The organism is Mycobacterium hubeiense, from assembly GCF_002838065.1.
GTDB classification, from domain to species: domain Bacteria; phylum Actinomycetota; class Actinomycetes; order Mycobacteriales; family Mycobacteriaceae; genus Mycobacterium; species Mycobacterium hubeiense.
Genome location: NZ_PIZU01000027.1, coordinates 1 through 57671, shown reverse-complemented (window position 1 = coordinate 57671; position 57671 = coordinate 1). Strand labels below are relative to the sequence as shown.

52 protein-coding genes and 3 pseudogenes (1 of these 55 running past the window's edge) are annotated in these 57671 nt (G+C 65.8%); 23 read left to right on the top strand and 32 right to left on the bottom strand.

Translation table 11 applies throughout. The features are described from left to right. Positions 1-231, bottom strand: the 5' portion of a protein-coding gene (locus CWS39_RS19530; protein WP_199178208.1) for a M15 family metallopeptidase. The gene continues 369 nt to the left of window position 1, outside the view; only the first 231 of its 600 coding nucleotides appear in the window; the start codon lies at positions 229-231; its stop codon lies off the left edge, out of view. A gap of 66 nt (positions 232-297) precedes the next feature. On the opposite strand from CWS39_RS19530, the gene CWS39_RS19525 reads away from it, so the two are divergent. From CWS39_RS19525 to CWS39_RS19515, 3 genes are all read left to right on the top strand, one after another. Continuing rightward, entirely contained in the window at positions 298-675 is a 378-nt protein-coding gene (locus tag CWS39_RS19525; protein WP_199178207.1) for a hypothetical protein, read from the top strand. 85 nt (positions 676-760) lie between these two features. After that, a complete protein-coding gene (locus tag CWS39_RS19520; RefSeq protein WP_102144593.1) occupies positions 761-1789 on the top strand; it encodes a PQQ-dependent sugar dehydrogenase in 1029 nt (342 codons plus the stop codon). Positions 1790-1907: 118 nt separating this feature from the next. Continuing rightward, positions 1908-3437, top strand: coding sequence for a DUF4407 domain-containing protein (locus tag CWS39_RS19515; RefSeq protein ID WP_102144573.1), 1530 nt, complete (start codon positions 1908-1910; stop codon positions 3435-3437). A 66-nt stretch (positions 3438-3503) separates the two neighbouring features. Here the strand turns inward: CWS39_RS19515 and CWS39_RS19510 are convergent, their stop codons facing one another. After that, on the bottom strand, positions 3504-5870 hold the full coding sequence (locus CWS39_RS19510; RefSeq protein WP_102144572.1) for a lysylphosphatidylglycerol synthase transmembrane domain-containing protein: 2367 nt from the start codon (positions 5868-5870) through the stop codon (positions 3504-3506). Between the two features lie 135 nt (positions 5871-6005). Between CWS39_RS19510 and CWS39_RS19505 the strand changes: the two genes are divergently transcribed. Then, positions 6006-6656, top strand: a complete 651-nt coding sequence (locus CWS39_RS19505; RefSeq protein WP_102144571.1) for a DUF1361 domain-containing protein — start codon at positions 6006-6008, stop codon at positions 6654-6656. 70 nt (positions 6657-6726) lie between these two features. Here CWS39_RS19505 and CWS39_RS19500 read toward each other — a convergent pair. The 3 genes and pseudogenes from CWS39_RS19500 to CWS39_RS19490 all read right to left on the bottom strand — a co-directional run bounded on the left by CWS39_RS19500 (position 6727) and on the right by CWS39_RS19490 (position 9625). Beyond that, positions 6727-8072 (bottom strand): annotated as a pseudogene (locus tag CWS39_RS19500) (enolase C-terminal domain-like protein). Positions 8073-8090: 18 nt separating this feature from the next. Beyond that, complete coding sequence (locus CWS39_RS19495) at positions 8091-8894, bottom strand: IclR family transcriptional regulator (RefSeq protein WP_102144570.1); 804 nt, start codon at positions 8892-8894, stop codon at positions 8091-8093. An 8-nt stretch (positions 8895-8902) separates the two neighbouring features. Beyond that, the gene (locus CWS39_RS19490; RefSeq protein ID WP_102144569.1) at positions 8903-9625 is read right to left on the bottom strand and encodes a sulfite exporter TauE/SafE family protein; all 723 of its coding nucleotides are present in this window, start codon (positions 9623-9625) and stop codon (positions 8903-8905) included. 376 nt (positions 9626-10001) lie between these two features. On the opposite strand from CWS39_RS19490, the pseudogene CWS39_RS30345 reads away from it, so the two are divergent. Together CWS39_RS30345 and CWS39_RS19480 are read left to right on the top strand one after the other, a co-directional pair. Then, positions 10002-10150: pseudogene (locus CWS39_RS30345) on the top strand (2-hydroxyacid dehydrogenase); the annotation flags it as partial. Positions 10151-10375: 225 nt separating this feature from the next. Continuing rightward, positions 10376-11089 (top strand): LmeA family phospholipid-binding protein, encoded by a 714-nt coding sequence (locus tag CWS39_RS19480; protein ID WP_233213591.1) that lies wholly within the window; start codon positions 10376-10378, stop codon positions 11087-11089. A 409-nt stretch (positions 11090-11498) separates the two neighbouring features. Here the strand turns inward: CWS39_RS19480 and CWS39_RS19470 are convergent, their stop codons facing one another. The 6 genes from CWS39_RS19470 to CWS39_RS19445 all read right to left on the bottom strand — a co-directional run bounded on the left by CWS39_RS19470 (position 11499) and on the right by CWS39_RS19445 (position 18136). Next, positions 11499-12221, bottom strand: a complete 723-nt coding sequence (locus CWS39_RS19470; protein ID WP_102144567.1) for an Rv2018 family toxin-antitoxin system antitoxin — start codon at positions 12219-12221, stop codon at positions 11499-11501. A gap of 90 nt (positions 12222-12311) precedes the next feature. Further along, positions 12312-13238, bottom strand: coding sequence for a LysR family transcriptional regulator (locus CWS39_RS19465; protein WP_102144566.1), 927 nt, complete (start codon positions 13236-13238; stop codon positions 12312-12314). Between the two features lie 165 nt (positions 13239-13403). After that, a complete protein-coding gene (locus CWS39_RS19460) occupies positions 13404-14669 on the bottom strand; it encodes a glucarate dehydratase family protein (protein WP_102144565.1) in 1266 nt (421 codons plus the stop codon). A 2-nt stretch (positions 14670-14671) separates the two neighbouring features. Next, positions 14672-15610, bottom strand: a complete 939-nt coding sequence (locus tag CWS39_RS19455) for a 5-dehydro-4-deoxyglucarate dehydratase (RefSeq protein ID WP_102144564.1) — start codon at positions 15608-15610, stop codon at positions 14672-14674. 29 nt (positions 15611-15639) lie between these two features. Then, complete coding sequence (locus tag CWS39_RS19450; protein ID WP_102144563.1) at positions 15640-17235, bottom strand: aldehyde dehydrogenase (NADP(+)); 1596 nt, start codon at positions 17233-17235, stop codon at positions 15640-15642. A 439-nt stretch (positions 17236-17674) separates the two neighbouring features. Further along, positions 17675-18136 (bottom strand): ImmA/IrrE family metallo-endopeptidase, encoded by a 462-nt coding sequence (locus tag CWS39_RS19445; RefSeq protein ID WP_102144592.1) that lies wholly within the window; start codon positions 18134-18136, stop codon positions 17675-17677. A 243-nt stretch (positions 18137-18379) separates the two neighbouring features. Here CWS39_RS19445 and CWS39_RS19440 point away from each other — a divergent pair, with 243 nt between their 5' ends. Then, positions 18380-19792 (top strand): IS110 family RNA-guided transposase, encoded by a 1413-nt coding sequence (locus CWS39_RS19440; RefSeq protein ID WP_102144562.1) that lies wholly within the window; start codon positions 18380-18382, stop codon positions 19790-19792. A gap of 48 nt (positions 19793-19840) precedes the next feature. Here the strand turns inward: CWS39_RS19440 and CWS39_RS19435 are convergent, their stop codons facing one another. Continuing rightward, positions 19841-20596: a helix-turn-helix transcriptional regulator gene (locus CWS39_RS19435; protein WP_158240383.1), complete on the bottom strand. Its 756-nt coding sequence runs from the start codon at positions 20594-20596 to the stop codon at positions 19841-19843. A gap of 236 nt (positions 20597-20832) precedes the next feature. On the opposite strand from CWS39_RS19435, the gene CWS39_RS19430 reads away from it, so the two are divergent. From CWS39_RS19430 to CWS39_RS29670, 6 genes are all read left to right on the top strand, one after another. Then, positions 20833-21210 (top strand): DUF732 domain-containing protein, encoded by a 378-nt coding sequence (locus tag CWS39_RS19430; protein ID WP_233213590.1) that lies wholly within the window; start codon positions 20833-20835, stop codon positions 21208-21210. A gap of 10 nt (positions 21211-21220) precedes the next feature. Then, positions 21221-21517 (top strand): hypothetical protein, encoded by a 297-nt coding sequence (locus CWS39_RS19425; RefSeq protein ID WP_142386893.1) that lies wholly within the window; start codon positions 21221-21223, stop codon positions 21515-21517. A 129-nt stretch (positions 21518-21646) separates the two neighbouring features. Continuing rightward, positions 21647-21880 carry a hypothetical protein gene (locus tag CWS39_RS19420; RefSeq protein WP_199178206.1) on the top strand — a complete coding sequence of 78 codons (234 nt, stop codon included), beginning with the start codon at positions 21647-21649 and terminating at the stop codon, positions 21878-21880. Positions 21881-22035: 155 nt separating this feature from the next. Next, positions 22036-22416, top strand: a complete 381-nt coding sequence (locus CWS39_RS19415) for a DUF4352 domain-containing protein (protein WP_233213589.1) — start codon at positions 22036-22038, stop codon at positions 22414-22416. Positions 22417-22438: 22 nt separating this feature from the next. Further along, a complete protein-coding gene (locus CWS39_RS29675; protein ID WP_233213588.1) occupies positions 22439-22825 on the top strand; it encodes a DUF2510 domain-containing protein in 387 nt (128 codons plus the stop codon). A 5-nt stretch (positions 22826-22830) separates the two neighbouring features. Further along, complete coding sequence (locus CWS39_RS29670; protein WP_233213587.1) at positions 22831-23034, top strand: hypothetical protein; 204 nt, start codon at positions 22831-22833, stop codon at positions 23032-23034. On the opposite strand, the gene CWS39_RS28940 is transcribed toward CWS39_RS29670, so the two are convergent. Together CWS39_RS28940 and CWS39_RS19405 are read right to left on the bottom strand one after the other, a co-directional pair. Next, positions 23031-23180: a hypothetical protein gene (locus tag CWS39_RS28940; protein ID WP_158240382.1), complete on the bottom strand. Its 150-nt coding sequence runs from the start codon at positions 23178-23180 to the stop codon at positions 23031-23033. The genes CWS39_RS29670 and CWS39_RS28940 overlap by 4 nt on opposite strands. Continuing rightward, positions 23167-23883: a helix-turn-helix domain-containing protein gene (locus CWS39_RS19405; protein WP_158240381.1), complete on the bottom strand. Its 717-nt coding sequence runs from the start codon at positions 23881-23883 to the stop codon at positions 23167-23169. Before CWS39_RS19405 ends, CWS39_RS28940 begins: the two co-directional genes overlap by 14 nt. A 663-nt stretch (positions 23884-24546) precedes the next feature. Here CWS39_RS19405 and CWS39_RS19400 point away from each other — a divergent pair. Continuing rightward, positions 24547-25665, top strand: coding sequence for a hypothetical protein (locus CWS39_RS19400; protein ID WP_102144556.1), 1119 nt, complete (start codon positions 24547-24549; stop codon positions 25663-25665). A gap of 26 nt (positions 25666-25691) precedes the next feature. Here the strand turns inward: CWS39_RS19400 and CWS39_RS29235 are convergent, their stop codons facing one another. Beyond that, positions 25692-27233, bottom strand: coding sequence for a hypothetical protein (locus CWS39_RS29235; protein ID WP_199178205.1), 1542 nt, complete (start codon positions 27231-27233; stop codon positions 25692-25694). Between the two features lie 382 nt (positions 27234-27615). Here CWS39_RS29235 and CWS39_RS19390 point away from each other — a divergent pair, with 382 nt between their 5' ends. From CWS39_RS19390 to CWS39_RS19380, 3 genes are read left to right on the top strand one after another with little or no spacing between them, the layout of a single operon-like run. Continuing rightward, the gene (locus CWS39_RS19390) at positions 27616-28317 is read left to right on the top strand and encodes a vWA domain-containing protein (RefSeq protein ID WP_233213586.1); all 702 of its coding nucleotides are present in this window, start codon (positions 27616-27618) and stop codon (positions 28315-28317) included. Next, positions 28302-29237 carry a PP2C family serine/threonine-protein phosphatase gene (locus CWS39_RS19385; protein WP_233213585.1) on the top strand — a complete coding sequence of 312 codons (936 nt, stop codon included), beginning with the start codon at positions 28302-28304 and terminating at the stop codon, positions 29235-29237. The genes CWS39_RS19390 and CWS39_RS19385 overlap by 16 nt, the downstream gene beginning before the upstream one ends. Continuing rightward, positions 29234-30508, top strand: a complete 1275-nt coding sequence (locus tag CWS39_RS19380; RefSeq protein WP_233213584.1) for a hypothetical protein — start codon at positions 29234-29236, stop codon at positions 30506-30508. Before CWS39_RS19385 ends, CWS39_RS19380 begins: the two co-directional genes overlap by 4 nt. Positions 30509-30877: 369 nt before the next feature. Here the strand turns inward: CWS39_RS19380 and CWS39_RS28935 are convergent, their stop codons facing one another. The 6 genes from CWS39_RS28935 to CWS39_RS19350 all read right to left on the bottom strand — a co-directional run bounded on the left by CWS39_RS28935 (position 30878) and on the right by CWS39_RS19350 (position 38595). Then, positions 30878-31057, bottom strand: coding sequence for a hypothetical protein (locus CWS39_RS28935; protein WP_158240380.1), 180 nt, complete (start codon positions 31055-31057; stop codon positions 30878-30880). A gap of 169 nt (positions 31058-31226) precedes the next feature. After that, positions 31227-32063 carry a DUF6777 domain-containing protein gene (locus tag CWS39_RS19370; protein ID WP_142386892.1) on the bottom strand — a complete coding sequence of 279 codons (837 nt, stop codon included), beginning with the start codon at positions 32061-32063 and terminating at the stop codon, positions 31227-31229. Between the two features lie 62 nt (positions 32064-32125). Then, the gene (locus tag CWS39_RS19365) at positions 32126-33085 is read right to left on the bottom strand and encodes a WXG100 family type VII secretion target (RefSeq protein WP_102144551.1); all 960 of its coding nucleotides are present in this window, start codon (positions 33083-33085) and stop codon (positions 32126-32128) included. Between the two features lie 70 nt (positions 33086-33155). After that, positions 33156-33419: a WXG100 family type VII secretion target gene (locus CWS39_RS19360; RefSeq protein ID WP_102144550.1), complete on the bottom strand. Its 264-nt coding sequence runs from the start codon at positions 33417-33419 to the stop codon at positions 33156-33158. A 44-nt stretch (positions 33420-33463) separates the two neighbouring features. Continuing rightward, the gene (locus CWS39_RS19355; RefSeq protein WP_102144549.1) at positions 33464-37912 is read right to left on the bottom strand and encodes an FtsK/SpoIIIE domain-containing protein; all 4449 of its coding nucleotides are present in this window, start codon (positions 37910-37912) and stop codon (positions 33464-33466) included. Next, entirely contained in the window at positions 37912-38595 is a 684-nt protein-coding gene (locus CWS39_RS19350; RefSeq protein WP_102144548.1) for an RDD family protein, read from the bottom strand. Before CWS39_RS19350 ends, CWS39_RS19355 begins: the two co-directional genes overlap by 1 nt. Positions 38596-38806: 211 nt before the next feature. On the opposite strand from CWS39_RS19350, the gene CWS39_RS19345 reads away from it, so the two are divergent. From CWS39_RS19345 to CWS39_RS19335, 3 genes are all read left to right on the top strand, one after another. After that, positions 38807-39142 carry a hypothetical protein gene (locus tag CWS39_RS19345; RefSeq protein WP_142386891.1) on the top strand — a complete coding sequence of 112 codons (336 nt, stop codon included), beginning with the start codon at positions 38807-38809 and terminating at the stop codon, positions 39140-39142. Positions 39143-39325: 183 nt separating this feature from the next. Next, positions 39326-41545 carry a DUF7159 family protein gene (locus CWS39_RS19340; RefSeq protein WP_102144546.1) on the top strand — a complete coding sequence of 740 codons (2220 nt, stop codon included), beginning with the start codon at positions 39326-39328 and terminating at the stop codon, positions 41543-41545. Positions 41546-41564: 19 nt separating this feature from the next. Further along, complete coding sequence (locus CWS39_RS19335) at positions 41565-43241, top strand: DUF7937 domain-containing protein (RefSeq protein WP_102144589.1); 1677 nt, start codon at positions 41565-41567, stop codon at positions 43239-43241. A 5-nt stretch (positions 43242-43246) separates the two neighbouring features. Here the strand turns inward: CWS39_RS19335 and CWS39_RS19330 are convergent, their stop codons facing one another. Further along, positions 43247-43927 carry a DNA-binding response regulator gene (locus CWS39_RS19330; protein WP_102144545.1) on the bottom strand — a complete coding sequence of 227 codons (681 nt, stop codon included), beginning with the start codon at positions 43925-43927 and terminating at the stop codon, positions 43247-43249. A 110-nt stretch (positions 43928-44037) separates the two neighbouring features. Between CWS39_RS19330 and CWS39_RS19325 the strand changes: the two genes are divergently transcribed. Beyond that, on the top strand, positions 44038-46116 hold the full coding sequence (locus tag CWS39_RS19325) for an ATP-binding protein (RefSeq protein WP_233213583.1): 2079 nt from the start codon (positions 44038-44040) through the stop codon (positions 46114-46116). A gap of 4 nt (positions 46117-46120) precedes the next feature. On the opposite strand, the gene CWS39_RS19320 is transcribed toward CWS39_RS19325, so the two are convergent. Both CWS39_RS19320 and CWS39_RS19315 read right to left on the bottom strand, forming a co-directional pair. Next, on the bottom strand, positions 46121-46717 hold the full coding sequence (locus tag CWS39_RS19320) for a hypothetical protein (RefSeq protein ID WP_102144544.1): 597 nt from the start codon (positions 46715-46717) through the stop codon (positions 46121-46123). Between the two features lie 26 nt (positions 46718-46743). Continuing rightward, positions 46744-47496 (bottom strand): WXG100 family type VII secretion target, encoded by a 753-nt coding sequence (locus CWS39_RS19315; protein ID WP_102144543.1) that lies wholly within the window; start codon positions 47494-47496, stop codon positions 46744-46746. Between the two features lie 261 nt (positions 47497-47757). On the opposite strand from CWS39_RS19315, the gene CWS39_RS19310 reads away from it, so the two are divergent. Further along, a complete protein-coding gene (locus CWS39_RS19310) occupies positions 47758-48426 on the top strand; it encodes a DNA-binding response regulator (protein WP_102144542.1) in 669 nt (222 codons plus the stop codon). A 12-nt stretch (positions 48427-48438) separates the two neighbouring features. On the opposite strand, the pseudogene CWS39_RS19305 reads toward CWS39_RS19310, so the two are convergent. Beyond that, a pseudogene (locus CWS39_RS19305) lies at positions 48439-48663 on the bottom strand (response regulator transcription factor); the annotation flags it as partial. A 197-nt stretch (positions 48664-48860) separates the two neighbouring features. Between CWS39_RS19305 and CWS39_RS19300 the strand changes: the two are divergent. Then, on the top strand, positions 48861-49589 hold the full coding sequence (locus tag CWS39_RS19300; RefSeq protein WP_102144541.1) for an MSMEG_1198 family transcriptional regulator: 729 nt from the start codon (positions 48861-48863) through the stop codon (positions 49587-49589). Between the two features lie 15 nt (positions 49590-49604). On the opposite strand, the gene CWS39_RS19295 is transcribed toward CWS39_RS19300, so the two are convergent. The 7 genes from CWS39_RS19295 to CWS39_RS28930 all read right to left on the bottom strand — a co-directional run bounded on the left by CWS39_RS19295 (position 49605) and on the right by CWS39_RS28930 (position 57235). Next, on the bottom strand, positions 49605-51515 hold the full coding sequence (locus CWS39_RS19295) for a beta-propeller fold lactonase family protein (RefSeq protein WP_102144540.1): 1911 nt from the start codon (positions 51513-51515) through the stop codon (positions 49605-49607). A 106-nt stretch (positions 51516-51621) separates the two neighbouring features. Then, on the bottom strand, positions 51622-51873 hold the full coding sequence (locus CWS39_RS19290) for a CDGP domain-containing protein (RefSeq protein ID WP_102144539.1): 252 nt from the start codon (positions 51871-51873) through the stop codon (positions 51622-51624). 458 nt (positions 51874-52331) lie between these two features. Then, positions 52332-53855 carry an MFS transporter gene (locus tag CWS39_RS19285; protein WP_233213582.1) on the bottom strand — a complete coding sequence of 508 codons (1524 nt, stop codon included), beginning with the start codon at positions 53853-53855 and terminating at the stop codon, positions 52332-52334. Between the two features lie 81 nt (positions 53856-53936). Beyond that, complete coding sequence (locus tag CWS39_RS19280) at positions 53937-55049, bottom strand: plasmid pRiA4b ORF-3 family protein (protein ID WP_102144538.1); 1113 nt, start codon at positions 55047-55049, stop codon at positions 53937-53939. Positions 55050-55427: 378 nt separating this feature from the next. After that, positions 55428-55850: a hypothetical protein gene (locus CWS39_RS19275; protein WP_233213581.1), complete on the bottom strand. Its 423-nt coding sequence runs from the start codon at positions 55848-55850 to the stop codon at positions 55428-55430. Positions 55851-55903: 53 nt separating this feature from the next. Further along, entirely contained in the window at positions 55904-56485 is a 582-nt protein-coding gene (locus CWS39_RS19270) for a DUF6973 domain-containing protein (protein ID WP_102144537.1), read from the bottom strand. Between the two features lie 405 nt (positions 56486-56890). Then, the gene (locus CWS39_RS28930) at positions 56891-57235 is read right to left on the bottom strand and encodes a helix-turn-helix domain-containing protein (protein WP_158240379.1); all 345 of its coding nucleotides are present in this window, start codon (positions 57233-57235) and stop codon (positions 56891-56893) included. Between the last annotated feature and the right edge of the window lie 436 nt (positions 57236-57671).

The following is a 57671-nucleotide window of genomic DNA, read 5'->3' as shown; positions in this document are numbered from 1 at the left end:
CAGCTGCTCGAAGATCGCGATGACTTCGGCCACCAGCTCTTCGTGCACGATCAGCTCGCCGCGGTGTGTTTGCCCGTCGAAACCGACGTGGTCGACCTCGACGCGCCGCAGCTGCGCGGGTTCGAGCGGGCAACCGGGCCGCCAGCTCGCGCCCAGTTCGGCGGCGGTCACCGGGCGAACGGCCGGCGCGGGCGGGGTGGTGATGGGCGGCTTGGTGGTTGGCGACGGCACCGGCGGCGTCGTGCTGACGACGGCNCGGCGGTCACCGGGCGAACGGCCGGCGCGGGCGGGGTGGTGATGGGCGGCTTGGTGGTTGGCGACGGCACCGGCGGCGTCGTGCTGACGACGGCCGGCGGCGTGGGCTCCGGAGGCGGCGGTTCGGACGCGCACTGCGGAAACACGGCACCGGCGGTCACCGGGCGAACGGCCGGCGCGGGCGGGGTGGTGATGGGCGGCTTGGTGGTTGGCGACGGCACCGGCGGCGTCGTGCTGACGACGGCCGGCGGCGTGGGCGCCGGAGGCGGCGGTTCGGACGCGCACTGCGGAAACACGGCACCGGCGGTGGCCAACACTGCCAGTGTCGCGATACGCCGGGAAACGCCGGTCGACGACGAAGTTTCGCTGCACATGTCCAGTCGAAGCCACGCTATCGAAATCTGGAGCGTCAACAGCTGACGCGAAACAGCAAACACCACCCCGGGTTTCCGGAAACCGCGTGCGATCTGGCAATTTCGGGTAAACCGGCTGAGTGGCCACGTTGATGCGAGCAGCCGGCGCGATCGCCTCAGCCCTGCTCTTGGTCGTCGCATGCGGAAATGACGTGGAATCCCGCGGTCAGCCGAATGCCCCCGGTGTCGCAGATGTCGCCACCAATCTCGATGTGCCATGGGGCATCGCGTTTCTGCCCGACGGCAGCGCGCTGATCGCCGAACGCGACAGCGGCGCGGTGAAACACCTGTCAGCGGGCGTGGTGAGCGACGCAGGCAGCGTTGCCGGCGTCGCGGCGCGCGGGGAAGGCGGGCTGCTCGGTCTGGCCACCGCCCGGTCGACGGTGTTCGCCTACTTCACGACGGACGGGGACAACCGCGTCGCGCGGATGACCTTCGACGGTCAAGCGCTCACCGGGCAGACGCCGATACTGACCGGCATCCCGGCGGCGTCTGTTCACGACGGCGGACGCATCGCCTTCGGCCCGGACGGCAAGCTCTATGTGGCGACGGGTGAGAGCGGCAATCCTGCGCTGGCGCAGGACAAGTCGTCGCTGGGCGGCAAGATTCTTCGGATCAATCCCGACGGTTCGACGCCGTCGGACAATCCCGATCCGGCGTCGCCGGTGTGGTCGTTCGGGCATCGCAACGTCCAGGGTCTGGCGTGGGATTCGGCCGGACGGCTGTGGGCCACCGAGTATGGCTCGAATCGGTGGGACGAACTCAACCTCATCGAGCCGGGCGGCAACTACGGCTGGCCGATGGCCGAAGGGCGGGCCGACACCGCAGGGCTGATCGACCCAGTGACCCAGTGGACCACTGACGAGGCGTCGCCGTCGGGGCTGGCCTACTACGGCGGCTCGCTGTGGGTGGCGGCGCTGCGCGGTCAGCGGCTCATCCAGGTACCGGTCGGCGGCGACGGCTCGCTGGGCGGTTCGGTGCCGCTGTTCGTCGGGCAGTACGGGCGGCTGCGGACCGTGGTGTCCGCGCCGGACGGAAGTCTGTGGTTCACCACGAGCAACCGCGACGGCCGGGGAAGTCCCCGCGACGGCGACGACCGCATCCTGCAGTTCCGGCCGTAAACGGCGGCCACAGCGCCCGCCGAGGCGCTATGAGATGATTGGCGCAATTCGCACTGGCGCGACGGCGTGGCCACGGCCCCGTCCTGCCGATACAACCATTGAGACGTTTGGAGTACCCATGTGCGCCAATAGGATTACCGAACACCGCAGCGTAGCGGTGCTGGTATGGCTCGGCGGTGGAGAACGCCACGAGCTTGGTGAACGTCACGAACGGTCCACGCACGCGGTCGCCGGCGCGGTGGTGCTGCTCGGTGCGGTGCTGGCGTGGCTGGTCGCGGCCCTGGCCGTCGCGGGATCGACAGACGTGTCGCTGCCCGCCGTCGCAGCGCTGACGCTCATCGTCGCCCTGCTGGTAGGTGCGGTCGGCCGCGTGATGGTCAGCGGCGCGACGCGCGCGTGGCCAGGTGTCGTCGGCCGCGCGGCGGTCGCGCTGGCGGTGGGGGTTGTCGTCGGCGAGCTCGCCGCCCTGGCGATGTTCGCCGGGTCGATCGACCGCGTTCTCGACGAGCAGGCCGCCCGTCGCGCCGACTCAGCGCCCGCCGTCGTGCAGGCGTCGGCGGATCTCGACCGAACGCGCGAACAGCGCGCCGCGCTCGACGATGCGGTGGAGCAGGCCCGACGTCACCGCGACGAAGCGCTCGTCGTCGCGCGGTGCGAATTCCATCCCACCCCCGGCTGCCCGCAGACTCACATCACGGGCGTGCCCGGCGCTGGCCCCGAAACTCGCACGGCGACAGAGTTTCTCGGGGATAGCCAACGGGAGCTGGACACGGCCGTCGCCGAGCGGGACCGCCTGGCGCCGACACTGGACGCGGACATCGCCGTCGCCGAGCGGACGCTCGCCCGGGCTCGTCAGAGCGCCGTCATGGACGCGGATCGTGGCCTCGGCGCGCGCTGGGCCGCGATGAACGACTACACGCTCAGCACCGCCGGCGCGCTGTTGTTGCGCCTGGCCACGATTGCGTTTTTCGCGTTGTTGAGCCTGCTGCCGCTGATTCTCAAGCTGTGGCGCGGCGAGACGACGCAGGATCGCACGGCAGCCGCACGCGCCGTGCGCGAGCGCGCCGAGCTGGAGGCCGATACGGCCATCGCGGTGAAGCGTGCCGAGGTGCGCGCCGCCGCCGAGATGATGTGGCTGGAGCAGCAGTTGGCCAGTGCGCGGATGGCCGTCGAGGCGCAGAACGAAATCGATCGAGAACAGCAGCGGCGGCGAGTGGTCGAAGCGCTCCAACCCGCGCTCGAACCCTCGCAGGAAGCCAAGGCGTTGCCGGCGGCCGCGAATCTGCCGGCTCGCGTCGAACAGAGTCAGGGTGGTTCCTCGCGGATGCCGTCGATTCCGGAGGTCACCAAGCTCGCGGCGCGCTGGATTCGGCCGTTCGTGCCGCCGATCGTCGCCCGCACCATCGACACCACCACGCGGCCGGTACGCGCCGCGCTGCAGGTGTTCGAAGAAACCGAGGAGATCCACTTCACGCTCAAGCGCACGCACAAGGTGTCTGTGCATTCCGCGGAAACCGGTGAGCCGTCTGCCGCCGTCGATGCGGCGGACAACCCGCGTTGGGTGGAGTCCTCGGCCGTCCGCTCCGATGAGCGTGGGCCCGAACTGGGCGGGCCCGGCGAACCACGTCGGCTGCCGCCGGCGCAGTGATCGGGGCGTAGTTGCGTTAACAGGTGGCTTACTCGCATCTGGCGGGAGTAATTCACCCGTGAAGCGCTAGATCATCTCGTTCTTGGTGAGCCACCGCATGATCGGCCATCCGATGAACACGGGCAGCCAGCACGTCAGCACCCGATACAGCAGCACCGACGGCACGCCCACCGCGGCGGGCACACCGAACGCGGCCAAACCACCGATCAGCGCCGCCTCCACCGCGCCGACCCCGCCGGGGGTGGGCGCGGCCGACGCGAGCGTGCCCGCGACCATGGTCACGACCGTCACCGTGACGAACGACGCGTCACCGCCGAACGCTTCGATGCTGGCCCACAACGCCAATGCGGCGCCGAGAGTCGTTCCCGCACAGCCCAGGACGATCAGCCCTAGCCGCCAGGGTTCGCGGGCGAGGACGACGAGATCGTCCATCACCTCCTTGAGGCGGGGCCGCACCGCCGTCGCCAACCACCGCCGCAGTTTGGGCACGAACAAGAACGTCCCGACGAGCCCCAGCGCCAGCCCCGCAACCAGATACAGCACCGCCGCAGACGGCACGAAGTGTGACAGATCGGCCGACGCGCCGGCGGCGGCGCTGAAGAAGATCAGCAACGCTATGTGGGTGAGCACCTGCACCGAATTCTGCACCGCCACAGCGGTAGTGGCGCGCAGCGCACCGAGCCCGCCCTTCTGCAGAAAGCGCGTGCTGAGCGCCAGGCCGCCGACACCGGCGGGTGTGGTGGTCGCGGCAAAAGTGTTGGCCACCTGCATGACTGCCAGATGCCGGAACTTCACCAACCCGTCCGCGCACGCCCATAATGCGGCCGCCGCACCGATGTACTTCAACGCCGACACCAGCAGCCCGACCAGCGCCCACCACCAGTTCGCGGTGCGCAGTTCGGTGAAAAACGTCGGCACGGCGCTGATGAACGGGTACGCGACGTAGACCAGCGCGACGAGCAGCACTAGCTGGATGAGCTGGGCTCGGGTGAAGCGCGTGATGGTCTCGGCTTCGATCTGATCGGCGCCCGTCTGGCGCTTGACCTCCTCGCGCGCAGCGGACATAACCGCTTTGGCGTCAGCGACCGGCTCCCGAATGCGTGACGGCACAGCGGATTTGGTGAGCCGACGCGACGCCGTCAGCACGGCATCCTTGCCAAACGCCTCGATCGCCGCGGTGACTGCGGGTTCCGGGCCGTAGACGGCCGTCGTCGTCACCAGAAGTTGCGCGATATCGGATTGGAGCTGCGCGTCGGTGGCGCCGTACTCGGCGTTGCCGAAGCCGCCGAAGAGCACCGCGCCGTCGTCGACGGTGATGTCCTTGGCGCGCAGGCTGCCGTGCGAGATCTGCTGGTCGTGCAGGAGCCGCAACGTGTCCCACACGTCGGCGACGGGGACGGAGTCGTCGAGCGCGGTACCGCGGGCGGGCGTGTGCGCGTACAGGGTCCAGCCGCGATCGAGTGCGGCGACGGCCATCGTCGCACTGTTGGCGATGCCCAGATCGCCGACGGCGATGGCCATCAGGGCACGATGCTCGACGGCGCGTCGCATGGACACGTGCAGCGGCCCGGTTTCCGCCGTGCGCAGGGTGAACTTTCGCCAGAGCTCGCGCATCGCCCCGCCGCTGCGCTGGTTCGGGCCGTACATTTCTACGGTGGCGACCGAGTCCGGATCGGACGAGGTGGCCGATAGCACCAGCGGGCCGCGGCCGGCCGGCCGGACCACCGTCAGCCGGGACGCCCGGAACCCGCGTCGGTCAAGCGCGCGCACGGCGCCGTCGAGCGGCACCTCCAACGCAGGCGTGCCGACGACGAGCACCACGAGCGCGCCGACGAACCATCCCACCGCCAGGCCCAGCAGCGAGCGGGCCGGCACCACGGCGCTGACGACGAGGTGGATCGGCACGAAGGCCAGCAGCAGCCCCCACCACCAGCGCCGCCAGCGGGCGGGCAGCCACGGGCCCGACACCGTCAGCACCGCGGCGAGCATCGCGATCCAGCGCGGGTCGTCGAGGAACTGCGATAGCACGGTGTCGAGTCGCTCGGACAGGTCGAAGTGCCAGGTAGGTGCGGCGATGCCGTTGCCGGTGATCGACAGCGCGATCATGGCGATCAGCCCGGCGGCCGCGTACGCGCCCAGCAGCTTCCACTGCCTGGCGACGATCAGGCCGACCAGGATGATGAACGGCAGCGCCAGGATCGCGATGCCGTAGGCCAGATAGACCAGGTTGGACTGGGTCGGCGTCAGCACACCGACGATCTCGGAGATGGATTTCTCCAGCGACACCCATTCGTTGCGGGTGATCAACGAGCTGGTGATGACGATCGCCAGGAAGACGGCGGAAAGCAGCAGCCGCAGGATGTCGTTGGTGCGTCGGGTCAGTGGTTGCAGCAAGCTGCCCGAAACGGCGACAAACCGCCCGTCAACTCGCATGTTGCACTGCTCTTCTCTGATCGGCGTGGGCCGCGATAAAAGCGGCTCGCCGACAAGTTAACCGGACAGTGGTCTCATTGCGGTGAGCGACGGCGACAAGTAGGGCGACTGCGTCACAGCTGGCAAACTGCAGGGATGACCGATGTGCGCCGCATCGTCCTGATCGGCTCGTTGATGGCGACGAGCGCTCTGACGATCGCGCTGGGTATCACCGATCCGACCGCGCCGCTGTTCTACCCGACCTGGTATCTGGTGTGGAATCTGGTGTTGGCCTGGATCCCGGTGGTCTTCGCGGCCGGGTTCGCCGTCGTGCGCCAGCGCGGCTGGCTGATACCGCTGGGCCTGGGATGGCTGGCCTTCCTGCCGAACTCGCCGTATCTGGTGACGGACCTCGTCCATCTCGGCGAAGGCGTCGAATTATGGCGGCACGTCTTGCAATTCGGTGTCGCCGCGTGGACCGGCATCATCCTCGGCGTGGTGTCGATGCATCTGATTCATCAACGGGTCGACCGCGAGTTCGGCCCCCTCGCGGGGTGGATGACGGTCGCCGTTTCGGTCGGGCTGTGCGCTATGGGCGTGGTGATCGGGCGGTTCCAGCGGTGGAACTCATGGGATTTGGTGACGCGGCCGGAGGCGGTGGCGTCGACGACGCTCGATTGGGTGCGCTCGCCGTTCGCCCAGGTGCAGTCGACGGGCGTGGCTTTCGCCGTCGCGGCGTTCTTCGGGCTGGCGTACCTCACTGTGTGGTCGCTGTGGTCGCCGGGTCAAGCCTTGCGCCGAGACTGACGAAATGGCTGCATTCCGGTGCCCGCGAGCAGCCATTTTGTTGATTTCGATGACGCCGGATCGGATGCCGTCAGTCCCGCTGTAGCGCCGGGCGTTTACTGTCGAACGTCCAGCCCGGAATCAGATACTGCATCGCGATCGCGTCGTCACGGCCGCCGAGGCCCTCCCGCTGATACAGCTCGTGGGCGGCGGCCACCGCTTCGTCGTCGAGCTCGACGCCGAGGCCCGGTTTGTCCGGCACTGTCAGGTATCCGTCGACGATCGCGTAGGGCTCGCGCGTGATTCGCTGCCCGTCCTGCCAGATCCAATGGGTGTCGATCGCGGTGATCTCGCCGGGCGCCGCCGCGGCCACATGGGTGAACATCGCCAGCGACACGTCGAAGTGGTTGTTGGAGTGCGAACCCCACGTCAGCCCCCACGCGTCGCAGAGCTGCGCGACCCGCACCGAACCGGCCATCGTCCAGAAGTGCGGATCGGCCAGCGGGATGTCGATCGCACCCGCGCGGATCGCATGGCCCAGCTCGCGCCAGTCGCAGGCGATCATGTTCGTCGCCGTCGGCAGCCCGGTGGCGCGCTTGAACTCGGCCATCACCTCGCGACCCGAGAAGCCGCCCTCGGGCCCGACGGGGTCCTCGGCGTATGCGAGCACGCCGATCAGGTCGCGACACGTCTTTACCGCATCCTTGAGCAGCCAACCGCCGTTGGGGTCCAACGTGATTCGCGCATCCGGGAAGCGGTCGGCGAGCGCGTCACCGCCTTGGCCTCGTCGGCGGCCGGCAGCACCCCGCCCTTGAGCTTGAAGTCGCGGAAGCCGTACCGCGCGCGGGCGGCCTCGGCGAGCCGCACCACCGCCTCGGGCGACAGCGCCTCCTCATGGCGGAGTCGCAACCAGTCGTCGGCGCCCGCGTCCTCATCGGCCGGGGAGCGGTATGCCAGATCGGTCTTGGTGCGGTCGCCGACGTAGAACAGATAGCCGAGCGCCTGCACGCGATCGCGCTGCTGGCCGTCACCGAGCAGCGCGGCGACCGGGACCTCGAGGTGCTGGCCGAGCAGGTCGAGCATTGCCGATTCGACCGCGGTGACCGCGTGTACGGCGACGCGCAGATCGAACGTCTGCACCCCGCGCCCGCCCGCGTCCCGGTCGGCGAAGGCCCGCCGCATGTCGTTGAGCACGGCGTGGTAGTCGCCGACGCTGCGGCCGGTGACGATGGCGCGGGCGTCCTCGAGCGTGCGCCGGATCTGCTCACCGCCGGGCACCTCGCCGACGCCCTTTCGTCCGTCGGAGTCGGTGAGCACTACCAGGTTTCGGGTGAAGAAGGGGCCGTGCGCGCCGCTGAGGTTGAGCAGCATGCTGTCGTGGCCGGCGACGGGAATCACCGTCATGTCGCGGACGACGGGTGTGCGTGAGGTACTCATCTTCTCAATCTCCCAGATTTACGACGCAAACCATTTGTCGCCGTTCGCTAATGGCCGGACCACGCGAGACACCTTGTCGCCCATGGCGCGTAGCGCTTCGACGATCTCGCGTTCGCGCGACGGGGTAAGCCGATCCACCGGCACCGACGCGCTGATGGCGTCCTGCGCCGGCTGGCAGTACCGCAAGGCGGCGGCGAAGCATCGCAGCCCTTCAGTGTTCTCTTCATTGTCGGTGGCGTATCCGCGCACGCGCACGTCATCGAGCACGTCGTCAAGCACGTCACGGTCGACGATCGTGTTCGCGGTCAACGGCTTCAGCGCGGGCAAGTGCGCGTCGCGGTCGGCGCCGAATCGCTTTGCCAGCAAGGCTTTTCCCAGCGCGGTGGCGTACGCGGGCAGCCGGCGACCGACGCGGCTGGCCGTGCGGGTGTATTGCTTGGATTCGCGGGTGGCGAGGTAGACGATGTCGGTGCCGTCGAGCCGGCCGAGGTGGAACGTCTCATCGAGTTGGTCGCGCAGATCGTCGAGGAACGGGGTGATCAACGGCAGGTACGGGTCGCTGTCCAGATAGCTGGTCCCGACGAGCAGCGCCCGAATACCGATGCCGTACAGGGTGCCCGACGCATCTGAGCGCACCCAGCCCTGCGCGACCAGTGTGCGCAGCAGGGCGTGCGCGCTACTGCGCGGCATGTCCAGCGCGTCGCTGATCTCCCGCAGCCGCACCGGCCTATCCGGCCGGGCCGCCAGATACTCGAGCAGCTCGACGGTCCGCACGGCCGACTTCACCTTGCGCACGGCCAGATCCGGCTCGTCTACCACCATCGCTCCTCTCACATCGCCAGCAGTTCACGGCCGATCAGCACGACGGCGCCCATCGTGGACGCGCCTATCGCCAACCACCGCAATCGTTTCGGGTCGAGGAACCTGTTGATGCGACGCGACAGCGCGTAACCCACGACCGCCGCCGGCACCAACACCGCGAAGCCCCACAAGGTGTGGCCGTCGACCGCGCCGGTCGCGGCGAGCGCGGCGATCGACATCAGCGAGCCGACCAGAAAGAAGCCGCTCATCGTGCTGCGCAGCCGCGCACCGCTATTGCGCTGCCACACCAGCGCCATCGGGGGGCCGCCGATCGACGTCGCGGTGCCGAGCAGGCCCGACGTGGCCCCGGCCAGCACCACATTGCGCCGCCGCGCCGCCGGAATCCAGCCGACGCTGGTCAGCGCCACGCCGACGAGCACCACGCCGGCGAGCATGATGGCCAGCGCCCGCTGCGGCAGCATCGCCAACAGCACGGCGCCCGCGATCGTGCCCGGTACGCGGCCCACCAGCGCCCACCCGGTGCCGTGCAGGTCGATGTGCTCGCGTTCGCGCACCACGACCATCAGCGTGACCAGCGTCGCCACCATGATCAGCGTGCCGGGGATCAGCTCCGGGTCGACGAGCGTCACGAACGGCGCGGCCAGCATGCCGATGCCGAACCCGATCGACGACTGCAGGCAGGAAGCGAGCAGAATCACCAGGGCCACAATGCAATACCCCAGCAGGCTCATGCCGGCACGGACGCCAACGTCCCCTCCTCGAGCGGCGGCGTCGCCGTGGCGCAGACCTCGGCCGCCGTCACGAGCCGCGGTGTGCGTGCTGCGGGGCTCATGGATCCTCCCGGACTGCTTGTGACGTCCACGTATGTAGATGGAGCGCGTAATCGCAGACACACGGTAAGGACGATGTTTTGGGGGCGTCAACTGGGCCAAATGGCCAAATCGCTTGATTCTCGGCCGCGCTTGAAGTGGCGGACGGTGCGTCAAAACAGGCGCTGAGCTGGACAGTTATATGTGGCGATGCGCGGCCGATACCGCGACGGCGGCGCGAAACCGGTAGTCATGCCGATTGGCTATAAGTCCATGCTATTTCGGAGTTGGACGGCTTTCGGCGTCGGACCGCTACGTGCGAGTGGGGCCTTGCCGGTGGAGGGGAACTATCCGCTGGCGCGCCAGGTGAGCAACACGCGCATCGGCATCATCGGGTTGGGCCGTTTCGGCGGCGCGATAGCATTGCGGGGCAAGGCATTTAGGTGCGATACCGGGCGGCTCGGTGACTCCGGTGCCGCTGCCGGTGGCGGCCTCCGGGTAGGCAGTGCCCGGATTGCCCGGCTACGCGCGACAATGTCGCTAGCCCGTTAGGGCATCAATGCTTTCCGCGACATTGTCGCTGCCAGCCGGGCACAAACGAAATCGCCTCCGGACGAGCGGGTCCACGATAAAGGGATGACCAAGCGCCCGCCACCAATCGTCCTCATCGCGGTGATCGTGATCGGCCTAGCCGCCGCCGGCCTGCTCGCGGGTGAGCTGTACGCCCGTCACCGCGCCGAGAGCATGCTGGCCGCCGCCACCGAATGCGCGGTGCAGGATGAGGCGAGTGTGTCGTTCGGCGCGACGCCGCTTCTGCTCCAACTCGCGACCGGCCACTACAGGAACATCTCGATTCACACGGCCGGCAATCGGATCGGCGACGCCCGAGGCATGAAGGCCGACCTGCGGATCGACGATGTCCGGCTGGATGGCGGTGCCGATGCCATGGGCACGGTGGGAGCGCTGGACGCCATGATCACCTGGTCCGCCGACGGCATGAGACAGAGCATCCAGGAAGCGATCTCGCCGCTGCGGGGCTTGGTCACCGGGGTCCAGACCAACCCGGACGACGGCACCGTCAAGCTGCAGGGCAACTTGGGCAGTGTCACCACCAGGCCGCGGGTTGCCGACGGGCGAGTGGCGCTGCCGGTCGTCGATGTCACCGGGCTTGGTCTGCTGGTGCCCAGCGAGAGGGTGCAATCGGCGCTAGATGGGTTCACCACCGACCTCACCGAGGACTTTCCGCTCGATATCCATGCCGACAGCGTGCAGATCACTGATGACGGTGTGACAGCGCACTATTCGGCCCGAGACGCGTCGATCCCGCAGGGCAACCAGGGCAACCAAGGGGACGCGGGGCTAGCAGGCACGACCATGAGTTGCTGATCTTCAGAGCAGCCTGGTAATTCTGTGAGGCTGCACCGAGTAAATAAACGGTCCGTCCTCTTGCGCGGCCGTCGCAATCGCGGCAATGTTTGCGATGAATCTCTCGGCGAGGTCGATCGCCGTGATATCCGCCCTCGGTACGCAGAACATTCGCGCACGGTAATCGATCACAGTTTGGCGCTCAACAAGGTTGCGCCGAATCTCGGCGTCTTTGTGGAAAGCGATCCAGCCGCGCTCAGCCGTCAGTCTGATCTAATCACGATCACTGACGCTTTGCCCTTGCTGCTCGCCGTAGTGCTCTCTCAACGTTGTCAGATTCAGGCCTGCCGCTCGAAGCAATGTAGGCACCTGAATCGCGCCCAGGCTCCGGTCCACGAATATGTGTGGAAGGCTCGCAACTACCTGAGGATCAAGCGGCGATGGCGTCGAGTGCGTCACGCAGCTCTTTTTCCGAGATGCCGTAATCCTCGGCGACGGCCTTGAAAGATTCCCCGGCGCGGAGTGGGCCGAGAGCATCTGCTACACGCGCCCCGCTTGCGTCGAATACAGGCTGCCCGTAACCGCGGTACGGATCGAGCACGACGTTCGCGGCTCCGTATTGCGGCAGCCGAATCATTCTGGCGTACTTGTCTCTATCGAAACTGATTTGTTTCAAGTAATGCTGAACGATGTCCTTGAACACGTACTGACCGGACCGCGGAACGATCAGGTGCTTGACGACCTGGTCGTCAGGACTGCCCTCACCGGCTTGCTGCGCGAAGTCCCACAGGACTTCGGCGCCGTCCGTGTACAGGTCCTGTGACGCCAGGGCATGGGGCCCAACGTTTCGCAAGAGCCAGTCAATGGCCGGTCGTATCCGTTGCATTGGCACACCGGCCCGTCGAAATGCATTGAGGACGTACGCCTCTGCAATCCCCACGAATGGCAGCCGAGGGTAGCCGTGACGGGTCTCCGGCAGCGCAGTGATGATGGGTTCCCCTTTGACCAGCGCGCCGGCCTTCGGGCGACGCTCGTAACCGTCAGCCCACGTTTCCAGCGTCGAACGTGGAACGACGAGGTACTTAGACGCCTCGGTCACCGTGTACAGGGGAATGTCGAAGCGCAGGTCAGCCGTGGTTTCTGCAGCCGTCACGAGTTCCTCACCTCCCTCACCCCCACTCTAAGCGTCAGTCTGTGAAGACGGTAGGACATGTCTCCGAGGCTGTGGATAACCGAGTTGGCGCTAGCACACCACGTCTTCGACCAAATCGTCTGTGGTCCATTCCCGTTGGGGTAGGACATCGCGAAGTAGCCGCAGCAGGGCGGGGTTTGAGCTGTCGCCGCGCCACACCGCGTCGAGCTCGACCGGTCGCTCCCGGAACGCGCCGATGGACCGGAACACCACCCCGTCGGGATGCAGGGTCGCCGCCGACGCCGGCACGAGCGCGATCCCGATGCCCGAACGCACCAGCACGAGCATGGTGTGCACCTGCGTCACGTATTGCACGTAGCGCGGTGTCGCCCCGGCGATGGTGAACGTGCTGATCAGCAGTTCGTTGAAATACCGTGCCTGCACAGGCGAATACATGACGACGTCCTGGCCGTCGAGGTCGTTCAATGTCAGCTGCCGGCTCAGCCCGGCCAATGCATGCCCCTCCGGCAGCGCGGCGATGAGCTGCTCGTGCAGCAGCGGCCGCGACACCAGGCCGGGCCGTTTTAGTGGCGGCCGCGCCATGCCCAGATCGAGCTCGCCCGTCATCAACCCCTCGACCTGCGCCGCGGTGACCATCTCGCGTAGATCCAGCTTGACGTCCGGCAGCTTCTCGCGCGCCCGCTCCAGCAGCCGCGGCAGCACCGCGTGCGCCGACGCCGCCGTGAAGCCGACGACGACCGTGCCGAGATCGCCTGCGGGGATGCGCTTTACGGTCTGCGCCGCGCCCTCGGCCAGCTGCAGGATGCGGCGCGCGTCGGGCAGGAACGCGACCCCGGCCGGGGTGAGTGTGACCGTCCGCGTGGTGCGGTCGATGAGCTGGACGCCGAGTTCGTTCTCGAGCTGCTGGATCTGCCGGCTCAGCGGCGGCTGGGTCATGTGCAGGCGCTCGGCGGCCCGCCCGAAGTGCAGTTCTTCGGCGACGGCGACGAAGCAGGACAGCCGGGCGAGCGAAAACACCGATGCACTCCTCGTATCACTGCACGCGGTTTGCGCGCTGAACGAGTATCAGTCTAGTGGTGATTGCGGGGTGGTTTGCGCCGATTTCTGCACCATGGTCGTCCTGCCGCCCGAGCAACAGCCCTCGCGCAGAAATCGGCGCAGAGCCCTGAGAGGCGCCGGCGCTCACCAGCGCGGGCTGACCGCCGCATAGCCCGGATCGATGCTCTTCATGTAGCCGGTGTCGTCGCGGTCGCGGATCCCGCAGCGCAGATACTGCTCGTGCAGCGCGGCCAGGGCGTCGTCGTCGATCTCGACGCCCAGGCCCGGGGTCGTCGGGACCGGCACGGACCCGTCGACGAACCTCAGCGCGCCGGCTTTGACGACCTCCTCGGTCTTCCACGGCCAGTGCGTGTCGCAGGCGTAGGTGAGGTTGGGGGTGGCGCCGGCGAGGTGCACCATTGCGGCCAGGCTGATGCCGAGGTGCGAGTTGGAGTGCATCGACAACCCGAGGCCGAACGTCTCGCAGATGCCCGCCAGCAGCCGTGACCGCTGCAGGCCGCCCCAGTAGTGGTGGTCCGAAAGCACCACGCGCACCGATTGTTTCGTCGCCGCGGGCGCCAGCTGGTCGAAGGCGACGACGCACATGTTGGTCGCCAGCGGCATCGGTGCCTGGGCGGCGACTTCGGCCATGCCGTCGAGCCCGGGCGTCGGGTCCTCGAGGTACTCGAGGATGCCGGCAAGCCCCGACGCCACCTTGACCGACGTCTGCGGCGTCCACGCCGCGTTGGGGTCCAGCCGCAGCGGGTGCTCGGGGAAGGCCGCCCTCAGCGCCTCGATGGCGGCCATCTCCTCCTCGGGCGGGAATACGCCGCCTTTGAGTTTGATTGCGGTGAAACCGTATTCGTCGACGATGCGGCGGGCCTGCGCGACGATGCCGTCGGGGTCGAGCGCCTCGCCGAATGCGTCGGGCTCGCGGCTCGGGTGGGCCGCCCACTTGTAGAACAGATACGCGCTGAACGGCACGGCATCGCGGACCGTGCCGCCAAGGAGGTCCGAAACGGGCCTGCCCAGGGCCCGCCCCTGGACGTCGAGGCAGGCGACCTCGAATGGCGAGAAGACCTGGTCGACGGCGCTGGCCGTGGTGATCATGCCGGCGGTGCCGACGGCGCGGGAGTCCCCGCGGAGCCGGTCGGCGATCGCGGCGCGAATCGCGTTGAGCGCGAACACGTCCTGGCCGGTGATGGCGTCGGCGGCGGCCTCCAGCCGGGCCAGGTGCGTCTGGTCGGCGTAGGTCTCGCCGAGGCCGACGAGCCCGGCGTCGGTGTCGAGCTGGATGATGGCGCGCAGCGCGTAGGGCTGGTGCACGCCGACGGTGTTGAGCAGCGGCGGGTCGGCGAACGCCACCGGGGTGATGCGGGCGCCGGTGATGCGAATCCGGCTCGGCGCCATGGCTATACGGCCTCGGTGAGCGCGTCGGCCAGCACGGCGCGTCCCGCGGCGATGATTCTGCGCAGCTCGGCGATGTCGTCGTCGGTGGGCATGACCAACGGCGGGCGGACCGATCCGGCGGGGATGCCCTCCAGGGCGACGCCGGCCTTGACGAGTGAGACGGCGTAGCCGGGCACGGTGTCGCGCAGCCGGACGAGCGGGTGGAAGAACTCTCGCAGTAGCGCGTTGACCAGGGCGTCGTTACCGGCTTCGAGCGCGTTGTAGAAGGCGAGCGCGAGGTCGGGGGCGAACGCAAACGTCGCCGACGAGTAGAGAGGTACGCCGATGGCGCGGTACGCCTGCTGGGTGGTCTCGGCGGTGGGCATGCCATTGAAGAACAGGAAGTCCTTGTCGGCGTCGCTGACCGCGCGGACGATGCGTGCCACTTGGTCGAGATCGCCTGTGCCGTCCTTGAATCCTACGACATTCGGGATGTTGCTGACCGCGACGGCGGACTCCTCGGTGTAGCGGGCGTTGTTGCGGTTGTAGACGATGACGGGCAGGTCGGTGGCGGCGGCGACGTCGCGGGTGTAGGCGACGAGCCCGGCCTGCGGCACCTCGACGAGGTAGGGCGGCAGCAGCAGCAGGCCGTCGGCGCCTGCGTCCTGGGCGGCCTTCGCGAACAGCTTGGCCTGGGCGACGGAGCCGCCGGTGCCGGCGTAGACGGGCACACGGCTGGCGACGGCCTCGACCGCGGTGCGGACGATGCTGCCGAACTCCTGAAGCTCGAGGGCGTGGAATTCGCCTGTGCCGCAGGCGATGAAGACCCCGCCGGCGCCGGCATCGACGCCACCGCTGACGTGCCGGGCCAGCAGGTCGACGTCGACGTCACCGGCCTCGGTGAACGGGGTGACGGGGAAGAACAGCACGCCGTCGAAGTGGGGGCGCGTGGGGGCGTTCAAAACGTCTCCTTGGTGAGTGGTGGTGGGGGTCAGTCCTGTTGGAGGTGGCCGTCGATGCGCCGCCACAGGTGATCAGGATTGCCGTCGGCAATCGGGCTGGGAAGCAACGACTTCGGCACGTCCTGGTAGCAGACGGGCCGCAGGAAGCGTTCGATGGCGCGAGCGCCGACCGAGGTGCTGCGCGAGTCGGAGGTGGCGGGGTAGGGGCCGCCGTGGACCATGGCGTGGCCGACCTCGACGCCGGTGGGCCAGCCGTCGAACAGGATTCGGCCGGCTTTGAGTTCGAGCAGGGGCAGAAGTTCGCGGGCGGCTTCGTAGTCGGATTCGTCGGCGTGCACGGTAGCAGTGAGCTGGCCTTCGATGTTCTGGGCGACGGTGCGCATTTCGGCGGCGTCGGCGCAGCGCACGATGAGGCTGGAGGCGCCGAACACCTCGGCCTGCAGGCTCTCCGAGTCGAGGAAGCTCTTTGCGTCGGTGGCGAACAGCGCGGCGCAGCAGGAGGTTTGACTGTCGCCGGCTTGGCCTCGGACGATCACGTCGGCTTGGCCGCTCAGGGTGGCGACGCCGGTGGCGTAGTTCTCGGAGATGCCAGGCGTGAGCATGGGCGTCGCCGGCGACTGGGCGAGCGCGTCGCGGGCGGCGGCGATGAACGCGTCGAGGCCGGGGCCGTCGACCGCGATGACGAGGCCGGGGTTGGTGCAGAACTGGCCGGAGCCCATCGTGAGCGAGCCGACGAACGCGCGGCCGAGGTCGGCGCCGCGGGTGGCTAGGGCGCCGTCGAGCAGGAAGACGGGGTTGATGGAGCTCATCTCCGCGTAGACGGGGACGGGTTCGGGGCGGGCGGCCGCCGCGGCTACCAATGCCGTTCCGGCAGTGCGGGATCCGGTGAAGCCGACGGCCTTGATGGCGCGGTGGGTGACCAGGGCGATCCCGAGTTCAGGCCCGGACCCGAACAGCAGGGAGAAGGTGCCCGCGGGCATGCCGGTGGCGGCGACGGCGTCGGTGATGGCGCGGCCGACGAGTTCGGAGGTGCCGGGGTGGGCGTCGTGGGCCTTGACGACGACGGGGCAGCCGGCGGCAAGCGCCGACGCGGTGTCACCGCCGGCGACGGAGAAGGCCAGCGGGAAGTTGCTGGCGCCGAACACGGCGACGGGGCCGAGCGCGATGGAGCGTTGGCGAATGTCGGGGCGGGGCAACGGGGTTCGATCGGGCAGGGCGGGGTCGATGCGGGCGCCGTTCCAGCTGCCTTCGCGAAGGACGTCGGCGAAGAGGCGGAGCTGGCCGGTGGTGCGGGCGACTTCGCCGGTGAGGCGGGCGTGCGGCAGGCCGGTCTCGGCGGTGGCGCGGTCGACGATGGCGTCGGCGATGGCCTCGATGTTGGCGGCGATGACCTCGAGGAACTGGGCGCGCTGCTCAGAGGTGGCGGAGCGGTAGTCGGCGAAGGCCGCGGCGGCGGCGGAGCACGCGGCGTCGACGTGGGACTGGTCGCCGTAGTGGTAGGCGGGCGGGAGCTCTTGGCCGGCGGCGGGGTCGAAGGCGTGGATGGGGGTGCCGGTGCCGCGGACGGGCGTGCCGGCGATGAGCATCTGTCCCGTCAGACGAGTGTCGGGCATCGTCGCTGTCATGGGGTCCTCGGCCGTCGATGTCGTGGTTCTGACAGCAACGTTATGAGGGTTATCGATGCTTGTCCAAGTCCTATTAAGCAGTGACTGATGCAGGGCTTGGATTAATGTTCCGCCGCACTCAGTCTTGCTCGGCGATGAGTCGCTGCTGGTCCGAGCCGGCCGGCAGGCGAAGCTCGATGGCACGCGGTTGCAGCTGAACCCGTAAGACCGTGCCGCCCTTGGGAAACCACCGGTTGAAGCCTCCCCGACCTGTGGTGACGCTGGGTTACCACGGCGTGATCGGCGAATTCAGGAATTGCCAGTGGATTGGGCGGAGCTGCCCAGCTCGGATAGGCCGTAATCAGTCGTGGCACGCCGTCAGGCTCGTCGCTAATCGAAACTGTACGCAGCGCCTGCCTTCGCCCGCACGGCGATTCCACGACACCGTCGATGATTACCTTCACGCCGTACTGGGCCGATGTTCAGCAAACTGACACGCCGATGCGTCCATCTCGTCGTCGAGATGCTCATCGAGCCAAGCGATCTCCAGCGGCGTGAGGGTTTCGCGGCGGACCCGGACGGTGTGCACGTCGGTCCACAATGCCTCGGCGAGCTCGTCATCGTTGGTTGACGACTGCAGGCCATGCAGGAGCTCAGGCAGCGGGATGAGCTTGCGTGCGGCGAGCTCGTCGACACGGCGTTCCTCGCGGTCCCGCAGCTCCGGCGGCGCCAAACCCCTTATGACATGCATCAACTCATGGGTCAGCGTCGACCGCCGCTCGGCCTGGTTCAGCGTCTTGCACAACCAGATCGTGTTGCCGCGCCACCACCCCCGCACGCCCGCGGGCAGTTGGTAGTCGCAGCTGACGACGATGTGCGGGAATTGATCGCCGAGTGTTCGCCACGGATGCCAAGCCTGCATGGCCGGAAGGGTATTCGCCACCACCGACATTTAGGTTTGGTGTGTGGCCGCGGGCGGCCTAACCACCGACTGGAACACCTGGTGATTCCTTGTTTTTGATTGGTCGTCCGCGGACACGTTTCGAGGCCCGACTGGTGTCCCTGTTTGGGAACTTGAAGCCGCTCGATGTAGCGGACTTCTGCTTAGGGAATGTCTGGGCTATGCCCGTCGTGACTCGGGACGGAACCTGATGGTGTCGAAAGGATGTTCGTGGAGCTGACTTTGGGTATCGACCTAGCCTGCCGGGCTGCTCACCAAGCGTCGCTGGCGCGCCCCGATGGGACGTTCGTGTGGACCGGACACAAGTTCTTCACCCGGCCCGCCGAGCTGGAGAAGCTGTGGGCCGACCTCGGACTTGGCGAGCACGACACGCTGCGCGTCGTGATGGAACCGACCCGCAACGTCTGGGCCCCGGTCGCGTCGTGGTTTCGCCAGCGCGGCGCGAAGGTCTCGATGGTGCCCACCACCCAGTCCGCGGACCTGCGTGCCTACTACTCCAAGCACACCAAAAACGACCACCTGGACTCCAAGCTGCTGGCCCGGCTGCCGCTGCTGCACCCGGAGGGGCTGCGCGAACACACCGGCGACGGCCCGGCCGAACCGCTGCGGCGGGTGGTCAAGATCCGCTCATCCATCGTCAAGCGCCGCACCGCGGTCTTTCAGCGCCTCGACGCCCAACTAGAGCTGCTAGGACCGGGCTGGTACGACGCGCTGGGATCCAACTACGGCAAAGCCGCGCTGGCACTGCTGGCCCGCTACGCCGACCCCAACAGCCTGATCCGCCTCGGACACGCCCGCCTGACCCGCTTTTTGATCCGCCACTCCCGCGGCGCCTGGCGCGAGCACCACGCCACCATGCTGTTGACCGCCGCCCAAGAATCGTTGCAGCTGTGGGGATCTGGCGCCGACGCCAGAATAGACTTCGCCGAGCTGGCCGCCGACATCGCCGTCGAGGCCGAGCAGGCCCAAGTGTTGACCGAGCAGATCGAGGACCTCGACGAGCGCTGCGCCAACCTCTACGCCGAGGCCGACCCCACCGGCATCATCACCTCCGCACCCGGCGTCGGACCGGTCACCTGCGCCATCATCGCCGGCCGCATCGGCGACCCCCACCGCTTCCACTCCCTGGCCGCCATCCGCGCGTTCGCCGGCCTGGTCCCCAAGGTCAACCAGTCCGGACAAGCAGAACACCACGACGGCCTCACCAAGGCCGGCGACCCACTACTGCGCGAAGCCCTCTTCGGCGCCGCCGACCAGGCCCGAAAAACCGACCCCCAACTCGCCGCGAAATACAAGCGGCTCATGGACACCGAGCGACACCACGACTCGGCGACCTGCCACATCGCCACCATCTTGCTCACCCGCATCGCTACGTGTTGGCGCACCGGCCAGCACTATGCGCTGCGCGACACCGACGGTCGCCCCATCACCCCCGACGAAGGACGTCGAATCGTTCGCGCCCACCACACCGTCGACAAACAGACCCGCATCAAGGCCGCCAACACCCGCCAATCCCAGCGGCGCAAAGGCAGGACGGGCCGGGGACAACAGGAGTCGCCAAGCGCTCCAATCCACCGACCCGCCAACACCACGATAAAACAGGCCAAAACCGCTTGACTCCGCTTAGGAACTCAAAACTGCCTCTGAGCAGGAACTACACCGGTGTCATTCGTCGCGCGAGGCGTCGCGGTCCGAGCGCTTCTCGCCACGTTGCGCGGCCGCGTCGAGCGCAGTGAGATCCGGCGGCGGCGCCTTGGGCCACGGCCGGTGTATGGCAACCTCGCGGGGCTTCTCGGTCTCAGCGCCGGTGCTCACCGCATCCAAGATCTGCACGGCGACGTCGTAGATCGTCGTGAGCAGTCCAAGGTGGCCACCGAGCCGACGGACGAAACCCTCCAGCGCGTCGGCATTGGAGATCTCCAGCGGGTCGATCTCCTCCGCGGCCAGGGACTCACCGACGAGTTCGCAGTTGGTGCTCAGCATGTGCGCGACCGCGTAAAGCGACTGTCGCCGAACGTGTTCCAGCTTGGCACGCTCCGATTCCGGCAGCTGGTCGGACAGCTCGTCCATGCTGTGCAGCACATCAATCATCGCCGTCGCAGCCGACGTGAGGCCATCCACCGCTGAACGAGGTTCGGTGTACCGACGGCTCGTCAGGACGGGTGTGCGCCCTTTCGCGCCCGCCTCAACTGGTTCGCCGCCGCTGCGCAGACGCGCGATGCTCCCAGCGTCCCAGCCGAGCGCGTTCTCGATGCGGATCCGCGTGGAATCCCGCGGCCAGCGGGTGCCGTTTTCGAGGGACCGCACGGTTTTCGGGTCGACGCGGGCGGCGCGGGCCAGGCCGATCTGGTCCAGTTCTTGGCGAGTGCGGCGCTCGGCAACGAGCCGGCCGACCTCCGCCAACGAACGAGTTCCCGTCACATGGGCCAGTTTGGCGGGAACTAATGGGAACATCAAGCAACCTCTGACCTGCGTGTTTCGCCGTTCTCGCACTGCATTGAAGTGGAACTACACGGACGTTATTCCTCAGTGTAGACGAGTGACGGGAAGATCTCGGCGAAATCCCAGTAATTCCTTGACTAATTCCGCTGTAATCCGCTAGATTTCCGTCATTACAGGGAACTAGGGGGAACTAAAGGCGGAAAAGGGGGGGTCCGATGATGGTGCATCCCCTGCCGCGACGACGGAACATCGCGCTGAGGCGTGCCGCGGCGGCCTGCGGCTTTGTTGTCGTCGGCGGCCTGGCGCTGGCCGGCCCTGCGCATGCCGACCAGTACGAGTACGTGTCCATCCTCGACAACGAGGGCGTCTACTACAGCTCGATTACCGACGTCATCGACACCGGCAAGATGGCATGCCGGATGCTGCGCGGGGGCGCGGATGTGCCGGCCGCGTTGAATTACGTGGCCGGCGGCGGGTACGCGCCCTACGAGTCGGCCGTCATCGTCACCGCGGCTGCCCTGAAGATGTGCCCGGACGTCATGCCGGTCATCGACGAGTTCATCAACGGGCCAGGGCATGGCGCGGTTGCGTAGGTTCTCGGCAGTGGCGTTCATCGGAGTCGCCGTTGCTCTCGCTGCGCCCGCCAGCGCCGACTTTCTCGATCGTCACCAAATCGCGGTGCTGCAACAGGTCGGACCGACGATCTGCAGCGACCTTGACGCGCAACCGAATCCGTTCACGATGGGTCGTTGGGTCCAGACGCTGATGGCCGTCACCCTCACGGACGGTTGGTACTTCCTGCAAAGCGAGGCGGAGGAAATCGTGTTCGCGGCCATCAACAACCTCTGTCCCCATCACCAAGGCTTGTTCTTCCAATACGGGTTCATCTACGGCGACTGAGCCGGAAAGGAATGAAAAACGTTGTCCAGAAACACTATTCGAGGTTTTTTGCTAGCGGGCTTGTTGGTAGCGCTGGTTGGCAGCGCAGTCGTCCCGGCGGCGGCAGACGAACCGGAAGCGTCGTGGACGATGCCCAATTTGATCGGCAAGAACCTGCAAGACGCTCAAGACGCCATCCAGCAGCTCACCAATGGCGACGTCTTCTACAGCGGGTCAACGGATCTGACGGGCCGGGGCCGCAATCAGATGATCGACAACAACTGGCAGGTATGTACGTCGACGCCGGTGCCGGGTGAGTCGTTCACCAACAACACGGTCATCGACTTCGGTGTCGTTCGAATCGAAAGCGAGGAATGCCCATGATGCGGATCACTGTCTGTGCGGCCGGGGTCCTGACAACCGCTGGAATGTTGTGTGGTTGTACGGTTCCCGACACGTCGTCGACATCGCGACCGTCGTATTCGACGCCTTCGCTCGCCGCGCCGGCGACAGACAGCACAGCGGCAGCGGGGTCGGGTGTGCGTGACGGCAAGTTCGAGTTCCGGGTCCTCGACGTCGCCAGGGCGGCAACGGTGTCGGACCCGACCGGAAACCCGTACATGACGGTATCGGCGCAGGGTGAGTTCATCGTCGTCACGCTGTCGGTGACGAACATCGGCGACCAACCGCAGTCGTATTTCGGCCAGAACCAGAAGCTCATCGACGCCTCCGGCCGGGAGTACGGGGCGAACACCCAGGCCGACATGTACATGAACGACACGGGAACGGGGGAGATCAACCCCGGCAACTCAATTCAGGTGCGGGTCGCGTTCGATGTTCCACCGGGAACGACGCCGGCTGCGCTCGAGCTGCACGATTCGATGTTCTCGGGTGGCGTGTCGGTTCGGTTGGGGGCATGAAATGGCAAATGAAAATACACCTTTGAGTCCCGGCTGGTATCCAGACCCGGGCGGCCAACCGGGACAGCGCTATCACGACGGTCAGCGGTGGACTCAGCATTTCGTGCCGATGCCACCCGCCGTCCCGTCGCCTCCGGCTCCGGCGGTGGCGGTGGCGGTGTCCACTGGCGGCACGAACCACGCGCTGCACTTCGTGCTGACGTTGCTGACCTGCGGGCTGTGGCTGCCGATCTGGATCCTGGCCGCGATTTTCGGCGGCGGCTCGGCATCGTCGGTGGCGGTCGGCTCCGGTGCGGGCGCGGTGGTACACGCGTCAAATCGCCGGCCACTGATGATTGTGGGAGCAGTGCTGGGTGGGCTGTTCGTGCTGGGCACGGCTGCCGAGCCCCTTGGGTGGCAGTCGTTCTAGCGATCGTGGGTGTTCTTGCCGGCTTTGGTTTCTGGCTTCTTAAGTCCGCGCAGAAGCGTGAAGAGCAGCAGCGCCAAGAGCAGTTCCACCGGGACATGATCGCCAGGCGGGCTGAGTACGAAGACAGGCTCTATCAAGAGGGCGATCCCCGCGGCATCCACGGCCGGTACATGCCACCGGACTCGCTGCGAGACAAGGACAGTGACTAGGGCGCGATACGCCCCAGGGTGGCGATCACGTCGCGATGGCGGCCGGCCCAGTAGTCGACGATGGTTTGGCGGGAGACGGGCAGCAGCTCCCAGGCGACGGCGGTGTCGGGTGGCACAACGTCGCGGATCTGTTCAGGCAGCGGCACGTTGACTCCGGGCGAGGTTGTGCGCAAGCGCGCGGTCCCTCGGCGAGATTCCCCGTGAGCGGCTAGCGCGCTCCCACGCATGCGCCGGCAGATGTATTGCACCCCAGGCAAGTCCGTCGAGGTCGCCAGTGCTCAGCAACCGCTTTGCGATAAAGACGGCCGAGGTCGTCACGTCTAGTTGGGATTTGTCGGTATTCCAGAACAGATGCCGCAGGTAGTACGGAACAGACTTAGCCGGCCCGTGCTCGTGCAGGGGAGGAAGCGAAACCTTGGCTAGCGTCGGTGCTAGCCCGTGCCAGTCTGGGTGATCGACGGCCGCGGAGTACACCGTCACTGAAGTCGCCCGGCCCATTGCGAGCGTTTGCTTTTCGGCGCGAACGAGCCCTATCTGCGTGAGGCTGCGCAGGGCGCGACCGGCGGCAGTCGGGCTCACGCCGGCGCGTCGCGCGACCGAGCGGATGGACGCCAGACCGCGTGGTGACCGGGCCAATGCCGCCAACACCTTTGACTGGACGCGTGTGAGGCTCGACGGTGTCGGCTCGCCCAGTTCCGTACGAAGGGCGTCCAGCTGCGCGACCGTGATGGCGAATGCGCCGGATGGTGACTTTGCGACCGGCATCCGCAAGCGGCGAAGTGCTCGCAATACACGCGGAGTGGACGTGCCCAGCATCCGGGACACAGCGGACGCCGAGTAGGTGTCCATATCGTTATGGTACTCGGCCTCCGCTTCCCCTACGCCTACCTGTGGGCTAGCTGTGCGGCGGCCGCTTGCCGGGGGGCGCCTACCGGGGCGTCGTCCGAACGGTTGACATTCTCGCAAACATGCGGCGCGACCACGGTCTATCGGGTTAGCTACACCGTGTAGCCCAACATAGTTGGGTAGGTAACTACTACTCAGGGGGCTCGCGTGAGCGGTGACCCACATGCGGAATACCGGCGCCAGGCCGCGGCGCACTTTGGACTCGACAAGCCGGCGGCGCCACCACGACTAGCACGGCCTCAGCAACCGCCGCACCAAGATATGCCGAAGATCTTCCGGCCGGCACCAGAGCCGTCCACCGAGCGACTGACGTCAGGCGAGTCGACGACGACAGAACGCCTGCGGCAGCCTCCTGCGGATCCATCGACCGCCCGCGTACCCGCCGAATCCACCGACCGTTTCGCCGCCGGCACGACGTACGGCGCGCCGGCAAAACGTCCGCGACAGCCCCAGCGCCCTGCGCCGCCCGCCCCATCTGCGCCGGCCTACCAGGCCGAAATGCCGCGCCCGCCGCACCCCCCGCCCACGCCGCGTCCCGTCCAGCCTCCGTCAACCGCTGCGCCGCAACCGGATTCGCCTCTGTTCGTTCTGAAGCCCTACCACACCATGCGCGTTCTGGCCGGACTCGCCGTGTTCGCGGCGATCTTCTCCTCGGCCAAGTTCAGCTGGCTGCTGATCGCCGCCGTGTTCGCGGCGGCAGAGTGGTACACCAGAACCAGGCGCGTGAGCTGGCCCGTCGACGTTCAGAATCTGCTCGCCGGCATGCGTTTGGCAGAACCCACGCCGGCCCAGCCGCAGACGCCTGGACGTCCAGGAGCCGATGCACCCATCACGGCCGTTATTCCCTTCCGGCCGTTGACCATTCCGGACATCTTCGGCGGTGCGTTCAAGGTCGTGGCGAGGAACTGGCCCACCCTGGTCGGCATACCGGTGATCATCCTCCTCGGTTTCGTCGTCTACGTCGTCGTAGTGAGTTTCGTCTTGTTCACGATCTTCTCCGAGGCGCTGTCTCCGCTGCTCGGCGGCATGTTCATGACGACCCTGGAAAGCGGCAACCTGGTGCTCCTCACCATCGTGGTGATGCTGGTGTACATGGCGGTCGTCACCGCCCTTGCACTTCCAGCCGACGCGCTGCTGATCGCCACCTCGGTGATCGCGACCGACAAGGCCGTCCGCGGTGAACCGGTTCGGGTGGGAGAGGTATTCGGTGCGGCGCGAGCCCACATGTTCCCCGCCTGTCGACTGACCCTGGTGTTCTACGGCATCTGCTTTGCGCCGGACATCATCATCGGGATGGCGCTGTTTACCGTCGGCATCACGGGCATGCTGCTGGTCGGGCTCGCCTGCGTTGTCGGCACGTTCATCATCGGCATCCTGCTGAGTTTGTCGCCGATCGTCCTCATCGTCGAAAAGCGTGGTGTGAGTGCCTCACTCAAGCGCTCGATGCAGCTGGCCAAGCCCGCCTGGGGCCGACTGCTCGGCATCCACCTGCTGTGGGCGGTGAGCGCCACCGTACTGATGACGATGAGTTGGCTGCCGATACTCGTATTTGGACCTCTTGCCTTCTTCGTCCCGGTGCTCTACGTCGTCGCCCTACCGTTCATGATTTCGTACTTCCGGTCCCTGCAGATGCTCATCTACACCGACTTGCGGATCCGCCAGGAAGCTTACGACCGTGAGCTGCTTGCAGATTGGACACGAAATACGGGTCTTGCGCCGGCCTAGCCCGGGCTATTCGCGTCAGGCAGGAATTAGCCGCGGTACTTCGTGCTGGCCCGCGAATCGCGGGAGTTACTAACCACTTTGGCGAAACACTCGTCGACCGGAATCGCCCGTGCATCGCACCATCCATTGGCGGCGTCGGGATCGGGGAAGGTTACACCGGCGATCGTCACCCACCAGCCGGCAAGGTCGAAGGTCCGCCATTCGTCGCTCCAAACCAGGCGCACCTCGGGATACTGCCCGCGCATCCGCAGGTGCTGTTGAAGGATCTCGCACGGCGTCCAGGTGAGTACCCGGCCGTCCACGTCGGGTGCCACCAGGCCGGGCCGCTTTGACGACAGCTGCGCCACCCAGCGATCCGCGAGATTGGCCTGGACGAACGGCCGGTCGGCATCGACCTGAGCACGTAACGCGGCCAAGGTGTCTGCGTCGCTGCCGCAATCCGGGGCACTGCCACCGGCGGACGTCGTAGATTTGCGCCCACCCGTCGCACCGGGATTGTCGGTGCTCTGCGGACCGCTGCTGGTGCCTTCGTCGTCGCAGTCCACTACTTCTGCGCCGGATGCCGCCGCTTCCGTCACGACGCCGCCGGAGCCCGACTGCCGACCCGACCGGTCACCGAGCGTGTTCGGGTGCCTCGAGAATGTGCCGCCGCCGAACTCGAGTTCGAGCGTTGTGGGCTGCGAACCCTCGCCGCCCAAGACAAGGGGATCACGAGAGAAGTCAAAAACTCCGGAGCAGACCAGGCCGAGGTCGTCCCGTATGGTGACCCGCAACCGGTCGGTGGAGACTATGTCGCCGCTCGGGCATCTGGCCTTGACTTCCACCTTCACGACGAGCGCGCCATTTTCAGCGCGGTATCCGAGGGGCCGCATCTCAGGTGTGCGCCCGCATTTGGTGATCAGCCCGGTGCCATCCGGGTCGTCGTTGCGGCCGTCGCTTCCGGTGCCGCCGGGCGTTGCGACCCCGACGTAGTAGACCTTGGCCACCTTGTGCGTCGTCAGGGGTCCGTCCTCGGTGCCGATCTCAACGGTCCAGCCGCCAAAGCCCTTCTTGATGCCCCCGCCCTGTGGGCCCCAGACCGCTCCGTCGTCGCCGCACCCGTAATAGCCCACCCAGTCGGGACGCTCCTTTTGGGTGGGCCACGCGCCGCCGATGCGCGCCCGGCATTGGGTTCCGTCGTCAAGGACCAACGCGAACGGGGTCGGATCTTCGGTGGACGATTTGCGCGGCATGCTCAAATCCTGCGCGCCGACCAAATACAAGACGTTAGAGAACGGATCGACCAGGCACAGGACGTGCGCACCGTCGTTAGCGGGCCAGCAGGCGTCCCCGGAGTCGGCGTTGCCGCCACAGCTCCGTACGCCGGCCGTCTTGTCATAAGGCGACGGTGAACCGAACGAACAATCGATGCGCTCGCCAGAGCGACTGCGGTCCAGTACCCAGCCACTTTGGATGTTGCCCTCAGCGTCAACGGGTTTCAAGACGATGACGTCGGGCTCATTCAGGCGGTGATACATGAAGCCGAGACCGGCGACCAACCCCATCACGACCACAACAATGGCCAGCAACCAACATTTCTGCGCAGGCGCCCGCTGCGGCGCAAAAGCTGGGGAACCGGGAGCCGCCTCGAACGCCGCCGCAGCCGGATCAACGATGGGGCTGGCGGACGCTGGCTCCTCGCTCCAGAACTGCCATCCGGCGGGCGCTGGCGGCCACGCCGGATCCGGCATCCAGTCGGGTGGGGGATTCCAGCCACGAGGGACTGGCCAGCCAGGTGGCGGATTGAAGCCCACGACGCGGATCTTTCCACAATCAGCAAAGAGCTGATGTCGATCGTTCGGACGAATGTGTTACCGCTGTGGTCCTTTCCTGCCAGGTTTCCTGCGACGGGCGCGCGCAGTGGTGAGAGGATGCGTCGAGCAGGCCGGTGAGTGGGAAGGAGGTTCGCTGGTGTCCGATTGGGGATGGGCCGTGGAGCTCAACGATGCAAATCCCGATCCACGGGTTGCCTGCGTCGTACTCGCGGATGTGTCGGGGTCGATGCAGGGTGAACCTATCGCGGCTCTTGAACGTGGGTTTGCTGCCTTCACCAGCTACCTGCATAACGAGACCTTGGCCAGCAAGCGTGTCGAGGTAGCGGTGGTGACGTTCGGAACAGTGGCGACGGTTCTTGTCCCGATGCAGGAGGCGCGGACGTTGCAGCCCGTCCAATTCACCGCGTCCGGGACCACCAATATGGCGGCCGGGATTCATCTGGCGCTCGACATCATCGAGGACCGCAAACACGCATACAAGGTGGCGGGTCTTCAATACTACCGTCCTTGGATCCTCGTTCTCACCGACGGCAAGCCGAACCTCGACGGGTTCGACGAAGCAGTGGCGCGCCTGAACGCCAGCGAATCAGCCAGGGGCGTCACGGTATTCGCGGTCGGAGCCGGATCGCGAGTCGATTATCAACAGCTGGCCCGCCTTTCGGTGCAGCGCAGTCCGGCGCCGTTGGAGGGACTGAAGTACACCGAACTGTTCGAATGGCTGTCCGCCTCGTTGAGCAACGTGTCGAACTCAACCGAGTTCGCTCGGGACGACGCGGCACTGGGCTCGATGGACGACCGGGTCAAACTGCCTCCGGTCAGCGGGTGGACCAGCGCATGACACGCCTCCGCGCCGATAAGCGGTCGACGGGATGGGAGTGGGCGGCTTGCGGAGCCTCGGTCACCGGGTCGGTGCACCAGCAGCGGGGACTTGGATGCGATGACGCCTACAGCTACGGTATCGCAGGCGATTTCGTAGTTGCCGCGGTGGCGGACGGGGCCGGCTCGGTGAGCGGCACGTCTGCCTGGGGCGCGCATGTGGCATGTCGGAGCGTTCTCGAACTCGCGATGCATCCGGATTTCGTCGACAGTTATGAGGCCGGGGATCAGGCTGAGTACCTGGTTCGCTCGCTCTTCGAGCGCGCGCTCGAACGAGTCCAACGCCAGGCAGATGCAATGGGCCTGGACGCGGTAATGCTTTCTACGACACTGTGTGTGGCGCTGGCCAATCGCAATCTGGCGACCTTCGGGCAAGTCGGTGACGGGGTGATCGCCGCGGAGAGCAACGGGAAGATCGAGACGCTGCTGATCGAACGCAAAGACGAGTACGCCAACACCACGTCGTTCATCCAATCGGATCGAGCCCTCGACGACGCCTTTCGCACAGTCACCCAGAGCGGCGTGACGGCATTTGCCCTCAGCACTGACGGAATGAGCTACAAGATCACCAACGTCGCCACCGGCGAAGCGTACGAACCGTTCTTTCGCGGATGTTGGCAGCATCTGCGTTCGGGCGCGAGCAGGGATAGGTTCGCGGCGCTGCTCGGCGGCATCGAAGACGACCAGACGGGTGACGATAAGACGATGGTGCTGGCGGTCATGCGCGAAGCAATTGATGCGCGCACGAGTTCCACCGTGAGAGCGGATGCCAGTGCGCCTCCTTCTATGACGCCGTCACGAACGGAAGTAGCAACGGATCCGTTATCGGTTGACTACCGGCGACGTCGGCGGCGCCGGTGGGGGAGGCGGCAGCGCGTATGACGAATCCTTCACTCGCGCAGGCTATGCCACGTGTCCGGCTCACCACCGGTGAGCCCATTGTGCTGACTCCGGTCCTCGCCCGCGCAGGCGAAGGAACGGTGTACGGGGTTGCGCAGCATCCGGAATGGGCGGCGAAGGTATTCCACCCCACGCTGCGGGGGCTGCAATCCAAGCTGGACAAGGTGGCGGCCATGATCCAATCGCCGCCGCCAGGTTCGGTGCAGCCCAACGGCTTTGTGGTGTTGACGTGGCCGACGCGCATCGTTGTCGACGATCGCGGACCGGTCGGGTTTGTCATGCCGCGCATCGACACAGCGACGTCGGTCGAGATCCACACCATGAGCAATCCGGTCAATCGGCGGGATCCGCTGCCGTCGGCACCGCAATGGACCAAGCGTGCGACGTGGGGGCATCTAGTCAACACGGCGGCCAACCTCTGCCTGGCCGTCCAGGTGGTGCACCGCGTGGACGCGGTGATCGGCGATTTCCAGGAGCGCAACATCCTGGTGTCCGACACCACCGAAGTGACGCTGGTGGACTGCGATTCCATGCAGTTCACCGACGGGTCCGGACGGCAGTTTCTGTGTGGGGTCGGGCGCCCCGAATTCACCGCGCCGGAATTGGCCGGGTTGGACCTGCGGGTGTATCCGCGCGGCAAGGCGTCGGATCTCTTTGCGCTTGCGGTTCATATCCACCAGCTATTGATGGAAGGCAACCATCCATTCATGCGCGGAACGTGGACCGCAAGCGGCGAACAACCGGATGCGCTGACCCTGGCACGCCATGGGAGCTGGGCCGGTGGGCCGGGCTCGCCCTTGCAGACTCATCCGTTGGCGCCGCCGGCCAGTTTTTTGCCCAACGAGATTCAACATCTGTTCGTGCGTGCGTTCACCGACGGCGCGAGCAATCCAGAGGCCCGGCCGACGGCTGAGGAATGGCGAAATGCGTTGCTGCGCATCAGACTCACCACATGCCCCCGTGGCCTGCATCAGTTTCCGGTGACGACCATGACGTGCCCGTGGTGCGCGATCGACGATGAGCGGGAAGCTCGTAAACACAATCAACAATGGTCGCGAGCCGGGAGCTTGGCACCGCCGCCGATCGCACCGCCGCCATCGGCCCCGACGAAACCCAAAGCAACGCCGCCCGCGGTGAGCAGCAACACCAAGCTCATTCTGGCTGGCCTCTACACCGTGATCGCCGTGGTCGTGGTTCTCACCATCTTCATCGTCTGGGCAATCCTCAGCGGTGCGTCGACATTCGGTTTGTGAAAGTTGTCGGAGGCCCCAGTATTTGAGTAGGGAACGGTCGTGGTGAGATTCAACCCGCCGCCGGGTTGGCCAGTGCCGGTCGGCTGGTCGCCGACGCGCGACTGGCTACCCGACCCTGCATGGCCGCCGGCACCTCCCGGGTGGGTGTTCTGGGTAGACGAGTCGGCGGCCACCGATGGGGCAACCGATGGCGCACCCGAATCGCCACCCGGCAGATCAGCCCGCCTGGCTCAACGCTGGCGATTCCCGATAACGATCGCGATTGCGCTGTTTGTGACTGCGGGCTTGGGGCTGAGTGTCCTGGTCGTGTTGCGGGCGAATCCTCCACTCAGTATTCGGACGCAACCCATACATCCACTTCCCCCCGACTTAACCGGCACTGCGATCCAATTCGATTTCGGTTTCGACGCTTACCGCGTCGCGACTTATCCAGACGATTCCGGTCACGAGCTGGCCCCCGCCCAACTCGACGATCAGTGGCATGACATCGAAGTCACCATTGATGTCGGCATGCACACCCTGGTCGTCGACGGTCAAACCGTCGTGCACGCCAAAGACGGTGGAGGGTGCGGCAATCCGATCTTACGAGTGTGGGCTGGATCGGCGGAGTTCGCGGATTTCTCATTCATGAGTTGAGTGCGCCTTGGCTGCACGCCGTGAAACCGACGAAATGGTCTCTGTCCTGGACGATTCCACGACCATTTCGTCAGTCTCGACGCTATCGGCCGGTGCGAGGTGCAATGTTCATCACCGCGGGGTCGGGAAGCAGAACCGAGGCCGAACCGAGATCGATCGTGCCTCCGGCTTTGCGGGTGAGCTGCTCGCCGGTCGTGACGTCGATGAGGGTGAACTCGTGGGCGGCGCCGTGGGTGTCGGCCGCGGCGTATTTGATGGCGAGCACGTTCTGCACGGAGAATCCGTTCCACTCCTCACCCGTCATCCGGTACTGCGTCAGATCGTCATCGTCGGGCGGGGTGAGCGGCGACCCGGACGCGCAATGCGCCCGGGGCACGCCGAGGGGATCGATGAGGACCGCGTTTCCGGCCTGCAGCACCGCTTGTTTCGGCTGCACCGCACCGCCCTCCAAGGTGTGGAAGGTCAGCCAGGTGTCACCCATGACCACCACCGGGGTAAGGGTGTTGAGATAGAACGGAATCTGCTGCGGGGCAAGCCCAAGCGCGACGCCCCACGCTCGCGCAGTGGCCGGGTCCGCGTCGAGGTCGTTGGCCAGGGTCGCGACATCACACGGATGCGCCTCACCGGTTGCCCCGTACAGCTCCGGCTGACGTCCGGACACCAGACGCACACCGCGGGTCGCCCGGACGGGAACTTGCCGCAGCAGCGCCGCCGCCTTCGACGCGGCCTGATCGGAGATCGTGACCGGCACGACCACCACCGAACGGGTGAAAGGGGCACCCAGTGGATCGTTGGCTGCGACGAGGACGGCCTCGCCGCCGCTCGAGTCGCTGTCACGAGCCGTAGTCGATAGCACCACCCAAACGAGCGCCGCTACCACCAGAACGGTAAGGACGACACCGGAAGCCGCCAGAATCACGGTCGTCCGTGGATCGGTCGAGTCCGGCGGATTCGGATCAACCCATCGGCTCTGCGCGTCTGTCACCAGCTGCCATTGCCGTTCTTATCTATATCGGCCTGGCCCACGATGTCGCCCTGGAACTTGTTCAGGCCTTCGGCCGCATTCGCGGCCCGTCCACCCACGAGTGTTTGTGACTCCTTGTCCCATTTTAGGGAGAGGTCGTCGTAACCTTTTGCGTGTATATCGAATGGATTAACGGACTTGATGTCCGATTGTCCCTCGAAGATAGTGGGGCCGCCTTGGTATCCATGGCTCGATCCCAGGACGGGGTCCCCCTTCGCCTGTAGGTGAACGGCGGGTACATCAAGGTCATTACGGACAGGGGCGCCGAACGTTACTACTTGCGTTACGTTAAGTCGATCTAAGGCAGCTATATTCTGGGCGTCCGCTCCACCTTGGCTGTACCCGACCAACATCACCTCAGCATCTTGAGGAATCAGTCTTTCAAGTGCCCGCAACTGATTCTCATCGGGTTTGCGGAACCATGCACTCTCAAAGTACTTATCCAACGACTGAGTCTCCGAACCGAACGTGCCGCCGATATAGACGATGTATCGCTCAACGCCGTCCGCGCCTATCACCTTCTGCACCCGATAACCCGTCGACCCATCGGTGTTGGGGATTTCTTGGATCTCCTTCCACATGCCGTGCAGCCCGTTAGCGGACTGCTCGTAGCACATCAGGCTCCCGGAGCCGCTCGCGCCACCACCATCAGATCGGCTGGCTTGCTCCTGCTCATCGGCGTTGCGCCGCAAGACTTCTGCACCGTTACGCAACGCCTCGACGGCTGCGTTGAGCGAGTAGACCGCTTGGCCGTTCCATTCCGAGCGGAATCGTTCAGAGTCGGGGCCACGCCAGAAACCCGCGTTGGAGACGAAACTGCTCAGACCCTTGAGTGAGCCTTGCAAGCGGTCTGCCGCGTGGCTGAACTGGGCGGCTGTCGCGCGCAGTTGTTCGGCGTCAGCACCGACAACACTCATGATGTCTCCTCGGGAATCAGGTACACGCGCCGCAGCCGAAACCGGTCAAGGCGCGTGTACCCGAACGCAATTAGATGCTGGCCTGCTGCTGCTCGGTGGCGTTGCGGCTGGCATTCTGCGATGCAGTCTGCAAGGCGGACACCACTTGCCTGAGCTGCGGCACGTGCTGACCTTGCCAGTCCGACTTGAACCTCTCGGCGTCGGGTCCCATCCACTGGACCGAGTTCACCGCAGACGTCAGCTGCGAGATGACGCTTTCTATATCGCTCGCTTTCGCGTTGAGTTGGGTGGCCAGCTGCCGTACCTGCTCAACGTCCTGTCCGTAAAGTGCCATGATGCCTCCTCGTGTGTGTTTGTCATAAGTTATGTTGTGCCGCTTTAGACAACGGGTTGTGCGACCTGTAACCACACCCCCTTACCGCGTTCGATGAGAACCCCGCGACCCGGCGGAAAATCGTGGCGCCGCAGGGTTCCGATCGATGTGCTCAGCAGACTGTCGGCCTCCACGCCGCTGGGCCACAGCAGCAGCCCACGCCGAGACGCCTTGAACGGTTGCGCCAGCAACCACGCCTGTCCCCACCCCGACACCTCGGACTCACCGACGATGAACGCCGTATCGCCGAGGGTCTTGATCATCTGTGCCAGCGCATTCTCGGCGTCGGTACCGCCGAAATTCGCCACTCCCTCGATGACCACCATCAGCTTCGAGGCACCGTTTGGTGTTGCGCCGGACGCCAATTCGTCGGCCAGACTCATCACCGGGTTCTGGCCGACCGCGATGGTGCTCCACACGTCCAAACCGGCAATCGTGGACGCCGACGGTGCCAGGTGGACGATGCGGGCGCCGGGATGCTGTCGGCGCATCGCCTGGGCCAGCGTGACCAGGGCCGTGGAGCGACCGCTGCCCGGCGGGCCGGTGACCATGAACACACCGGCCGCTGTGACGCCGAGGGGCGACAGTGACTCGTCGGCCACTCCGATCACCGCGGTACCCGCCGCCGCACTGACAGGAAGCGCCTCGAGGTCGATGTGCTCCGACAGCCGCTCCACCGGATCGGGCGGGACGAAATCGCTTCGACGCATGCGCTCGGCCAGCTGCTCGATGGCCCGCGCCTGAACCGCGACGTTGGGATCTCCGCCGAACACCCCGACCTGGATCTCGTGATCGTCCATGATGGCCCGGCCCTGCGGCGAGGTGGCCGACAGAATGTCGGCGGGCACCCCGGCCAGCACGTAATCCTCGTCGGCAGCCAGCCGCATCACCAGGCGCCGTTGGATCGTGGACGCCAGGGACGACGGGATCGCCGACGGCCGGTCCGCGGTGATGATCACGTGAATACCCAGCATTCGCCCGTCGGAGGCGAGCTGGCTGAGCATCGTGAAAAATGGTGTGTGCGAAATGTGTTCGTACTGTTCGCGGAACGGGCCGATGGCGTCGAGCAGCAGCAGTATCCGCGGTTCCTTCGGGTTGGCCAGTTTGCGAAATTCGGTGATGGTCGACGCGTTCACCCGCGAGAACTCGCGAGCCCGTCGCTCCAACACGGCGGTGAGCCGGCGCAGCACCCGGCCGATGCGTTCCTCGTCGTCCGCTGCGACTATCGCCGCCACATGGGGGAGCGCTTCGAGCATTCCGAGGCTGCCCGAAGCGAAATCGAGCCCATAGACGTGGACGGGGCCGTCGGCGGGGTTCAACGCCGCGGCGATCGCCAGCGTGCGCAGCGCCGTCGACTTGCCCGCACCACCGGTGCCGATGATGGCCATGTTTCCTGCGTCGTCGGGCGCGAATGTTCCGATGGGCTGGGCTTGTTCAGCCGGTGTGTCGACCTTCCCGATCGCCAAGGCGTTGCTATCCGATTGGCGAACGAGTTCTTCCAACGCATACGTGTCGGCCAGCGGCGGCAGCCACGGCTTGCGCGGCGGCGGGATGCGCAGCGCCCCGGCCGCCGAGCGGATGGTGTCTACCACGCGGGCGATGTCGGTGGGTCCGGACGGTCGGCTCGGGCCCTTGACCGCGGTCGGATTGTGCCAGGGCCGACGTCGGCCGAACACGAACTCCCAGACGTCGATCGGTGCCTGCTCCGGCTGGTCGCTGGTCCAACCGCCGACATAGGCGGACTGGAAGGTGGTCAGCCGCCCCGGCCCGGTCTTGGCCACCGCCCGGCCCGGAATCTCCGGCGGGAAGTACGCGGCCAGCGGGTCGTCGATGACATCGACCGAATCGTCGACATCGTTGAGCCGCAAGGCGATACGCAGGTTCGTGTTGGCCCGTAGGTTGTCCCTGATCACACCCGCTGGGCGCTGCGTCGCCAACACCAGATGCAATCCCAGTGAGCGGCCGCGTTGCGCGACATCGATCACGCCGTCGACGAACTCGGGAACCTCGGTGGCCAGGGCGGCGAACTCGTCGACAATGATCACCAGGCTCGGCGGTGTCTCCGGGTCACCGGTCTGTTCCAGGGAAATGAGATCCTTGGCGCGCTTGCGGTTCAGAAGATATTCGCGACGGCGGATCTCGGCGCCCAACGACGTGAGCGCGCGACGCACCAAGTGCGGGGAAAGGTCGGTCACCAAACCGACGGTGTGCGGCAGACCAACACAATCGGCGAACGCCGTGCCGCCCTTGTAATCGACCAGCAGGAAGTTGACCCGGTCCGGACTGTGGGCGGCGGCCATCCCCATGATCCAGGTCTGCAGGAACTCGCTCTTACCCGAACCGGTGGTGCCTCCGACAAGCGCATGGGGGCCGTGTTCGCGAAGGTCGAGGAACAGTTCCTGTGCGCCGGTGGATCCCACCAACGCGCGAAGGCCGGCAGGCTGGCCGGTCGGTGGTCTGGGATCGCCGTTGCGCGACAGCACCGAGTCGTTGGAAATCCATTGCTGGGCAACAGCGGCCGGTTCGACAGCCATTCGGGTTCCGGACAGCGACAGATATGACACCGATCGAGGTAGGTCGGTGTCGTCCTCGATGGCGGCGCCGACGTCGACCACCGGCGCCAGCAGCAACGCGATCTGGCGTGCGTCAGCAACCTCGATGCTGTCGCATGCCACCGGATAGGTGTGTTGGCCGTGGCGCACGTGTCCCACAGTGGCACCGGCTGATTCGCTTTCCACCAGCACAAAGGTCCGGCACGCGGCAGGCAGGCTGGCGACCTGGGTGGCCACCCAGATGACGTACACCCCGACGGCACCGCCTTGTTCGGCCAGCCTCGTCAGTCGGGAACGGTCGATGGGGGCGGTGTCCTCGACCAACACAACCACCGCGGGGACCGCGGTCGGCGCGCGTGCGCCGGCGGTGTCGCCCGGCTTGATCGCGCCGAATGTGTAAGTCGCTTCTGCCGATTCACCGGCACGCCGTTGCTTGACGAGGTCTTCGAGTCGCGCCATCAGCGCCTGACCGCCGTTGACGCTATCGGTCAGATGATTGCCCGACAGCGGGCTGTGCGCGGAGCCGGTGTGCGGCATCCACTCCAGCCACTCCCACGACGCCCGGGACTGCCGCGAACTGAACGCCGTGATGGTCAGATCGGCGGGCGAGTGCAGGCCTGCCAGCTGCACCATGATGCCGCGGGCGACACCGTCGACCACACCGCGCGGCCCGCATATCCCCAGCGCGCCGGATTCGCGAAGATCGGCCAGGATCGGCACATCGGTGACGGTGGCGAACTCCGCACGGAGTTCTTTGAGCTGCTGAACGTATTTGACTTCGGTGTTTTCGCTGTCGGACAACCTGATTCGGCACCGCGACGGAGCATCGCCGAGGCCAAGCCGCACGGTGAGAAACTCGGGATATTCCGGTCGGTGTGTCCACAACAGCGGTCCCAGCCGGTGGATCGCTTCGACCACCTGCTCCAAGGACGGTGCCTCCGCCAACCGCACGGCCCGCTCAATCCGCTGCTTGTCGGTGAGTTCGGTGGCCATCGCGCGCAGGGAGTCGGCGAACCGTTGGCAATCCACCTGATACTTCTTGCGCGCCTGCAGCTTCGTGTCGATGTACATGCCGATCATGAGCAGCGGGCTCAGACCGATGAAGACCACGGCCAACATGCTGCGGGTCACCGCGAACAGCACCAGCCCCATGACGAGCGGCGCAAGGATGGAGACGATCGGCAGTCGGGCGGGCTCGGGCAGCTGCGGCGGTTTGGGGGCGGCGAATTCCTGTTCGTCGAACCGGGCGACCACCCGCGGGGATCGGTTGAATTCGATTGCGACGCTGTCAGTTTGGGTGGTGCCGGGTCGTACCGTGTGTAACAGCGCGAGCGTCGTGTTGGCGAGTTGCACCACGTCGGTGGCACCGACGATCGCCCGCTGTACCGGCTGGCCACCGATGCGCACGCCCGACGGGCCGGCCAGGTTGACGATCTCGATGCTCTCGCCGACGGTGACGGCCGCATGCACGTCGGCGATGCCGTGATCGGTGAGGGTGACGTCGTTGGTGATTCCCGTTCCGATCGCCGAATTACCTGACGGCAGAGGGAATTCCCGGCCCGAGTCGGGACCCTCCAGAACGCGCAACACCGCGACGGCGCGGCCACGCCGCCGCTGCGGCACTGTCGCTGTTGTATTAGCGATGCTGACCGTCGACCCCGAACGCAGGCCCGAGTCGATCAGGCTGCGGGACGGATCGAGCAGCCGTCCAGCCGCGGCGCTGTCGAACGCGGAGTGTTCGAGCTTGAGCGTGAGGTTGGCGTCGGAGGCCCGCTTACGCCGCTCGGGATCGCTGGTGGCCAGCGCCTGGGCCAGATCGGCCACCGACGCGGTCGCGTCAGCGGTAATCGCGACCTGGGCTTTGCTTCCGTCCGGGCGGCGGAGGATGAGTTTCGCTTGCATCAGCCCCGCCTCGGGGTCGCGGCGGCTGAAACCGGCGAATAGACGCGGTTGAGGCTTCGATCGGCGGATCGGCGCAAGATCGTTTGTTGACGGGGTCCGAGCGGGTTGGCGCCCGTCGTCACGTCAAGCACGGCAGTTCCGCTGACGCGGTCGTGCAGACCCGTGCGCGCAGGGTTGGTCAGCACCGGCAGGGCGGCCAGCCCCAGGGTCACGAGGAATATGCCGCTGCGTACCACTGCTGCGGCGACGCCGGGTGCGCGATTGTCGGATGCCCGGACCAGGCGCAGCCCCAGCATGGCCTTGCCGAATGAGGTCCCGGTGAGCCCCTGCCAGATCTGCATCCACGCCCAGACCGCGGCGAATGCGACCGGCACGACGGTGTATACCACCTCGGCGACACCGAGCACCGCACCCGCAATAGACAACGGCAGCGCTGGGCTCATCATCGCCGCGAGGTCCAACAGGAATGAGCAGCAACGGACGCCCGGGCCGGCGAGCCGAACCTCGCTGGGAGTCACGGGCAGCGGCGCCGAGTGCACAAAAGCCGCCGGCTGGGCAGGACGCTGCTCTGCTTGGCGGGTGGTCAGCAGGTGGCCGCACGCGGCGCAGAACCGGGCGTTGACGGGCAGACTGGAGCCACACTGCGGACAAGGTGTCCCCGCGGTGCCCGGCTGTCCCGCCATGAGCAAATCTCCCGTCCCGCACCGGTAACCCGCTGTCCGAGGGCGCTGGCGCGCCGGGCCGGGGTGACCAGTGGGAGAAACAGTAGTGTTTCGTGCGCTAATTGGGCAGGTGTTCGGTGTCGCCCGATCGTACGATTGTCGTTGCCCGCAGGCGGACGAAAATGAATGCGACGACCGGCGATTCCGGTCATGGGCGGAGGAGGGGCACGCCTTGCCAGATTCGGCGCTGCCACCCAGCAAGTTCGGCGCTGGTTACACCGCTGCCGGCGCGGCGTCGGTGCAGCCAGCCGTGACGGCAGCACCGGCGCCACTCGAGATCGCACGAGTCAACGTATTGGCGGTGGTCTCGTTCGTTGGCGCACTTTTCCTCGGCCCCATCGCCGCGCCGGTCACGCTTCCCCTGGCCTATTTCGCCCGGGCTCGGATCCCTCATACGGGCGAATGCGGCGGCCGGTTAGCGAATGCCGCGATCATCATCAGCATTGGTTATTTGATGATCGGCGTCGTGGTCGCCGCGCTGTACGTCTTCGTTAACGCGCCGTCTTAGGGATATTTGCCCCGATCTCGTCGTCCGAACGACCGATACCACTGCCAGCGGCCCGGTGTGACGATTGCTTCGGACGTAATTGACGCTTCGTCGTCGCAATGTGGCAAGCAACGTGTACAGTTTGACGCACGCTGCAGCAAAGGTGCGCGCAGCATCGGGGCGGCGTAGGTGAGAGGTGGATACATGGACGTCACGTTGGGGGTATCCGTAACCGGTACCGACGCACGAATCGCGCTGATTGACGCAAATCCACCGCACGCGGTGATCGACGAGTCCCCGCTCGACGTGTCTGAGTTGGTTTCGACCCTGGTGGCTACTGACCGTGGGCTCGCCGATACCGGTCACCGCCTCGTCGCCACCAGAGTGTGCAGTTCCGACGCCGAGCAGGCGGCCGCATTGCAGAACGCGTTGGCGGATGCCGATCTCATGAACGTCAGCGTGGTGCCCCAAACCGATGCGGTGTCCGCGGTGGCCCGCTCCCTGACTCCCGGCGAGACGGTGGGGTCGTTGGCCGCCGAGGGGGATACCGCCGCGTTGTCGATCGTCGACGCCGATTCCGACACCACCTCGCTGATCGCCGTCGAACCGATCCACGGGGATGACCGGCTGTCTGCTTACCGGAAGCTGTTGGAGCGGTTCAGTGAGGAGCCGGGCGGGGCGACCAGTGTCGTCGTGATGGGTGGCCCGCCGGCGGGCGGCGACTGGCGCGCCCTGGCCGAGACGTCCCCGATCCCGTTGCGATACCCCGACGCACCCGAATTCGCGTTGGCCCGCGGAGCGGCGATGGCGGGGTTCCGCCAACAGGACCAGGCCGCCGACGTTGTCGACTACCCCAACCCCGAGCTGGACAGGGCCGAAACCGTGCTCAGCCCGCAAAGTGAGCAGCAGCTGGCGTACTCGCAGGTTGACGAGGCAGAAGACAGCGGCTCGGCCGCCGCGGTGCCGATGCAGACGCCCATGCGGCCTTTGAGTGCGGTCGACCCAGAGGAGGTGGAAACCGACGAAGAAGCCTCTGCGGCACGGCCGAAAGTGCTGTTGGTGGGCAGCACTGTCGCCGCGATCGTGGTCGTCGGATTCGCCGCGTTGGCGGTGAGCGTCGCGATCGGCATCCGGCCGACGGTCAGCGAACAGGCGGTTCGTATGCAGGAGGAAACCGTCGCCGGTAAGTACTTCCCGGTGGCTCCCGGACAGGGGGTTGATCCCGACGGCGAAAACTGGACGCTCGTCGAGAAGCTCCCACCGGAGGGCGAGAAGTCGGATGTTCGGACGTTCGTAACGAAACCTCTGAGCTTCAGCTCTGAAACTGGCGGACCTAGCGGAAGCAAGGTCATCGAACTGTTCAGCGACGGAACGGTGGGCGTGACTGAAGGGGTCGATGCGTTAACACCTCCCCCAGCTGTTCTCAACAGCGGTGTGGCACCGGGGATTCCGAGTTTCGTTCCCCGCCTCATCCCTGACTTGTCCCGGGTCAACATGTGCCAGGTGCTGAGCTTCGTGGGGAATATGGAGGCCATCACCGCGAACGCGGTCAATAACTCGGTCATCCCCTTGGTCGATGTGGTGAATCCGGTTGACGGACTGAGCATCAAGGATTTGGGTGTGGTCGCCGCAGTGCCCAGCAACCGCGGCGCACTCTTCAGCACCGACAAATCCGAATCCGCGGCCCTAGGTCCGGGCACCATCCCGACCGAGATCTTCCAAACCGACAAGTCCGCCCTCGGAGCGTCGCAGGTTCTGCCGCCTGACACGGCGTTGATCGAGGCCTTACCAGCTGCGGGCGACAACGGAAACCCCAGCGGTGTACCGATTTTGGGTGAGCCTATTACCGACGTTGGTGCGGTCATCGCCGAGCCCGTTGTGGGGGTTCCCGAGCCAGGTGGCGTCCTTCCGGATATCCGAGGGCCCCGGATTGGTCCGGCACTGCCGCAGCCCGCAATCACCGCTCCGAAACCGGATGTGGCTCTACCCCTGCCGCAGATTCCGGGACCCAAAGTCGATCTGCCGCAGCCGAATCTTCCGGCGCCGAAGGTCGATATGCCGGCTCCCAAAGTCGATATGCCAGCGCCCCAGGTGGATATCCCGGCACCCAAGGTCGACCTTCCGGCTCCGAAGGTAAACGTTCCAGCCCCCAAGCCACCGCCGATCTCGATTCCTGATCCTCCGGTATCGGTTCCCGACCCGCCGGTCTCGATTCCCGACCCCCCGGTGGTCGATATCCCCGATCCGCCGGTGGTCGAGGCGCCCGTGTCGCCGCCGGTGATCGACATTCCGTTACCGAAGTTCGACGTGCCGGCGCCTGCTGCCCCAGCGGCTCCCGCCGCGCCAACAGCACCGGCAGTGCCTCAGATCCCCCTGCTGCCCAAGCTGCCGTTTGGCGAGAACCTATTCGGCGGAGAGGGCTAATGCCGCTATGGGAACTGAAGTGACATATCCCGCGGGACGACCTGACGTAGCCACGACGGCGTTCTCGTCGACCGAAACGGCCCAGCGGCCGAACGTGATTCGCGATGCAGTTGCCGGCCTGCTCGTAATCCTGGGTCTGCTGCTGCCCTGGAATGTGTATTTCGGGACGGGCATTGCAGGAACAAAGGGCTGGGTGTTCGGTCTGCTGGTGGTGGCGACGCTGCTGTCACTGGCCGCGTTGGCCGTCAGCCACGTCGGCTCGCGTGGTATCCGCACATGCGGGCACGACCCGGCGTCGTTGACGGGCCTACGGCTCGTGCTCAACGTCCCTTATTTCGTGGTGGTGCTGGGCTTTTTAGCGTTCACCACCGTTCAGTCGATACGGTTCGGCGGGACGGGATCGGTCCCGCCGGGCATCGGCCCCGGCGCGTGGTTGGGGGCGGCGGGCGCGCTGTTGGCGGCGCAACCGGTGATCACCTCCGCCGAGGACGAAATCGAGCGGCACTGGGCCAAGGTCCGGCGGATCATGGGCATTGTCTCGCTTGCGCTCGCGCTGGCCGCGGTGCTGTTCAACCTGTATTGGCGGACCCGGTTCGTGGTGCCCAATATCGGTGACCCCGACACCGGTGTGCAGAACTCGGTCGTGGCGGTGAGCGCCGTGCTGTACGGCGTGGTTGCCCTCGCGCCGGTAATCATCGCGGCCCGGTGGATCATGTCCACCCAACGGACGGGGTGGTTGGCGACCGTCGTGCTCGGCGCATCGTCGTTGGTGGCAGGCGTTTTCGTCTGGGTCTTGCCCGTCGGTCGTGATCTCGATGCCTTCCACGGCATCGCCCAGAACACGTCGACCGCCGGTGTCGGGTTCGAGGGGTACCTGGCCTGGTCGGCGGTCGCTGCGATAGTCGGGACAGCGATGCTGTGTGGCGCCTTCACCCGCCAGTCGGCGGACAGGTGGCGGGATGCGGCGCGAAAATGCTTGCTACTCATCGCCGTTTGGTGCGCCGGCACAGCGCTGTTGCGGATCGTCGACCTGTTCTCGGCCTCCGTGCTGGACCTACCTGCGCCGGCGTACAACAGCACCGTGTTGATGGCGTTCGATCTGATCGTGGCGCTGCTGGCGATGTGGCTGTTGGTCAACGCGGCCAGCGGCGCTGCGCCAAAGCTACTGATAATGCTGCTGTTTGGTCTCCTGACCGCGTTGATGGTGGCGAGGGTGATCGTCGGTGTCGCGTTGGTGCCGCGGATCCCGCCGCTGGATCCGTCGGACATAAACGCTGTCTACGGCAACACGCTGACCCAGCAGATCACGAGCACCTTCGATGTCACATTGTGTGTTTTGGGCATGGCGCTGTTGGCCATCGTGGTCGTGGTGGGAAACGAGACCCGCAAGCAGCGGAAGCCGCGGACGGCGCAGGCTTCCGCGGCGCCGCAAGTAGAACCGTCCACCGAGCTATTCGCGGCGGGATCGGCAGACGCTCCGGTCGGGCTCGGCGGGGCCAGTGCTCCGGCCACCGAGGTCATCGCCGCCTCCACGGCTCCGGCCGCTACTTCCAAGATATTCCGCCAGACACCCGAACCGGACGCCCCGGCTTCAACGCCGGACCGGGTCGCCGAGGTGCTCGCCGAGTCAACGCAGCGGTTCGCCGCCGGAACGACCTACGGCGGTGCTACCGGAGGACGCGACGCCGGGCATTGATCTTGTTACGCAAGGTCGTTGATGCTCAGGATGCCGTCCTCGATGGCGCGTGCCAGCAGCGCTGACTTGGTCGGGGCGGGACGGCCCACGCCTGCGTACTTCGCCCGAGCGCGCTGAAGATGGGTGCGCACCGTCGTGGGCGAGATGTACAGTCGCCGGCCGACGAGCTCCTTGCTCTCGGTCTGGAACCACGCGACCAGGACTTCCTTCTCGCGTTGGGAGAGGTTGATCCGTCCGAGCGTGGTGTCGTTCACGAGGGCTTTGGCCATCCGCGGGCCCACATAGGGGGTCTCCGAGTGCGCGGCGTGGATCGCATCGATGAGATGGCGCTTGCCCTCGGTTTTGGTCAGGTAGGTCACCGCGCCCAGATCGAGGCATGTCAAGATCAACTCGTCGGCGGCGAGGTGGGAGTAGACAACGACCCGACGGCCGGACTGTGACAGTCTGCGCAGGGTATCGAACTCGGGCTTGTTGCCGTTGATCTGCAGATCAAGGAGGACGACGTCGACGGGACGTGAATCGCCGAACTCGGCAAAGTATTCCGTCGGAGTGGTGAAGCTGCCGATCACCTCGATCGACGGCTCAGCATCTGCGCACCAGGCCTCGACCCCGGCGTGCACCACATCGTGATCGTCGATCACCACGACCGTGACCGGCCGCTGAGGTTCGACGTGTGAGGTGGTCATCGTTGTGTGATGGCTAGAACTTTGCGCCGTTTTGCAAACTGCAAGCCAGTCTAGTGGCTGAGGGGGTTCGCGGGGGCTTGCTCAGCAATGCCGGGCCGTATCTTCTTCACATGGCCGCATCACTCCGAGCAGCAGAAGACCTGCAGATCGAAGCGGCCCAGGGCCAGCTGATGCGGCGTGCCGCCATGATCGGGCTACTGATGCGCCACTGCGTGTCGTTGATCGTGGCAATCGTGGCGCTGGCCGACCCTGCCTCAGGGGCATCGCCGACGGGCAAGTGGCTGCTCGTACTGGTCGCGCTGTGGTCGGTGTACCGGATCGCCACACGTTCACCGCATCCCTTGTTCACCGCCGTCGACTACGCGCTGGTGTTGGCCGTCTGTCTGGCGATTCCGATCTTGGTGCCCGATCCGGAGTTCTACTTGTCCAACAGCGCACCGCAGGCGATCGCCGGGACTGCCGTGATCGGCTTCGCGGTGTCGCTGCCCGCCCGCGTCACCCTGCCGCTCACGCTCGGGGTGGCTGCTGCGTACGCAATGGGCAGTGCCGCGGTGGTCGGTTGGCACAACGTGGCCGCGGTCGCTGCGATCTACTACTTCGGCCTGCAATGGCTCACGGCAGGGCTGATCCGCATCATGGTCCTGAGGGTCGCCCGCGCGGTAGATCGGGCGAGCGCCGCGCGGCAGGCCGCCGAACTTGACCAGCAGGTCAACGATGCTGTCCGAGCATACGATCGCGAACAGTTGGCGCTGCTGCACGATACGGCGGCGTCCACCCTCCTGCTTGTCGGGCAAGGCGCGGCACTGTCGCCGCATCGGCTGGCCGCACAGGCCAGTCGGGATCTGGAGGCGCTCGAGCACGGTCCGTGGTCGCCTCCGCCAGAACAAATGGAACTTGTTGCCGCGCTTCGTGACTGCGCTGCCCACGTCGTAACGCCGGTGGTGTTCGACGGGCTCGACAAGCTCTGGCTGGTCGGAGACGTAGGGACTCTGATCGCTGCTGCGGCGCGGGAGGTGATGAACAACGTCGACCGCCACGCACATGCCAGCCTGCTGAGAATCACGGTGACGCACTGCGCCGTCTTGCTGGAAGACGACGGCGTCGGGTTCGACCTCGAGACTCCCCGCATTGGGCACGGCGTCACCGATTCGATCGTCGACCGCATGCGTCGAGCCCGTGGACACGCCACCATCACGTCGTCGCCGGGAACGGGCACCTCCATCGAATTATCTTGGGCTGCGGCTCCGGAAAGCGACAATGCGACGGGCGAGGAGACCGATCCTGACCGGCTGATCGAACGAATACGGACACTGTACGGGTTGGCGTTGGTCGTGTACGCGCTGGCGAACTTGTGGTGGGCGGCTACGCCCATTGGGCGCAGAGCTCGATCGGGTGGTGCGTGCTGCCGTTGCTGCTCGGATTGCCCCACTCGACGCGGCGCCGCTGTGCTCGTTGGCTATTGGATGCTCGGCGCGGTCGCCGAGTTCGTCCGAAATCCTGAGGTGGCGGTGCTCGTGAACATCGGGTTGGGCACGGCGAGCATCCTCGCGGTGCAGCTGTTCGCCTTGTTGTTCAACGGACTCGTGCGCAGCGCCGCTGTCGATGCCCGCGCCGAAACCGCGGCGCATCAGCGAGTGATCGCCGGCGACCGGGTCAGCCAGGCGTTGCACGCCGAGTACCAGCGCCGTTACGCCCGGGTGGTGGACAACGTCATCCCGTTGCTGCGGAAACTCGGTGAAAGCGGCTGCGCCACTGAGGATCTGCAACGCAGGGCGCGTGCTGAGTCCCGGCGGCTGCGCGCCCTGTTCGATCAGGCGACGACGTTCGATCACCCGCTCATGGCGCAGCTTCGTCAAATTGTCGATGTCGCCGAGGCCAACGACCTCGATGTGGTGATCGACCTGGCCGGCGAGCTTCCGTCGCTGAGCTCCGAGGAAATTGATTCTCTGGTGGCGCCTTTGAAGCGGCTCGCCGACGAGGCCGAGTCCTCGCTGCGACTCGTGGTCACCGGGACGACCGACGAGGTGAATGTCAGCCTCGTCTGCGACGGCATCAGCGGCGACGCGAATCTCGTCCGTGTGCTACAGGCAACCGACGACATCGAGGTTGTGACGACCGACGACACGGTGTGGGTGGTCATACGTCACCGCGTATCGGAGCGTGCGCGACAAGGCGCCGTCGCCGGCTGACCGATCAGCTCTCGAAGGCTGCCCGGATCAAGGCGGGATCCCAACTGCTCACGGGTGCGCCATCCGCCGTCCCGGTGACAGACCCGGGCGCGACGGCAATGACGTTCCCTGCGTCGGCTCCGTATCTGACGACGCACACCCAGTCCTCGTCATCGGCGAAAAGCGTTCCATTGTAAGCCTGTTCAGCCAGCCCGACCACGGCTGCGGCCGCTTCGTCGACGGACGCAACGCGCAACGCGTGCACCCCTGCGGCGGTGGCGGTGTCCACCACCCAGCCGTCCTGGGTCCGTGCGGCAGTGACCGATGCGCCGCCGAGCACCGAATGATCCGATGCAGGCGCGATGTAGGCGCCGATGCGCGTGGTCGCGTCAAGGAATGCCGCGACGTCGTTGGCGATCATCTCGTGTGGGCGCATACCGGGCTGCTCGGCGTCGGCGTGGGCGAGCCGTCGCACCATCAATGACCGCATGCCGCGCATACCGGCGCGGGTGAGCTCCTCGGCGGTGGCTTCGACGGTGGTGAGCCCCACCGGCCACGGCCGGCCGTCCGCGGCGCAGAGAGCGATGATCTCGTCGTCGGTGAGTAATGCGGTGTCGTCCACGGGAATTGCCCTTTCTACCAAGCTTTCTACCAAGGAAGCACGTTCGAGAACAGTTTCGGGACGTAGCCGATCACCGCGTCCTTGGCGGCGTCGAACGCGCTGCCGGGATTGGAGAACATGTAGTCGACAGTGGTCTGGATTCCAGATGCGCTGAAGTCGGCCCGCGCGATGTTCGCCGCCACGTCGCCCCATTGCGTCACCGCGAGTCCGGGGAGGTATCCAACGGATCCTTTCATCAGCCCGCCGGCGAGGTCGGTCAACGAGTTGCCCGCCTGGATCATCTTCTCCTCCGGTGAGAGGCTCGAATCACTAGCCAGCCCAAGGGCATCCAGCAGCGGTAGCGCCCCGAGATCGTCGAGCGGGCCGAGGAGCGTCCCCCAAGTGATCGGCCAGATCGCGTTCGAGCCGAGAAAGTCGCGGATGCCCACCAGTGGATTGAGCGGTTCGGCGCCGAAGCCGTTGGGCAGCACACCGATCGGGCTGCCATTCGACACCCCGGCGAGGCTCATTCCCGTTGCGGAGCTGGCCTGCTGCTGCTCGGCAGCGTTGCGTTCGACGGTCTGTGCGGCTTCCCGCAGCGCGGTCACCACGTGGCGGATCACTGTGCGTGACTCGCCATGCCACTGCGAGCGGTACCGCTCGGCATCAGGACCGGACCACCCCAGCGACGACAGCTGGCCGGTGACCGTCGCCGCTGCGGCCTCCAGCCGGTCCGCGGCCTGGGTGAGGGTGCGCGCAAGGGCGCGCATCTGGTCGAGGTCGGCACCGACCACACTCATGCAAATCCCCTCCGCTCAAGATCGCCGCGGTAGGCACGCCCGATGCTAATCAATAACACCAGGCCGGGAGGCGGTTGACTGTCGTTCCATCGACCGACAGCGAATGTGCGGCGACATCCGGATAATCAACTCCCGACCCTGACTCGGTGTGCCGGCATTGCCAGGCCGATTCTGGTACGCGCCGCCTGTCAGTGCGGTTTGATACGACTGTGTGCGCTGGTCTCCGTTTGCGGCAATGCGTGGGAGGAGGACCGTGAGGCGATGGAGTCTGACCTGCGGCCTGCCCCCAGGATTGCCATCGTCGACGACCACGATGTCGTGCACGCGGGTGTCGAAGCGTGGTGTGCCGGCGCGAATCCGCCTGTCGGCCTTCTCGGAAGCTTCCACAGCCCGGCCGAGTTTCTGAGCGTCTACCCGGAAGCTGCTGACGAAGTCGACGTCGTCGTCATCGATCTGCAGTTCGCCGGCAAACCAGATTTCGGGTTCCTGAGTACGCTGTGCAAACGCGGGCAGCGGGTCATCGTCTACTCCTACTTGAGCGCTGACGAAGTGATCCTCACCTGTTTGGACATCGGTGCCGTGACGTATCTCGTGAAATCCGAGGGCAAGCGTCATCTGATCGAGGCCATCCACGATGCTTGTACGGCTGCGCCGTATGTCGGCCCGCGGATGGCCAAGGCGGTGCGCAACGATTGCCTGCTGGGCCGGATCAGTCTCTCCGAGCGGGAGAAGGAAGTGCTGGTCGCCTGGTTTCAGACGGAAAGCAAAGAGGCGGTGGGTAAACGCCTCTACATCGCGCCGACGACGGTTCGCACGCATTTGCAGCGAGCGCGGGCCAAGTACGCCAACGTCGGGCGGCCCGCGCCGACGAAGTCGGCCCTGCTTGCCAGGGCGATCGAAGACGGCATCCTGAGCCTCAGCGATCTCTGAACGTCTAGGGCGTCAGAGGTCGTCGACGTCAATGAGTCCGTCCTGGATGGCGCGAGCCACCAGCGCCGCTTTGGTGGGCGCGGGCCGGCCCGCCGCGGCGTACTTCGCGCGGATGCGCTGCAGATGGGTGCGGACGGTGGTGGGCGCGATGTGCAGCTCCCGGGCCACCTCGTCCTTGCTGTCCGTTCGGAACCAGGCGAGAAGCACTTCCCTCTCGCGCGGCGCGAGCTCGGGCCGGATGAGGTGGGTCATCGCGGCGACGGCGACGGACATGGCGGCGAACCTCCGACGTGGACGTTGGGGTAGTCCCATCGTCCGTTCGTACGACACCGAAAGCAGGTCTGCTGGTCACCCGATTGGGCCAGAACCGGTCGGATCGCACACGTTCTCGCGATCAATCGGCAAGATCTTGCCTGATATCGGAGGATGGAGCCGTGGATGGGAGCGCGCGCATACTCGTGGCCTCGCCGCTGGGCCGGGTCGTCGTACCGATGCTGGCTGAGGCATTTCCCGACGCGACCGTGGCCGCCGGCGTGGACCGAGACGCCGTGCACCGCGAGATCGTCGGCCGGGTTCGATTCGACGTCGTGATCGCCGACTTGGTATGGAACAACCCGGATTTGGAGTTCACCTTCGACGGTCTGGACGTGATCGACGTCATGCACGAGGCGGACCGGCTCGCGCCGGTGATCTTGGCGACACAGGGCCACAGCATGGAGCAGGATCTGCTCGACGAGGCACGGCTGCGCCCGGAGGTGGTGTCCGTGTTCCCGAAATCCGCTGGCACCGCAGACCTTCCAGCGTTGATCCGCGACGCCGCCGTCGGAAAGCGTCACACCGTCGCGGCGCCGTCGCCGCGTGTTCCACCGCTGTACGAATTGTTTCGCGGCCGGAAAGGGCATACCGCAGGACGGCTCGCCGGCGCCATTGCTGCGGGACGGGCCTCCGATGGCGCCACATTGGCGGCGGCCGCCGGCGTTGCGGTCAATACGGCGACCAAGGTGGCGACCCACTACCTCGGCCCGATCATCCAGCAGCGCGGCGAGCACGATCCGAGCCTGCCGTTGACACTGGCCGCGGTGTATCGCTGGTGCGGCCTGCACGCGCGCTACATCGTGAGTTGGTGCCGCCGCAACGGGCATTCGTCCGTGGTCCAGCCATAGCGCCATCACCAGCCGTCACAGCGCGGGAAACAGTCCGCCGACGAGGAAGCCGACTCCGGTCAAGGCAGCGCTGGTGACGGCAAGCGGCACTGCGGCGGGCGGGAAGACCAACGCCGCGCCGCCGGCGACTCCGGAGGCCACTTGTAGTCCGCCCGTGACAAATCGCCCTTGCTGGATGTCGCCGAGCCCGGTTCCGATGCCGACCAGCGCCAGCGCTCCGCCGCGTAAGAGCGAGCCGATCCCGATCCTCCCGACATCGTCGATGATGGTCCCCGCGTCCTCGGCGAGTGAGGCGATGTCGAACAGGAAACCCACATTGAAGTTTTCCGGGGCGCCAGACGTGTCGATGACTTCGATGGTGTCCGCAGTGGCCACGTAGAGGCGGTTGCCGTCGCGGCTGACGGCCAGGCCGTTTGGGCCACCGCTGACCGGGATGGGGCCGGCGACACGGGTTCCGGTGCGGGTGTTGATTACCCACACGTTTCTCAACTCGGACTCGCCCACATACAGATACCGGCCGTCGGGGCTGACCGCCAAGGCATTTGGTACCGGTCCTACCGGAATCGGACTGCCGATAACGCGGCGGCTACGAGTGTCGATCATCCGAACGGTGCCGTCGAGGTCACTGACATAGAGTCGCCTGCCGTCGCGGCTGACCACCATTCCCAGCGGTGCCGGTCCAACCGGTATCGGCGTGCCGATGGGCCGCAAGGTGCGCGCATCGATGACGCGCACAGTGCCGTTGCCGTTGTCGTCGACCGACGCGACATAGACCCGGGATCCGTCCGGACTGACCACCGGCTCATACGCCGCGTTACCCACCGGGACGGACCCCACGGTGGCGCGGCTCCGCGTGTCGATGACGCGCATCGTGCCGTCGAGATCGGTCACGTAAAGTCTTGTGCCACTGGGGTTGATCGCCATGCCCAGCGGGTTGGCCCCGACCGGGATAGGGGCGCCGACGGTAGCCCTGGTGCGGGTGTCGATCACCGAGATGCTGTCGCCGCCGCTGTTGAGGACATACAGACGGTTACCGTCTGGGCTCGTCGCGACATACGACGGGTGGTCGCCGACGGGGATCGGCGTGCCGTCGACGGTGTTGCTGCGTGTGTTGACCACCGTCACCGTGTCGTCGAGCGGATTGGTGGCGTAGATCTGCGAACCGGCCGGGCTGAGCACCACTGCGTTTGGATCGATGGGGATGGTGGTGACGACCTTGGGCTCCGGTGGTGTCGTGGTGAGGCGGTTGGTGGTTTCAGGCGGGCGGAATGTCGCAACGTTAAAGGCCGACAACAGGTTCGGGGTGGCGGGTGCCACCGGCTTGACCGGATTAACCGGCTTGACCGGATTGGATGACCGTGCCGTGAACAGGGATACGACATTTGTAGTCAACTCGTTGGCGAGCGACGCCGCGGCGCGACTCACCGAAAGATTATTCTCGTCACCTGGCGTACGGCTCTCGGCAGCAGTGCTTTTCGCTGGCTGATCGATCAGCGACCGCAAACTTGTGCGCCGCTCGGACTCGCCGCGGCTCTTCGGCGGTGAGGACAGCGAACCGACCGCCCGGCGCAACGACGCCGCCAGGTTACCGCCGCTGGACGAGATGGTGACCTTCGGCGGTGTGCGCTTCGATGGTCCGATGTCGGCGGAGGGATCCGCGGTCCGGTTGTTCGTGGATGCGGCAACGGTTGCGCCTGGGCTCGTGCCGGATTCGTTGGTTGTCGCCGAAGACGGTCCGGCCCCCGGCGATTCGCTGTCTTCGGCGTTGGCGACACCGGCGCCGGCGGTGAGTGCCGCGCCAACGCCGAGCGTGAATGCGCCTGCGGCCAGCCAGCGATAAGCCTCGGTATGTCTGGTGCGATGTCGGCCCTTGCGCCGACGTGACTTGCCGGTGGAATTGGCGTTCTCTCGTTGCCGAGTTGCCATGATGCCTCCTTGGTGCGTGATCGACTCGGTGTAGCAAGCAGTTCTTGCGGTGACGAGCAGGCGAGCCGAAAACTGTTGGGAAATTTGTACAATCGGACGACAGTGGTTACGGGATATGCGGGGCCTGTGTGGGGTCGTTGACGTTGACCACGTAGCAGTTTGAGCCGCCGAAGCCCATGCCGTGTCCGGCGTCGCAGCGGGTGAAGTTGCCGAGCGAGTTAATCGGGCCGTCGCAGCGCTGGCCGCCGCCGAAGATGCTGACGAATGCGCTCTGGCAGCCGGCGCTGGCCGGTGTGGCCACGGCAATGCCGCCGCTGGCGAGGAGGCTGATCAGTCCGCTGATAATGATGGTTTTCATTTTGATTCCCTTCTTCCCGACGTTTGATTGGGAGAATTCGTGGAGGTTAAGGACGCGTGCTCCTACGCGCCGTGAAACTATTGGAATTCGGCATTCTTTCTGTGTGGTCACGGAACGTTGCGACAGCGAGATCTAGTGTCGCGGTGCGATGTTCATCTGCGATGTTCGAGTGTCATCATCGCGATCCTTTGCCGTAAAGCCGATGCGGATACCGCGAAAGTACGCCGAATTAGTGAATGCGGTAAAGGCCTTGAATGGCGATTGCGCCGAACGTATGACAGCTTTTTTGTGTATTGATATGTTCGTACGACAACGCCTTAATAACTGACGTCACTTTAGAAACAGTATTCACAATGGCCCAACGTGATGTCTAGAGTTCTCGGCGGTCCTGATCTGGATCGCGACGGCAGGCAATCGGATCGGCAATGCCCGCGGCATGAAGACTTCTACGACGAAGCTCAGCGCGCCTGTGGCTTGATCAGCCAGAGCGCCAACATGATCGCTGCAATCGGTCCGACCGCCATGATGAGACTGAGGGTGTGAATCGCGTCGACGGCATTGTGCGCCGCCTGGTCGACGAGGAGTCGGGCCTGCTCGGGGTTGACCAGGTGGGCTCCCCGGCCGCCGTGCGTTGTCAACAGCGCTTGCTGCGCCTCCGTACGGGTGATTCCCGACCCGGAGAGGTCGTGCACGCTGTCGGTGAGGAAGAGGTTGATGCCGACTAGTGCGAAAAGCGCTGGGCCAAGGGAATATCCGCCCTCGTTGACGGCGCTCTTGACGGCGGAGACCGCGCCGCCGAGGTCGGCGGGCGCGCTGCCCATCATGATGGTGGCCTGCGGGGTGGTGACCAGGGCACCGCCGACGACGATGAGCGCCGTCGTCACGAACACCACCGCCCGTGACGTGGTCAAGTCGAACGTCCGGAGGACCAGCAGGCCGGCCAGCATTGTGACGAGGCCGCCAACAAGCACGGTGCGCGGGCCGAACCGGTTGGCGGTCGGCCCCGCCGCGGTGGCTGCGACTGCCGCCATGGCGGTGGCCGGGATCAGTAACAGGCCGAACAGCTCGTGAGATTCTTTGCGGATCGTGACGAGGTAGAAGGCCAACAAGACCATCGATCCGCCCAGCACGATGTTGAACATCACGCCGGCGGTGACGGCGGCGTTGAACCGGCCGGAGCGAAAGACGTGCATGTCTAATGCGGGGTGGGGCGTGCGCAGTTCCTGCATGACGAATGCCGCCGCCGCCACCAGTCCCACGGCGATGGCGGTGAGGCCGAGCGTGTTGATGCCGGTCTCGATGCGCGAGATGCCGAAGATGAGCCCGAGCAGCGCGACGGCGAACAGCGCCATACCGGTCAAATCGAGCCGGCGGGCGGCGCGGACCGTTTCGGGCACGTAGCGCCAGGTGATGAGAAGGCCCAGCGCGGCGATGATCGGGACGACGAAAAAGCATGCGCGCCAACCGATCGCATGGCCCAGCGCGCCGCTGAGGGCGGGCATCGGCGTGGCGACGGCGTATCCGACGCCGAAGTAGGCCGCGATGGCCGCGGCGCGTCGGCCTGGCGGAAACACCGCGTTGGTGAGCGCCAGGGACAGCCCGATGAGGAACGCCAGGGTCACGCCGACGCCTGCCCGCGCCACCATCAACGCCGCCGGAATCGGCGCAGCGGCGGCCAGCGCGCTGAAGGCGATCGCGCCTGAGAGGCCGACCAGATACATGCGGCGCATGCCGTAGAGGTCGCCGAGGGCGCCGGCGCTGAGCACCGCGGCGGCCATGGTGAGGGTGGCGAGGGTGGCGACGAAGGTGGACGTCGTTCCGGAGATCTGCAGCCCGGCGGAAACGAGTTGGAGGTTCGCAGACAGGCTTGTCGGGTCGCCGATCGAAATGGCGTAGCCGAGTCCCATGGCGATCACCGTCATGGCGGCGGCGAGCCCCGACACTTGACGCGGTGGCGCGTCAGAGCGCGAATCCGTCGACACGCGCTGGATGCTACCGGCGCGTGCCGTCGCGGAAAATGAATTGACCACTGCCGCAGGCGACCTTGACGCCGAGGTGGCGGGTCACTCGTTGTTGGTCCAGATCTCGGCAAGCATGGTGGCGCGGGGAAGCAGGGATCGGGCCGCAGCCCCCGCAGCGAATACGTGCCAGTCGGCGCTGTCGATCAGGTCGAGTCCCTTCATGACCGAGGACTGCTCGGCGATCGCCATCCGCACGTCGCCCTCGTTGATGGGTTGCCCGCCGCGCTGCCAGCCGCGCCCTAGTAGTTGATGCACCTGTGTCGCGAGCTCCCCAAGTGGGAGCGGACCGTGCGCGGCGAGCACCCCGATTGTGAGTTCGGTGATTTCGGTGGCAAAGGTGTATGGGTCGAACGCCGACCTGAGTCGGCGCACTATGGCGAGATCATCGCTGGCCGCACGGGTGGGGGTGAGCACGCCATGACGCAGCCGTAGCAGCCCGACGCCGCGCAACAGCCCGTGCAGCGCTCCCAAAGGCGGCAGGTCGTCCTCGATGGAGGCGGGCCGGTCGAGCAGGTACCAGTGTGGGCGGTGCTGTTGCACGCTGCGCACCACCGTTCGGGGCAGCCGCCCACCCGGAGTGAGCTTGATCCCGTTGGCAGCGAAATCGAGTAGCAGCCGGACACTTTCGGGCACCTCACCGACAACCCGGCGCACCCACTGGTCTGTTGCGACGCGGTCGAACGGCCGCAACCGGTTGCCGACCCAGGTGCGCATGCGCTCGTGCTCGGGGTGCGCCGGGTCGGCGAGCACGTCGAGCAGTTCGGCGTACCCGCCGGGTCCGCCGCAGTCTTCGGGCGGACAGGCACCATGCCCGTCGATGCAGCCAGGTACAGAGCCGCCGGGCCCGAGCACCTCGACGTCGTGGGTCCAGTCATCGCCGCAGTCGTAGACGTATTCGAACTTGGCGCCGAGATCGGCCAGCCGGGCGCCGGTTTCGTCACGCTGGTCCTCGGGCCACACATCCGCGCCAGGAATCTCCATCCCGTAGGTTGCCTGCGGCGTGACGAACTGGTGCAAATGCGAGTCGGTCCAGCCGATCGCGGCCTGCAGGAGGTCGTGCAGCTCGGGCAGGGTCGCCGATGCGGGCACATCGATCACCCGGGCGACCGCCGGCTCGACGTCGCGCAACACCACCCGCAGGCGCGTTGTTTTCACCGGCGTGGGTCCGCGTCGACGGATGTCGTTGGGGGGTATCCACGAGGGTCGCCCGTGACCGACTGAAGCTTGTCGCCCACGGCATCTTCACGCAGCCGTTCTAACTTCATCGCTATAGCCATGTCAAAACCTTCGCATAATGCGAAGGTTTTGACTCCTGGTGATATGACAAACCCGGGAGCATTTGTCGTCAGGCCGTCACAAGAAGGGACAACGCAAGAGACCGCCAGCTCTGACTCCACGGTCGGCGACGCGGCCGTCGAGTGCGACACGAAAGCGAATGCATCACCGGGATTTACACCATGATGGTGGTGCTTGACGAGGCCGCCGGACTTCTTGTCAGAGGTAGCCGGGGAGTTGAGTCGGCGAAACAGGTCCTCAGTTCTCGGGATCAGCGCCCGGAGGTGTCAGTCGCATGGCGCCGTTTCCCCAGGGTTTCACTAGCACGTCGGATCCGTAGGTGTAGTCGTCGGCCCTCAGATAGTCGCCTTTGACGGTGATCGTCTTGACGACCTTGCCATGATCCTCGAACACCAGCAGGCTCCCTGCGGCGTGGTAGTCGGCGGAGATGACGGGGGATCCGACGATCTTCTCGATCGCCTCTCGTTTGGTGTACTCGTTGAAGAGGTGGACCTCGTCCCAGCTGAAGTCGGTGAGATCGCTTAACCGCGCAGCCTGCCCACTGTCCTTCAAATCGGACAGTTTGGCCTCCAGCGGGTCGTCCTCCTTAACGACGCCGCAACCCGTCATTGCGATGCAGATGAGCACAGTGCAGATCCACAACCGGATCCAAGCGGCCATGTTCGTCCTATTCATCGGTGTCTTCGCGTAATCGCGCTGTGTCAGTGCGAGCCTCAAGAACCGTACGGCGACGGGTGTGGGGCACCGGGGAGCGGCGTACTCCTGCTTGAGTCGCCGGTGTCCACTGGCGCGATGTTGTTACTCCACTCCAGGCCTTTGCCATCGGGACGGATGACCACTGTTTCGCCGTTATTGACCGCCTGCTGGACCAGGTCAGCCAGCTCCTCCGGCGAGGCGTTGGGGTTATCCACCGCGATCCGACGCCCCACCTCGTTGTTGTACAAATCCATCGCCTCGCTAGACCCGTAATTGTTCTCACGGCCTTCGTGCGCTGTGGTGAAATTGCGGGTCCATTCTTCGCCGAACTTCTGTGTCATCAGGGCATTCGCGTAGGCGTGGCGGAAAGCGTCGGTTTGATTGTCGATCTCCCGAACCCCATCCGGCGGCGGGAATCTCTTGGTCGCTTCGGCGGTCGCCTGCTCCTTGATGTCGAACACGTCTTTGATCTTGGTGGGGTTCGTGAGGAGCATCCGAATCTCGGTCGCGGTCAGCTCTTGCGTCGGAATTTCCTTGCCGGCAAGCTTGTCCGCCCAAGCCGGGAAGTCGATTTCGTGGGTACCACGAGTAATAACCAAGTTCGGTTGTCAACTCAGTATGGATTCAGCAAAGCGAATTCTATTCTGTAGCAACATATTACAGAAGAAGCGCAGTGGATCGAGGCTTACCGCCGGTGGGCGACAGGAGCATGACGACAGTGGACTCCGTTCGCCACGCGTACAACCTGGTCGCCCAGGGTTGTGATTGCGACGACATAGCGTGGTGCCAAGCAGGCAAATACACCTGGCCGATGGCGCTGTGGTTCACCACCTGAAACCGCGACGGGCCGGGGAAGTCCCCGCGAGGGCGACGATCGCATCCTGCGGCTCAGGCCCTAACTCGGGCCGGTGGTTGCGTCGTGCCTGACTCGATGAGCCTCGGCGCGCTGATTGTGGGGCGTCAAGGATGAGCGGGCGACAGTAGGTAATGCGGGCTTGGGGCGATCATCGCGTCGGTGTTTTTGATCGGCTGCTGGTTGTCGCTGGCTTGTCATGACGCTGCGGGTTGACGACCGCGAGATCGAGGTCGGCGCCGATCGCATGTGCGTAGCGCAAGAGCGTCGACAGCTTGGGGTCGCCGGATTGGTTCTCAAACTTGGAGATGACGCTGCGGTGGACGCCGATGATGTCGGCGACGAGCGATGCCGACATGCCGCGGGCTTCTCTGATGCTCTTCAGATCCCGTATGACCCGGCGTAGGTCGCGTGTCAGCTTGGTCGCTCGGCGTGATTCGTCTGAAACCGCCGGCAATGTTTGGTCTGTCATGACACTCCCGTCCTCATGTTGCATTCTAGTGCAACAACCCCTGGTGGCGCTACTAGTCCCCGAACGGACGAATGCCGTACCCCTGCGTGCGGAAACAGTACTTTGTGTACTCCATCGCCTTGCGGATCTGATCCCGCTGCTTGATAGTTGCGCGCAAATCGCGAGGCTCCTTGCGGCCATACCCGACCGCGACGACTCTGTTGTCGTCTGTGTCGACAGGTTCAGAGAAATAGAGCCGGTGCTCGATACGCGCCGCCCACCGGCGACCTCTGGATCGTCGACTTCGACCTCCAACGAGCCGAACAAGCGCGACGGCCCAAAGTAGTTACTCGGTGGTGGGACGTATTCAATGAAGTGCTCCGGAAAGAGGTCCTTCTTGAAGTCAGGATGAACCACATCATGGGGGATGTAGATGTTGGCGTTCGGCGTAGCTTCCCTTGTCTTTCGGGGACGCCTCGTA

Excerpts from the sequence above, each read along its gene's own strand:
- CWS39_RS19510 (WP_102144572.1), bottom strand. The coding sequence starts at position 5,870 with ATGCGAGTTGACGGGCGGTTTGTCGCCGTTTCGGGCAGCTTGCTGCAA.
- CWS39_RS19275 (WP_233213581.1), bottom strand. The coding sequence starts at position 55,850 with ATGGCCGCTTGGATCCGGTTGTGGATCTGCACTGTGCTCATCTGCATC.
- CWS39_RS19350 (WP_102144548.1), bottom strand. The coding sequence starts at position 38,595 with ATGGCGGGACAGCCGGGCACCGCGGGGACACCTTGTCCGCAGTGTGGC.
- CWS39_RS19405 (WP_158240381.1), bottom strand. The coding sequence starts at position 23,883 with ATGGACACCTACTCGGCGTCCGCTGTGTCCCGGATGCTGGGCACGTCC.
- CWS39_RS19310 (WP_102144542.1), top strand. The coding sequence starts at position 47,758 with ATGGAGTCTGACCTGCGGCCTGCCCCCAGGATTGCCATCGTCGACGAC.
- CWS39_RS19400 (WP_102144556.1), top strand. The coding sequence starts at position 24,547 with ATGCGCGTTCTGGCCGGACTCGCCGTGTTCGCGGCGATCTTCTCCTCG.
- CWS39_RS19490 (WP_102144569.1), bottom strand. The coding sequence starts at position 9,625 with ATGAGCCTGCTGGGGTATTGCATTGTGGCCCTGGTGATTCTGCTCGCT.
- CWS39_RS19460 (WP_102144565.1), bottom strand. The coding sequence starts at position 14,669 with ATGGCGCCGAGCCGGATTCGCATCACCGGCGCCCGCATCACCCCGGTG.
- CWS39_RS28930 (WP_158240379.1), bottom strand. The coding sequence starts at position 57,235 with ATGCAACATGAGGACGGGAGTGTCATGACAGACCAAACATTGCCGGCG.
- CWS39_RS19340 (WP_102144546.1), top strand. The coding sequence starts at position 39,326 with ATGGACGTCACGTTGGGGGTATCCGTAACCGGTACCGACGCACGAATC.
- CWS39_RS19430 (WP_233213590.1), top strand. The coding sequence starts at position 20,833 with ATGATGGTGCATCCCCTGCCGCGACGACGGAACATCGCGCTGAGGCGT.
- CWS39_RS19360 (WP_102144550.1), bottom strand. The coding sequence starts at position 33,419 with ATGGCACTTTACGGACAGGACGTTGAGCAGGTACGGCAGCTGGCCACC.
- CWS39_RS19355 (WP_102144549.1), bottom strand. The coding sequence starts at position 37,912 with ATGCAAGCGAAACTCATCCTCCGCCGCCCGGACGGAAGCAAAGCCCAG.
- CWS39_RS19495 (WP_102144570.1), bottom strand. The coding sequence starts at position 8,894 with ATGGTGGTAGACGAGCCGGATCTGGCCGTGCGCAAGGTGAAGTCGGCC.
- CWS39_RS19445 (WP_102144592.1), bottom strand. The coding sequence starts at position 18,136 with ATGCAGGCTTGGCATCCGTGGCGAACACTCGGCGATCAATTCCCGCAC.
- CWS39_RS19315 (WP_102144543.1), bottom strand. The coding sequence starts at position 47,496 with ATGAGTGTGGTCGGTGCCGACCTCGACCAGATGCGCGCCCTTGCGCGC.
- CWS39_RS19420 (WP_199178206.1), top strand. The coding sequence starts at position 21,647 with ATGCCCAATTTGATCGGCAAGAACCTGCAAGACGCTCAAGACGCCATC.
- CWS39_RS19525 (WP_199178207.1), top strand. The coding sequence starts at position 298 with ATGGGCGGCTTGGTGGTTGGCGACGGCACCGGCGGCGTCGTGCTGACG.
- CWS39_RS19520 (WP_102144593.1), top strand. The coding sequence starts at position 761 with ATGCGAGCAGCCGGCGCGATCGCCTCAGCCCTGCTCTTGGTCGTCGCA.
- CWS39_RS19380 (WP_233213584.1), top strand. The coding sequence starts at position 29,234 with ATGACGAATCCTTCACTCGCGCAGGCTATGCCACGTGTCCGGCTCACC.
- CWS39_RS19515 (WP_102144573.1), top strand. The coding sequence starts at position 1,908 with ATGTGCGCCAATAGGATTACCGAACACCGCAGCGTAGCGGTGCTGGTA.
- CWS39_RS19325 (WP_233213583.1), top strand. The coding sequence starts at position 44,038 with ATGGCCGCATCACTCCGAGCAGCAGAAGACCTGCAGATCGAAGCGGCC.
- CWS39_RS19295 (WP_102144540.1), bottom strand. The coding sequence starts at position 51,515 with ATGGCAACTCGGCAACGAGAGAACGCCAATTCCACCGGCAAGTCACGT.
- CWS39_RS19290 (WP_102144539.1), bottom strand. The coding sequence starts at position 51,873 with ATGAAAACCATCATTATCAGCGGACTGATCAGCCTCCTCGCCAGCGGC.
- CWS39_RS19365 (WP_102144551.1), bottom strand. The coding sequence starts at position 33,085 with ATGAGTGTTGTCGGTGCTGACGCCGAACAACTGCGCGCGACAGCCGCC.
- CWS39_RS19505 (WP_102144571.1), top strand. The coding sequence starts at position 6,006 with ATGACCGATGTGCGCCGCATCGTCCTGATCGGCTCGTTGATGGCGACG.
- CWS39_RS19450 (WP_102144563.1), bottom strand. The coding sequence starts at position 17,235 with ATGACAGCGACGATGCCCGACACTCGTCTGACGGGACAGATGCTCATC.
- CWS39_RS19330 (WP_102144545.1), bottom strand. The coding sequence starts at position 43,927 with ATGACCACCTCACACGTCGAACCTCAGCGGCCGGTCACGGTCGTGGTG.
- CWS39_RS19440 (WP_102144562.1), top strand. The coding sequence starts at position 18,380 with ATGTTCGTGGAGCTGACTTTGGGTATCGACCTAGCCTGCCGGGCTGCT.